34 protein-coding genes and 1 other RNA gene are annotated in these 43,384 nt (G+C 61.8%); 13 read left to right on the forward strand and 22 right to left on the reverse strand.

Annotated elements, in window-relative coordinates; translation table 11 throughout:
- Nucleotides 1-73: 73 nt before the first annotated feature.
- Nucleotides 74-1,915 carry a methyl-accepting chemotaxis protein gene (locus OBACDRAFT_RS30920; protein ID WP_052362327.1) on the reverse strand — a complete coding sequence of 614 codons (1,842 nt, stop codon included), beginning with the start codon at nucleotides 1,913-1,915 and terminating at the stop codon, nucleotides 74-76.
- A 166-nt stretch (nucleotides 1,916-2,081) separates the two neighbouring features.
- Here OBACDRAFT_RS30920 and OBACDRAFT_RS20770 point away from each other — a divergent pair, with 166 nt between their 5' ends.
- A complete protein-coding gene (locus OBACDRAFT_RS20770) occupies nucleotides 2,082-2,528 on the forward strand; it encodes a helix-turn-helix domain-containing protein (protein ID WP_043588849.1) in 447 nt (148 codons plus the stop codon).
- Between the two features lie 91 nt (nucleotides 2,529-2,619).
- On the opposite strand, the gene OBACDRAFT_RS25890 is transcribed toward OBACDRAFT_RS20770, so the two are convergent.
- Both OBACDRAFT_RS25890 and OBACDRAFT_RS20780 read right to left on the reverse strand, forming a co-directional pair.
- On the reverse strand, nucleotides 2,620-3,144 hold the full coding sequence (locus OBACDRAFT_RS25890; RefSeq protein ID WP_052362328.1) for an N-acetylmuramoyl-L-alanine amidase: 525 nt from the start codon (nucleotides 3,142-3,144) through the stop codon (nucleotides 2,620-2,622).
- A 32-nt stretch (nucleotides 3,145-3,176) separates the two neighbouring features.
- Nucleotides 3,177-3,557, reverse strand: a complete 381-nt coding sequence (locus tag OBACDRAFT_RS20780) for a hypothetical protein (protein ID WP_043588832.1) — start codon at nucleotides 3,555-3,557, stop codon at nucleotides 3,177-3,179.
- A gap of 383 nt (nucleotides 3,558-3,940) precedes the next feature.
- On the opposite strand from OBACDRAFT_RS20780, the gene OBACDRAFT_RS20785 reads away from it, so the two are divergent.
- From OBACDRAFT_RS20785 to OBACDRAFT_RS27045, 4 genes are all read left to right on the forward strand, one after another.
- On the forward strand, nucleotides 3,941-4,549 hold the full coding sequence (locus OBACDRAFT_RS20785; RefSeq protein ID WP_081722239.1) for a UvrB/UvrC motif-containing protein: 609 nt from the start codon (nucleotides 3,941-3,943) through the stop codon (nucleotides 4,547-4,549).
- A gap of 80 nt (nucleotides 4,550-4,629) precedes the next feature.
- On the forward strand, nucleotides 4,630-5,760 hold the full coding sequence (locus OBACDRAFT_RS20790; RefSeq protein ID WP_043588852.1) for a protein arginine kinase: 1,131 nt from the start codon (nucleotides 4,630-4,632) through the stop codon (nucleotides 5,758-5,760).
- 41 nt (nucleotides 5,761-5,801) lie between these two features.
- Nucleotides 5,802-8,357, forward strand: a complete 2,556-nt coding sequence (locus tag OBACDRAFT_RS20795) for an ATP-dependent Clp protease ATP-binding subunit (RefSeq protein ID WP_043588833.1) — start codon at nucleotides 5,802-5,804, stop codon at nucleotides 8,355-8,357.
- A gap of 79 nt (nucleotides 8,358-8,436) precedes the next feature.
- Nucleotides 8,437-9,525, forward strand: a complete 1,089-nt coding sequence (locus OBACDRAFT_RS27045; protein ID WP_081721820.1) for an IS4 family transposase — start codon at nucleotides 8,437-8,439, stop codon at nucleotides 9,523-9,525.
- A gap of 277 nt (nucleotides 9,526-9,802) precedes the next feature.
- On the opposite strand, the gene OBACDRAFT_RS20810 is transcribed toward OBACDRAFT_RS27045, so the two are convergent.
- The 3 genes from OBACDRAFT_RS20810 to OBACDRAFT_RS20820 form a co-directional block, all read right to left on the reverse strand.
- Entirely contained in the window at nucleotides 9,803-10,264 is a 462-nt protein-coding gene (locus OBACDRAFT_RS20810; RefSeq protein WP_043588834.1) for a universal stress protein, read from the reverse strand.
- 181 nt (nucleotides 10,265-10,445) lie between these two features.
- The gene (gene moeB, locus OBACDRAFT_RS20815; protein WP_081722240.1) at nucleotides 10,446-11,693 is read right to left on the reverse strand and encodes a HesA/MoeB/ThiF family protein; all 1,248 of its coding nucleotides are present in this window, start codon (nucleotides 11,691-11,693) and stop codon (nucleotides 10,446-10,448) included.
- A 30-nt stretch (nucleotides 11,694-11,723) separates the two neighbouring features.
- Nucleotides 11,724-12,140 carry a type II toxin-antitoxin system VapC family toxin gene (locus OBACDRAFT_RS20820; protein WP_043588835.1) on the reverse strand — a complete coding sequence of 139 codons (417 nt, stop codon included), beginning with the start codon at nucleotides 12,138-12,140 and terminating at the stop codon, nucleotides 11,724-11,726.
- A 339-nt stretch (nucleotides 12,141-12,479) separates the two neighbouring features.
- Here OBACDRAFT_RS20820 and OBACDRAFT_RS20825 point away from each other — a divergent pair, with 339 nt between their 5' ends.
- Nucleotides 12,480-13,829, forward strand: coding sequence for an MFS transporter (locus tag OBACDRAFT_RS20825; protein WP_043588836.1), 1,350 nt, complete (start codon nucleotides 12,480-12,482; stop codon nucleotides 13,827-13,829).
- A 47-nt stretch (nucleotides 13,830-13,876) separates the two neighbouring features.
- Here OBACDRAFT_RS20825 and OBACDRAFT_RS20830 read toward each other — a convergent pair whose 3' ends face one another.
- Together OBACDRAFT_RS20830 and OBACDRAFT_RS20835 are read right to left on the reverse strand one after the other, a co-directional pair.
- Nucleotides 13,877-14,734, reverse strand: coding sequence for a TrmH family RNA methyltransferase (locus OBACDRAFT_RS20830; RefSeq protein ID WP_232767490.1), 858 nt, complete (start codon nucleotides 14,732-14,734; stop codon nucleotides 13,877-13,879).
- Nucleotides 14,710-14,985, reverse strand: a complete 276-nt coding sequence (locus OBACDRAFT_RS20835) for a hypothetical protein (protein WP_043588855.1) — start codon at nucleotides 14,983-14,985, stop codon at nucleotides 14,710-14,712. Before OBACDRAFT_RS20835 ends, OBACDRAFT_RS20830 begins: the two co-directional genes overlap by 25 nt.
- A gap of 70 nt (nucleotides 14,986-15,055) precedes the next feature.
- On the opposite strand from OBACDRAFT_RS20835, the gene msrB reads away from it, so the two are divergent.
- Nucleotides 15,056-15,643 carry a peptide-methionine (R)-S-oxide reductase MsrB gene (msrB, locus tag OBACDRAFT_RS20840; protein ID WP_081722241.1) on the forward strand — a complete coding sequence of 196 codons (588 nt, stop codon included), beginning with the start codon at nucleotides 15,056-15,058 and terminating at the stop codon, nucleotides 15,641-15,643.
- Nucleotides 15,644-15,801: 158 nt separating this feature from the next.
- Here the strand turns inward: msrB and rny are convergent, their stop codons facing one another.
- Complete coding sequence (rny, locus tag OBACDRAFT_RS20845; RefSeq protein WP_081722242.1) at nucleotides 15,802-17,379, reverse strand: ribonuclease Y; 1,578 nt, start codon at nucleotides 17,377-17,379, stop codon at nucleotides 15,802-15,804.
- A 106-nt stretch (nucleotides 17,380-17,485) separates the two neighbouring features.
- Between rny and OBACDRAFT_RS20850 the strand changes: the two genes are divergently transcribed.
- Together OBACDRAFT_RS20850 and ffs are read left to right on the forward strand one after the other, a co-directional pair.
- Nucleotides 17,486-17,995 (forward strand): peptidylprolyl isomerase, encoded by a 510-nt coding sequence (locus OBACDRAFT_RS20850; protein ID WP_043588858.1) that lies wholly within the window; start codon nucleotides 17,486-17,488, stop codon nucleotides 17,993-17,995.
- 216 nt (nucleotides 17,996-18,211) lie between these two features.
- Nucleotides 18,212-18,310: signal recognition particle sRNA small type (gene ffs / locus OBACDRAFT_RS27050), an RNA gene on the forward strand.
- 7 nt (nucleotides 18,311-18,317) lie between these two features.
- Here the strand turns inward: ffs and OBACDRAFT_RS20855 are convergent.
- Entirely contained in the window at nucleotides 18,318-19,676 is a 1,359-nt protein-coding gene (locus tag OBACDRAFT_RS20855) for an MBL fold metallo-hydrolase (RefSeq protein WP_043588837.1), read from the reverse strand.
- Between the two features lie 124 nt (nucleotides 19,677-19,800).
- Between OBACDRAFT_RS20855 and OBACDRAFT_RS20860 the strand changes: the two genes are divergently transcribed.
- Nucleotides 19,801-22,452 carry a U32 family peptidase gene (locus OBACDRAFT_RS20860; protein WP_081722243.1) on the forward strand — a complete coding sequence of 884 codons (2,652 nt, stop codon included), beginning with the start codon at nucleotides 19,801-19,803 and terminating at the stop codon, nucleotides 22,450-22,452.
- Nucleotides 22,453-22,671: 219 nt separating this feature from the next.
- Here OBACDRAFT_RS20860 and OBACDRAFT_RS20865 read toward each other — a convergent pair whose 3' ends face one another.
- The 7 genes from OBACDRAFT_RS20865 to OBACDRAFT_RS20895 all read right to left on the reverse strand — a co-directional run bounded on the left by OBACDRAFT_RS20865 (nucleotide 22,672) and on the right by OBACDRAFT_RS20895 (nucleotide 31,569).
- Nucleotides 22,672-23,307: a GDSL-type esterase/lipase family protein gene (locus OBACDRAFT_RS20865; protein ID WP_157837231.1), complete on the reverse strand. Its 636-nt coding sequence runs from the start codon at nucleotides 23,305-23,307 to the stop codon at nucleotides 22,672-22,674.
- A 489-nt stretch (nucleotides 23,308-23,796) separates the two neighbouring features.
- Nucleotides 23,797-25,428: a chaperonin GroEL gene (gene groL / locus OBACDRAFT_RS20870; protein ID WP_043588838.1), complete on the reverse strand. Its 1,632-nt coding sequence runs from the start codon at nucleotides 25,426-25,428 to the stop codon at nucleotides 23,797-23,799.
- A gap of 79 nt (nucleotides 25,429-25,507) precedes the next feature.
- Entirely contained in the window at nucleotides 25,508-25,804 is a 297-nt protein-coding gene (gene groES, locus OBACDRAFT_RS20875) for a co-chaperone GroES (RefSeq protein ID WP_007359923.1), read from the reverse strand.
- A 122-nt stretch (nucleotides 25,805-25,926) separates the two neighbouring features.
- On the reverse strand, nucleotides 25,927-27,912 hold the full coding sequence (dnaK, locus tag OBACDRAFT_RS20880) for a molecular chaperone DnaK (RefSeq protein ID WP_043588839.1): 1,986 nt from the start codon (nucleotides 27,910-27,912) through the stop codon (nucleotides 25,927-25,929).
- A gap of 203 nt (nucleotides 27,913-28,115) precedes the next feature.
- On the reverse strand, nucleotides 28,116-28,916 hold the full coding sequence (locus OBACDRAFT_RS20885) for an alpha/beta hydrolase (RefSeq protein ID WP_043588840.1): 801 nt from the start codon (nucleotides 28,914-28,916) through the stop codon (nucleotides 28,116-28,118).
- 78 nt (nucleotides 28,917-28,994) lie between these two features.
- Nucleotides 28,995-29,858 (reverse strand): EamA family transporter, encoded by an 864-nt coding sequence (locus OBACDRAFT_RS20890; RefSeq protein WP_043588841.1) that lies wholly within the window; start codon nucleotides 29,856-29,858, stop codon nucleotides 28,995-28,997.
- A 16-nt stretch (nucleotides 29,859-29,874) separates the two neighbouring features.
- Nucleotides 29,875-31,569 (reverse strand): ABC transporter permease, encoded by a 1,695-nt coding sequence (locus OBACDRAFT_RS20895; RefSeq protein WP_198529962.1) that lies wholly within the window; start codon nucleotides 31,567-31,569, stop codon nucleotides 29,875-29,877.
- A gap of 310 nt (nucleotides 31,570-31,879) precedes the next feature.
- Between OBACDRAFT_RS20895 and OBACDRAFT_RS20900 the strand changes: the two genes are divergently transcribed.
- The 3 genes from OBACDRAFT_RS20900 to OBACDRAFT_RS20910 all read left to right on the forward strand — a co-directional run bounded on the left by OBACDRAFT_RS20900 (nucleotide 31,880) and on the right by OBACDRAFT_RS20910 (nucleotide 35,186).
- The gene (locus OBACDRAFT_RS20900) at nucleotides 31,880-32,536 is read left to right on the forward strand and encodes a ClpP family protease (RefSeq protein WP_043588842.1); all 657 of its coding nucleotides are present in this window, start codon (nucleotides 31,880-31,882) and stop codon (nucleotides 32,534-32,536) included.
- A gap of 99 nt (nucleotides 32,537-32,635) precedes the next feature.
- Complete coding sequence (locus tag OBACDRAFT_RS20905) at nucleotides 32,636-33,181, forward strand: GreA/GreB family elongation factor (RefSeq protein ID WP_232767496.1); 546 nt, start codon at nucleotides 32,636-32,638, stop codon at nucleotides 33,179-33,181.
- Between the two features lie 34 nt (nucleotides 33,182-33,215).
- A complete protein-coding gene (locus OBACDRAFT_RS20910) occupies nucleotides 33,216-35,186 on the forward strand; it encodes an LOG family protein (RefSeq protein WP_043588844.1) in 1,971 nt (656 codons plus the stop codon).
- 158 nt (nucleotides 35,187-35,344) lie between these two features.
- On the opposite strand, the gene OBACDRAFT_RS20915 is transcribed toward OBACDRAFT_RS20910, so the two are convergent.
- The 5 genes from OBACDRAFT_RS20915 to rho form a co-directional block, all read right to left on the reverse strand.
- A complete protein-coding gene (locus tag OBACDRAFT_RS20915; RefSeq protein ID WP_232767497.1) occupies nucleotides 35,345-36,610 on the reverse strand; it encodes a cysteine desulfurase family protein in 1,266 nt (421 codons plus the stop codon).
- Between the two features lie 122 nt (nucleotides 36,611-36,732).
- Nucleotides 36,733-38,433, reverse strand: a complete 1,701-nt coding sequence (gene gspE, locus OBACDRAFT_RS20920) for a type II secretion system ATPase GspE (RefSeq protein ID WP_043588845.1) — start codon at nucleotides 38,431-38,433, stop codon at nucleotides 36,733-36,735.
- Nucleotides 38,434-38,448: 15 nt separating this feature from the next.
- The gene (locus tag OBACDRAFT_RS20925; protein ID WP_043588846.1) at nucleotides 38,449-39,531 is read right to left on the reverse strand and encodes a type IV pilus twitching motility protein PilT; all 1,083 of its coding nucleotides are present in this window, start codon (nucleotides 39,529-39,531) and stop codon (nucleotides 38,449-38,451) included.
- A 92-nt stretch (nucleotides 39,532-39,623) separates the two neighbouring features.
- A complete protein-coding gene (locus tag OBACDRAFT_RS20930; protein ID WP_043588847.1) occupies nucleotides 39,624-41,348 on the reverse strand; it encodes a GspE/PulE family protein in 1,725 nt (574 codons plus the stop codon).
- Nucleotides 41,349-41,548: 200 nt separating this feature from the next.
- Nucleotides 41,549-43,384: transcription termination factor Rho (gene rho, locus OBACDRAFT_RS30925; protein WP_269799089.1), on the reverse strand; the 1,836-nt coding region annotated here is incomplete at its 5' end.

The raw sequence follows: 43,384 nt of genomic DNA on the forward strand, positions 1-43,384 counted from the left end.
GGGGGGGGGGGGGGCGGGGGCAGGGAGACGATGCGCGTTGCGCCTCGTCCGGCGGTTGGAAACCGCCGCTCCGTCATTTGATGGTGACGGTGGAGCCGTCAACGAGAGCGAGGAGGGATTGGGCGGCGTCTTTGAGGGAGACGGCCTGGGCGTTGAGTTCTTCCGCAGCGGAGGCGCTTTCTTCTGCGCCGGCGGCGTTGGACTGGGTGACTTTGTCCATCTGGCTGACGGCTGTATTGACTTGGTCGATACCTTGAGACTGTTCCTTGGAGGCGGTGGCGACTTCGGCGGCGAGTTGGTCAACTTGACGGAATTTTTGGAGGATTTCGTCGAGGCTGCGTGTGACTTTTTCTGTGAGTTGAACGCCTTGGGCGGTTTTGGTGACGGCGTTTTCGATGTTGGAGGCGGTTTCGCGTGCGGACTGGGCGCTGCGTTGGGCGAGGTTGCGGACTTCTTCGGCGACGACGGCAAAGCCGGCCCCGGCCTCGCCGGCGCGGGCGGCTTCGACGGCGGCGTTGAGGGCGAGGATGTTGGTTTGGAAGGCGATTTCGTCGATGGTCTTGATGATTTTGGCGACGTCGGAGCTGCTTTTTTGGATGTCTTGCATGGCGTGGGCCATGGCAGACATGTCGGAGGAACCGGTTTCAGCGGCGGCGCGGGCTTGTTGGGCGAGGGAGTTGACTTGTTGCGCGTTGTCGGTGTTGCGGCGGGTCATGCTGGAGAGTTCTTCGAGTGAGGAACTGGTTTCTTCGAGGGCGGCGGCTTGTTCGCTGGCACCTTGCGCGAGGGTCTGGCTGGCGGAGGAGACTTGGCCGGCGGCGGCGGCGGTCTGGCTGGCACCTTGGTTGAGGGTGTCGGCAATGGTTTTTATCGGACGCGTGATCGAGCGCGTCAGGCCGAAGGTGAGGGAGGCTCCGATGAGGAGGGCGATGCCGAGGCCGGCATAGGTCGTGAGGGTGGCGGTTTCGAGCTGTCCACTGGTCTGGCGGGAACTGGCAAGGACGTCGCGCATCCCTTGCTCGGTGAGGGTCTGGACTTCGGTGCTGATGGTCTCGGCGGTCTCAACGAGGCGGGTGACGAGTTGCGTGCGTGCGTCCCAGTCGGCGGCCATGGCGTGCATGCTTTGTTTGTAGTTGTCGGCGGCTTTTTGGATGGCGGCGATTTGCCTGGTTTCAACGGGGTCGCGGGTGAGGGAGCGCAGTTCGGTGAGCTTGCCGGTGATGGTGGTGAAGTGGGCGTCGGTATTGATGAGGGCGGTGGAGTTTTGCTCGGCTTTGGCACGCCAGAAGGCGAGGCGGAGGGCGGCGATGGCCTGGTCGATGTCCGTCATGGATTGCGCGCGACGGTAGTGGGTGGCGTCAGGGGGAGCGGTGCCGGTGGCCGGAGTGGCGGCGGATATAGATAGTGTGGCGTCGAAGGCGCGCTGGTGGGCGGCGCGCAGGGATTCGGACTCGGTGGTGAAGAGGGCGGCGAGGTTGCTGAGTTGTTGGAACTGGGCGTCGCTGTCGGCGTTTTTTTGGACGATCTGGCGGAGGGTGTCGTCGTAGCTGGCGACAAGCGGAGAGATGCGGTTGGCGAGGGTGAGGAGCTGGACGAGGCGGGGGTTGGCGGTGGCGAGTTGACGGGCGGCGGCGATTTGCTCGCGGATGGCGGTGAGGTGTTGGGTGCCGAGGGCGAGGTATTCGGGGGTGGTTTTCATGATGTAGCCCCGGAGTTCGTAGCGCATGAAGATGACGTGGCGTTCGATGAGGGAGGCGACGTTGATCGTGGGAACCACTTCGTCGGAGGTGTGTTGCGCGTCGCGCGCGTTGTGATGCATGTGCCACGCGGCGATACCTCCGAGGGCGAGCATGATGAGAAGGAGGCTGCCAAAGGCGAAAATGAGCCGGATGCTGAGTTTGCGGGTTTTCTTCATGGGAGAGAGGGGAGGATGGGTTAGGTGGGTGAGGGTTAATGAGCAGGGAGAAATGGACGGGCAGGGGATTTGTGGCGTCTTAATTCTGTGCCTATCGAAAATGGGGTGTGTCGTCTCCTTCGCTATGAATGGGCTGACTGTTCGAGAAGAGTTATTCCCCTATCTTATGAAAGCACTGACTATTCCTGATCGTGAGAACATCATCATGGCCTTGCAGGGCGAGATTCGCCGCAACGGGGCCGCCCGTTACGATCATCGGTTGCATGGAGTGTTGTTGGTGGCCCGGGGGATGACTTGCTCGCAGGTGGCGCAGTTGCTGGGAGATTCACCGCGCGCGGTGCTGAACTGGGTGCGGCGCTTCGAGAAGCGCGGGTTGGCGGGGTTGAAGGAGGATGAGCGTCCGGGACGGCCCGGGCGGATGGGAGCTGGCGAACTGGCTCGAATGCGGACCGCGTTGCAGCGCAAGCCGGTGGAGTTTGGCCTGCCCGCAGAGTGCTGGGATGGGCCGACGTTGTCGTTGTTCCTAAAGCGCGAACTGGGGGTGGAATTGAAGGTGCGGCAGTGTCAGCGATTATTCCGGCAACTGGGAGTTGACGGTGATGCCGGGGGGTGATCGTTGGTCGTTTAGTCGGCATTTATTTATGACGCTGTGTATGTGATCGGTCCGAATTTCAGTATCTTTAGCGTTCATTTGTTGCGCCCGTTTATTGTGTCGTCGTTGCGGGGGGGGAGGGGGGGGATTCGTATCCGAAACGCGCCCGGATGGCAGCGAGGAGGCGCATCCATTCGGCAGGGAAGAGGTCGTCCTTGCGGCCGGGTGCGATTTGCCGGTGATCGGTCATGACGGCGGGGGTCCAGCCTCGCGCGAACCAGCGCGGAGCAAGCCAGTCGAGTGCGCTGGCGATCTGGGCTTCGGTGAGCGGAGTCAGCCGGGTGTTGCCGGCGAAAGAAACGCCGAGGAGAAAATCGTTGCAACGTGTGCGCCCCAAAAAATTCGACGCGCCGGCGTGCCAGGCGATGTGTTCGTCGGCCACGAGGCGGGCACGCACGCCATCGGTCGCAATGAGCACGTGGTAGCTGACTTGCGACTCGGGCCGAAGCATGTGCGCGATGGTGTCGGCCCACGACATGCAGCTATGGTGAAAACACACGCCGAGTTGTTCGTGCGGCGGATGCGCGGGCGGCGCGGTGTAGTTGGGCGATGGATACGGCGTCTCGGAGAATTGCACGGCTGGCGGCGTTCGGATGCGGCGCGGTGTGCTCAGATGTTGCGCCAAGCCACGGTAATCAGAGACATGAGCATGCCGATGCGGACGGTGGCTTCGCCGGTCATGATGGGGAGCACCCATTTGCGCGCGCAGTTGCGGCGCAGCGAATAACCCACCATCGAGGCCAGCAGCATGGCAACCACCTGAATGCGTCCCATGTCGAAGAGCAGCGAAATAAGCATCCAGAGCCAGGTGAGGATGATCCCCACGCTCCAAGTGAACGCCGTGAATTCCGACATGGGCATCTCACGCGGATCGACTCCGCTTTCCACCTGCTGCGCTCCCAGGTAACGCTCAGCCACGACGAGTTGCACCGCTTCGAAAGCGATGAACAGCGGAGCCAGATAAATCGTAGGCGGGAATGAGGCATCCATGAAGGCGTGCGGGCAAACGTGACGGAAACTCGACCGCAGGCAAGCCGCGCGATGCCGGAACACAAGCGATGCCAAAGCATGGGGCAGGGCAGGGGGGGGGAGGGGGGAGGGGATGTGACAAAACGGCGCGTCTTCAGAACATCGCCTGTCTCATTTGCGGACGATTTGCCGTCCCGAACATGCCCCTAGCCGGGCGCGTGCGCTGGCATGGACCTTGCAGATTCACAGATTGCGCTCGCCGAAAGCGTTTTTCTCATTCGCATCATAAACAGACACGACAGCCGGACAACCGCAGACCCAATCTAACAATTTTCACAAATCGGTCGAAACCCTCTAAAAAACCGCTAGTTTTATTTTCAAAGTCAAAACTCTCAATCCAAACCATGGCCTCCAACATTCAGTGCGACCTCTGCGGCAAGCCCGCCACCGTGCATCTCACCCAGATTCTTAACAACAAGGTGCACAAGGTGGATCTTTGCGAGGCTTGCGCACAGGCCAAGGGCGTCACCGACCCCAGTGGCTTCTCCCTTTCCGATCTCCTCAGCAAAGCCGCCCTCCTGCCCGAAGTCGCCTCCGCCGCCGCCTCCTCTGCGCTCCGTTGCAAAGCCTGCGGTTTCTCCGAGGCCGATTTCAAAAAGCACGGACGCTTTGGCTGCCCGCAGTGCTACGCCACCTTCAAGGACATTGTCACCCCCATGCTGGACAACATGCACAAAGGCACCACCCACACGGGCAAGGTTCCTGTTCGCGCCCTCACGCGCAAATCGCTCTACGAACGCCTCACCGAACTCGAAACCAACCTCAGCGAAGCCGTGAAGACCGAGCGCTACGAAGACGCCGCCCGCTTCCGCGACGAAATCATCCAACTCAAATCCACGCAGCAGGCCGCCGCCGAGCCCGAACTCGCGCTCGACCTTACCGAATCCGGAACCAAATCCAGAAAAAGCGGCACCATCGGCAAGACCTCCCAATCCAACCCTCCTGCCTCCTGATTCCCCCCCCCCCCCCCCGCACCACTACACATCGCAACACACACAAGCCCACATCCACCGTGCCCGCCGCCTGCAACACCATGACCATCGACACCCTCCTCGCCACCCCCTCAGAACTGACCGATCCCGCCGGTACCGGTTCGAAGTGCGCTGTCGTGCTCATGACCCGCATCCGCCTCGCCCGCAACCTTGCCCGGCACTCCTTCCCCGGCTGGGCCCGCGAGACCGACCGGGCCGACGTCCTCGCCCGCTGCCGCGAAGCCGTTTCCTCCAGCGCCCCCATGAAACGCTCCATGCAGGCCGCCATCGGCGACCTCAGCGAACAGCAAAAACAAATGCTCGTTGAACGCCACCTCATCTCCCGCGAACTCAGCGGCACCAAAGGCCCCTCCGGCGTCGTCATCAACAAAGACCAGACCTTCTCCGTTATGATCAACGAAGAAGACCACCTGCGCATCCAAATCCTCCGCTCCGGCTTCCAACTCAAAAAAGCCTGGGCCGCCATCGACGCCCTCGACACCGAACTCGAAGGTAAACTCGACTACGCCTTTGACCCCGCCCTCGGCTACCTCACCGCCTGCCCCACCAACCTCGGCACCGGCATGAGAGCCTCCGCCATGATGCACCTGCCCGCGCTCGTCATTTCCGGCCAGATGGAAAAAGTAGTCCGCGCCGTCAACCAACTCGGCATGGTCGTTCGCGGCCTCTTTGGTGAAGGCTCCGACGCCTCCGGCAGCATCTTCCAAATCTCCAACCAGACCACCCTCGGCGAATCCGAAGACGCCATCATCAAACGCCTCAACACCGTCCTCCACTCCATCATCGAGCACGAGGAAAACGCCCGCGGCAAACTTCTGGAAAACGACGGCGCCAAGCTCTTCGACAAGATTGGCCGCGCCTACGGCATCCTGCAAAACTGCCACCTCCTCACCTCCAGCGAGGCCATGAACCTCCTCTCCCTCCAGCGCCTCGGCATCGACATTGGCATCTTCCCCGCCGAGACCCGCTCCGTGATCGACCGCCTCCTCATCGAGACCCAGCCCGGTCACATCCAAAACGCCGCGCCCACCGACCTCGACACCAACCACCGCGACATGCTCCGCGCCGACAAACTGCGCGCCGAGTTTGCGGCCTTCGCCAAGCCCACTTTCGTAAAACCGACCACACAACCGACAACAGAAACCGGCACCGAAGAAGATCCGGAAAGTTAAGCACCCCGCCCACGACACAACCATCAACACACACACACGCCATGGAACCGATGAACAATTTTACACCACGCGCCCAGCAGGTCCTCGCCCTCGCCCGCAAGGAAGCTGATCGCTTCCGCCACAACTACGTCGGCACCGAGCACATCCTCCTCGGCCTTATCAAACTCGGCCAAGGCGTTGCCGTCAGCGTCCTCCAGAAGATGGGCCTCGACCTCGAAACCGTTCGCGCCGCCGTCGAAAAACAAGTCGGCACCGGCCAGGAAACCAAAAGCCAGGGCAGCATCCCCTACACCCCCCGCGTCAAAAAAGTTCTCGCCCTCGCCGGCAAGGAAGCCAAGGCGCTCAACCACTCCTACGTCGGCACCGAACACATCCTTCTCGGCCTCCTCCGCGAAGGCGAAGGCGTCGCGGCCCGCGTCCTCAAAGCCCTCGAAGTGGACATCGAACGCGTTCGCCAGGAAATCCTCCGCGAACTCGATCCCCAGTTCTCCGGCGACGGCTCCGGCGAGGCAGGCGGCGCATCCAGCGAAGGCGAGCAGCCCGCCGCCGCAGGCTCCGGCCCCTCCGCCGACGGCAAAAAAGAAATCAAGACCCCCGCCCTCAAAGCCTTTGGCCGCGACCTCACCGAACTCGCCCGCAAAGGCGAACTCGACCCCGTCGTCGGGCGCAAAAACGAAATCCGCCGCGTCGTCCAGATCCTCTGCCGCCGCACCAAGAACAACCCCGTGCTCATCGGTGAAGCCGGCGTCGGCAAGACCGCCATCGTCGAAGGCCTCGCGCAGGAAATTGTCTCCGGTGCCGTGCCCGAAATCCTGATGGATAAAAAAGTCATCACTCTCGACCTTGCCCTCATGGTCGCCGGCACCAAGTACCGCGGCCAGTTCGAGGAACGCATCAAGGCCGTGATGGACGAAATCAGAAAGTCCAAGAACATCATCCTCTTCATCGACGAGATGCACACCATCGTCGGCGCCGGTGCTGCCGAAGGCGCGATGGATGCCTCCAATATCTTCAAGCCCGCCCTCTCGCGCGGCGAACTCCAGTGCCTCGGCGCCACCACCCTCAACGAATACCGCAAGTACATCGAAAAGGACAGCGCCCTCGACCGCCGCTTCCAGTCCGTAAAAGTCGAGCCGCCCTCCATTGAGGACACCATCACCATCCTCAAGGGCATCCGCGGCAAATACGAAGACCACCACAAGGCCGTCTTCACCGACAAGGCCATCGAAGCCGCCGCCAAACTTTCCGACCGCTACATCACCGGACGCTTCCTCCCCGACAAAGCCATTGACGTCATGGACGAAGCCGGTTCCCGCGCCCGCATAACGACCCTCAACCGCCCGCCGGAAATTGAGGAAATCGTCAAAGAAATCGAAGGCGTGTGCGCCAAGAAAGAAGCCGCCATCGCCGGCCAGCACTTCGAGGAAGCCGCCAAGTACCGCGACGCCGAAAAACAACTCCGCGCCAAGCAGGAGCAGGTGACCGAAGCCTGGAAGAAAAACCGCGATGAAAAGCGCATGACCATCGACGAAGACCTCATGTTGCAGGTCGTCGCCGACTGGACCGGCATTCCCCTCTCGCGCATGGAAAAGAAGGACAGCGAAAAACTCCTCGGTATCGAAGCCGAGATCCAGAAAGTCGTCATCGGCCAGGACGTCGCGTCCATTGCCATTGCCCGCGCCCTCCGCCGCTCGCGCGCCGATCTCAAGGACCCGCGCCGCCCCATTGGCTCCTTCCTCTTTGTCGGCCCCACCGGCGTCGGCAAAACCGAGACCGCCAAACAGCTCGCCGTGCAAATGTTCGGCAACCAGGAGTCGCTCATCCAAATCGACATGAGCGAATACATGGAAAAATTCGCCGTCTCGCGCCTCGTCGGCTCGCCTCCCGGCTACGTTGGCTACGAAGAAGGCGGCCAGTTGACCGAAGCCGTTCGCCGCCGTCCTTACTCCGTGATTCTCTTCGACGAAATCGAGAAAGCGCACCCCGACGTGCTGCAACTCCTCTTGCAAATCCTCGAAGACGGACGCCTCACCGATTCGCTCGGACGCACCGTGGATTTCCGCAACACCGTCATCATCATGACCTCGAATGTGGGCGCGCAACTCCTCCAGCGTCAGACCACGATGGGCTTCACTGCGGCGGCTGGCGGAGGCAGTTTCTCCGACCACGAACTGATGCGCGAGAAGGTCATGGAGGAGGCCAAGCGCGTGTTCCGCCCCGAATTTCTGAACCGCATTTCGGACATCATCTTCTTCCGTCCGCTTGCGAAGACCGACCTCATCAAGATCGTGGACATCGAAGTCGTGAAATTCGCCAAGCGCCTTAACGAGCGCAAAATCAGCATCGAGTTTACCGACGAGGCGAAGCTCCTGCTCATTGAGAAAGGCTACGACGAAAAGATGGGGGCGCGTCCCCTGCGTCGCGCCATCGAACACTACCTCGAAGACCCGCTGGCCGAGGCCCTGCTTCGTGGCGAGATCAAGGACGGCGCGCCCGTTCGCGTGATTCGCAAGGACAAGGACTCGCTCGGTTTCGAGCAGACGAAGTCCGCCGAGTCCTCCAGCGAAGCCGAAGCCGGCACGAGCGCGACACCGTAACAAGGAGGGCGGGTCGGGAGACCTATACGCGCTAACATGTTGTCTTTACATGGGAGGAGGAAACGGGTAGATAGGTGGGATGAAAAAGACATGGATGACGGAAGAGTGGGGGCTGGTGAAGGGGCTGCTGCCGGAAGGGTGGGAGGTGGCGGCCAGGGAGCAAGGAGCGTTCAAGCAGGCCAAGGGGATAAGAACGGCGGAGGAGTTGCTCAGGCTGATATTGATGCACGCTGGGAGCGGGCTGTCGTTGAGGCATGCGGTGGCGAGGGGGGCGGCGGCAGGGTTGCCGGAGGTCTCGGATGTGGCGTTGCTCAAGAGGCTGAGGAACGCGGAGGGTTGGCTGAGGTGGATGAGCGTAAGGTTGCTTGAGCAGCAGGCCGGACAGCCGAGGTGGTCGAGATTGCCGGAAGGGTGGACGGCGGTGGCGGTGGACAGCACGACCATAGAGGAATCCGGAGCAAGCGGAACGGACTGGAGACTGCATTATGCGATCGGACTGCCCAGCCTGTTTTGCGAACAGGCCGAACTGACCGACAACAAGGGGGGCGAAAGTCTGTGCCGTTACAAGGTGCGCAAGGGGGATTTGTTTTTGGGCGACCGGAATTTTTGCCGAGCCCCGCAGATCAGGCATGTGATGGATCATCAGGGGGCGGTCCTGTTACGCTGGCACAGCACCAGTCTGCCCTTGTTTGACCAGCAGGGGCATGCGCTGGACGTTCCCGCATGGCTGGCCCAGTTGCGTTCCCGTCAGTGCTCCGGACTGCCCGTCTTCCTCAAGGACGGCACCGCCTTGCGCCTGTGCGCCCTTCGCGTCAGCCCACAGGCCGCCCAACGCGAACGAGCCAAAATCAGGCTCAGCGCCAAAAAAAACGGCCGCAAACCCTCCTGCCAGTGCCTGTGCATGGCTGATTACATTGTCGTTGTCACTTCCCTGCCCTCCTCTTGCCTGGACTCCCGCGGCATCCTCCAACTCTACCGCCTGCGCTGGCAGATCGAACTGGCTTTCAAACGCCTCAAATCACTCCTGAACACTGGCCACGTCCCAAAAAAAGACCCCCTCAGCTCCCGCTCATGGCTCCAAGCCAAATTACTCACCTGCTTGCTCATCGAAAAATCCCTCCTCCAATCAGAGGTTTTTTCCCCCTGGGGATTCATCCTCCCTGACTAACTCCAGATGGACTGAGTTTGTCTTCGCTCGCGATTGTCTCCTCTCTTGTCTGGCCATCCCTCTCTCCCTAAGCCTCTTCCTTCTCTGCGGCCATCGCCTACGCGGTTCCCTCGGCTACCCTCCTCGCAAGCGCATCCCCCACCGTATCCTCATCAAATCTTAACATGTTAGCGCTTATAGGTCGGGAGACCCGCCGACGGCGCGAAGCGCCGCCCATCCGGAAGGCGCGGCTGCGCCGCGTCTGGCGGGTCGGGAGACCCGCCCTCCTTAGTTTGGCTTATTTCTTAGCCGTAGCCTTTGCTTTTGTCGCTGCTGGCGGCACCACGACCACCGGGCAGGTCGCCTTTTTCAAGACCGCCTGCGTCGTGCTGCCGATGATCAGATTATAGAGCGCCGTATGACCATGTGCGCCGAGGACGATCGCATCGACCTTGCGTTTGCGGGCCACCTCTATGATGGCCGGTGCCGCCGGTCCATTTTCCAAGATGCCTTGGGCCTTGAAACCACGAGCCTCAACCGTCTTGACCAGATGCATCAACTGTTGCTCGGCAGTCTTGCGGGCCAGGGCAATCGTCTCGTGTAACATCTCGACCCCCACGCCGTAATCCGTGGTGACGAGAGGGGGCGTTAGACTGTGCAGGAAGAAGACCTTGGCGCCCGGCGTGGCGAGTTTCTCAACGGTGGACAAAAGGGCGCGCGTGGCACCCGAGAAATCAACGGGGACAAGTAGGGTTTTCATAACACCGTCACATTGATTCTAATCACACCGGGGACAAGTCCCTAACGCCGAATAATCAGAAAAATTATTTCGGCCCAAAATGCAGGTCCGTTGCTCGTTTTGTTGAAGTGCGGCGATTCATCGCCGCCCTACAAAATCTGAGAGAGAGATCACCCAATGCGCCGGAGAGCTGATCCAAGCATCAGTTCTGTCCCCATGCCGTGATCCCGCCTTGCAGACTGAGGATGTTGGCAAAGCCATGATGCCCGCGCAGCGCCGGAAGGGCCTTCAGACTGCGGCGACCACGGGCGCAATAAACAATCGTTGGCTGCAAAGGGTCGAGCGCCGCCAGCGCGGCTTCCGCCGCCGGGGTTCCAAGCTGGTCGAGTGGCACATGCACGGACGGTTCGATGGCCGCCAGGGCGCGCTCCCAGTCTTCGCGCACATCGATAAGCTGGCGATGCACGCCACCGGCGCGAAGGGCGCGCAATTCATCAATTGTAATCTCGTCGGGACTGGCGGCATCGGTGCCATTGGCTGCGGTGATTTGAGTCATGGTCGCGCACGTTTGCCCGAAATCCTCTGCTGGCAACTCGCGGAGCCTCTGATTTTGCGGATCGGCGGTGATGGCCAGCGTGCGCATCTCCATCGTCAGCGCATCGACCAACAGCAACCGCCCCGCCAGCGGATGCCCGATGCCGGTGAGGATTTTTAACGTTTCCGTCGCCTGGAGCGTGCCGACGATTCCCGGCAGCACACCGAGCACGCCCGCCTCCGCGCACGATGGCGCGTCCCCCGGCGCGGGCGGTTCGGGAAAGAGGCAACGGTAGGTCGGCGACGTTGCTGGCGATGTTGACGAGGCAGGGGGGGGGGGGGGGGGGGGAGGAAAATTGAACACGCTGACCTGTCCGCCAAATCCCTGAATCGCCCCATACACGAACGGACGCCGCCCGATGACGCACGCATCATTGACGAGGTAGCGCGTGGCGAAGTTGTCGGAACCATCAATGACCACGTCGTGCGCGGCGACGAGGGCGAGGGCGTTGTCGCGCGTGAAGCGTTCGGTGTGCGGCTCAATGGTGACGAGAGGATTGAGCGCGCGCAGCCGTCGCGCCGCGACCTCCGCCTTGGGTTGGCCGGTGTCGTCTGTAGTGAAAATCACCTGACGCTGGAGGTTCGACGTATCGACGCGGTCCGGGTCAAGCAGCGTGATGTGCCCCACGCCTGCGGCGGTGAGGTAGAGAAGCGCCGGACAGCCAAGCCCGCCCGCGCCGATCACGAGAACACGTGCCCGCTTGAGCGCGAGTTGCGCGCCGGGACCAAACCCCGCGAGCGAAAGCTGCCGGGAGTAGCGGGCAAAGTCGGCGGTCGTAAGATTTACGGCGGAAGCGGCGGCGGTGACAAACGCGGCAGAGATGACAGGCGGTGAGGGGGCTGGGATGTCCGGCATGGCTGGATAAGCGAATTAATGATGGCTCATTCAGGGATGAATCACAGGCACGGACTCTCCCCGGTTGCGGCGATAAATCTGAAAATCCGTGATGTCGGTCGTGATGACCTTTGCCTGCGGAAACATTTCCGAAAGACGCAGCACACAGGCATCGGCCACATCCATTTTGTCCCCATACTTCCGGATTTTCCCCGCGAGATTCACGCCTTCATCCTCAATCAAAGGGAGAACATGGAGATCACCGCGTGACGGCATCTCAAGCACACGCGTCACCGTTTCCGGACTGGTGCGAACATGCCAGCAAACCTCCGCAAGCACAGCTTCGCATGTGATCGGAGCCTCGCCGAGAACGGCCAGCACCTGCATTGCCCACGCATGATGTTTGTCCCTGCGATTGAGAAAGGCGACCAGCGGCCCTGTATCGAGAATGTAGCGGGGAGATTTCATTTTCCCGCCAGTCCCTCCCGCGTGGACAGATCGGCGGCCCCATCCATCATGCCGGCGGCATCGGCGGCAAAACGAAAGACCGGACGCACCGCATTGCGTCCAGCCAGCCGCCTTCGGCTCCTATTCCCGGCTCCCTTGGCACCGGCAACAGAAGTTGGTGAAGATTTCGTTTTCCGAAGGAGCGCTGATTTCATGCCCGACAACTTACCCCCGGATATTCGCGCTGGAAGATTTTTCTTCCCCCCTCCCCCCCCCCCCCCCCCGTCCCTCGACACACTTCGCATCGCCTGACGCGCTCGCTTGCGCCGCGTGCAATCCTCGCTAACTGGTTTCGCCTCCGTGTCCACCAACGCCAACCTGTCACCACCTCGCCGCCTCTCGCTTGGAGTCATTTTTCTCACGCTCTACATCGACCTCATCGGGTTCTCGATCATCTTCCCCCTCGCGCCCGACTTGATGCGCCACTACCTCGCCACCGACGGCACGCAAGGAGTCCTCGGCTGGCTGCTCACCCACCTTGAGAGCGCCGCCACCGTGCTCGGCGGCAGTCTTGGCAGCAGTCAACAAAACCATCTGCCGGAGGTGTTGTTTGGCGGCGTGGTGAGTTCGCTGTTCTCGCTCCTGCAATTTGTTTTCGCCCCCTTCTGGGGCGGCCTCTCCGATCGGCGCGGACGGCGCGGTGTGCTCCTGTTCACCGTGACCGGCACCGCAGGCAGTTACCTGCTGTGGGCCTTGAGCGGCTCGTTCTGGGTGTTCCTTGTCGCGCGTCTGCTGGGGGGCGCATTTGGCGGCAATCTCTCCGTGGCCACCGCGGCCGTGGCCGACGTAACCACTCGCAAGGAACGCGCCAAGGCGATGGGCATCGTGGGCGCGGCGTTCGGGCTCGGCCTCGTCACCGGTCCGCTCGTCGGCGCAGGCGCGGCCCAATTCAATCTGCTCGCCCGCCATCCGTCGCTGGCGGAGTGGGGCGTCAACCCTTTCACCATGCCGGCGCTCATCGCGCTGGGACTCAGCGTGGTCAACCTGCTGTGGATCGGGGCGCGGTTTCACGAGACACTTACGCCCGACGCACGTGACCACTCCGTCGAGCCGCGCACGCGCAATCCCATCCGCGCAATCCTCGGCCTTGCCAATCCCGCCGTGCGTGGCGTCAACCTTGTGGCGTTCATCTACGCGCTGGCGTTTGTTGCAATGGAGACGTCGCTGGTGTTCCTCGGCTCCGAACGTTTCGGCTACACCGCGCGCCAGAACGGCATGGTCATGGGTTTTCTGGGCCTGTGCTCGATCGTCACTCAAGGCTACATTGTCCGCAAACTGCTCAACCGCGTGAGCGAGACGCGCATTCTCTCCGGCGGCCTTATTCTCACCACGCTGGGCCTGCTCTGCACTGGCTTCGCGCCGTATCCAGTTTTCCTCTACCTCGGGGCGGCCCTGCTTGCGACCGGCAGCGGCCTTGTCAACCCGTCCACCACCGGCCTCATCTCACTCTATTCCAGCGTGGACGAACAAGGCCGCGTGCTCGGCATCTATCGTGCGCTCGGCGCGCTCGCCCGCGCCATCACGCCGTTGTTCGCGGGCGTGATCTATTATGCCGTGCCCGGCCACAGCCACACGCTTTACGTTCTAGCCGCCGCGCTGGCCGCCATCGCCTGGGGACTCGGACGCCGCCTGCCGCAACCGGTGCGGTAGCGCAGCGGGCAGAAATTAGTAGTCAGACGCTGATCTCTGATTTCTGGCTACTGTTTACTGACTACTGGTTTCAGCAGTGCGAACATGAGAATCGCGGCGGCGGCGGAAACGTTGAGCGATTCGATTTTTCCGCTGCCGGGGATTGTAACAAGGCGCGTGCAAGCATCGGCGACCTCAGCAGCCAGGCCGTGCTCCTCGTTGCCAAGCACAAGCGCGCGCGGCCCTCCCCCCCCCCCCCCCCCCGTCAACGCGGGCAAAGTCAACGCTCCGCCGCGGGTGGCCGCTCCGACGACTTCGTAACCGGCCTCGCGCAACTCGGCGCAGAACCGGGCCAGCGTCGGCACACGCCAGAGCGTGAGGTGTTCGAGTCCGCCCTCGGCGATGCGATGCGCGGATTCGCCCGGCAACGCGGCAGACGCGTGAGCCGGGATGATGATGTGCGCGACACCGAAAAACGCCGCGGTGCGCGCGATGGCCCCGACGTTGTGCGCGTTGCCGATGCGATCGAGCAGCAGCAGCGGCGTGCCCGCCTTCGCCCACGCCCGCATCTCGCGCGGCAGCGGGGCGCGGAGCGCGGGCTCGTCCACCACGGCAACGACGCCGCCGTGGTGCAGGGTGCCGGCGATCTTGGCGAGTTCGGCGGGCTCAACGCAGCGATAGACTTTTTTGGCGAGGGCGAGGGCCTTGCAAATAATGCCGAGTTTGCGACCTGTTTCGTAGTCGAAGTATAGACGGCGGAAGCTGGCGGCGTCGCGTTGAAAACGCGCTTTTACCGCCGGGAGTCCGCAAAGTTTAAGTTCGGCGCTGGCCATGCGCGCAACGGGGCCGTGTTTGCGCCCCGCTGGCAAGCGCGCAGTGAAATCAAGCCGCTCCTTGGTGCCTACACCTTGGCGCTGTTGTCGCACTTGAAGTGGACGCGCGAACGACGCAGGGCGAGGGCGCGTTGGGAGACGTCGAGGGCGCTGTTGCGGCGCTCGATCTTGTGATGATGGGATGCCCCCGTCGCGCCGTTCCCGGCCTCGTCGAGCACGGCGGCGGTGGCGAAGCAGAGCAGGAGTTCGGCCCGCTCCGGCAGGCGCGCACCGGGAAACCCGGCATGGGACGCCAGCCATCGGACCATTGAAAAAGGAAGACTGCTTGTTGCTGATTCGCTCACGGTGGCGATGGTGCTAGTCGCACCGCACCGCAAGTCAACCGGGGCGTTGCAATCGCAAAGTCACCCGCCGATGAACGCCGCCTCCACCGCCCGCCGCCGCCTGAGTCCGGTCCTCGCCATTGCCCTTGTGGCGAGTCTGCCGGCGTGCGGTGGCGGTCGAGGTTCCGTGTGTTCGGTTCCGCCGCCTTCCCCACCCGCTCAACCCGCTTCTTCCAATCCGCCCATGATCGAAAAAATCCATAAAACCGACGCCGAATGGCGCGCTGCGCTCACTCCAATCCAGTATCATGTGCTCCGCGAAAAGGGTACCGAACGCCCCGGCACCGGTGAATATCTCAACAACAACGAAGCCGGCATCTATGTATGCGCGGCGTGCGGGCTGGAGCTGTTTTCGTCGGAAACGAAATTCGACTCGCATTGCGGCTGGCCGAGTTTTTACCGCCCCATTGCGGAGGGCAGCGTGCGCAATTCCCGCGACACAAGCCACGGGATGATCCGCACCGAGAACACCTGTCCGCGCTGCGGCAGTCATCTCGGACACGTTTTTCCAGATGGTCCGCCACCCACGGGCCTGCGGTATTGCATGAACTCGGCGGCGCTGAAATTCATCCCCGCCAAGGATGTGCCTGCCTACCGGTCCGCTGCGAAGATGCAGTAGCTAAATATTAAGGAGGGCGGGTCTCCTGACCCGCCGACGGTGCGAAGCACCACCATTCCGTTTTTTTTCGGATGGGCGCGGCTGCGCCGCGTCTGGCGGGTCGGGAGACCCGCCCTCCTAAGTAACGGGGGGATGCTGGTCTGGTAGTCGCCGCGTGGTTACGTCGCGGTTTCGTTGAAGCGGCTTTCGCGGATGACGGTAATTTTTATCGTGCTGGGGTATTGGAGTTCCTCTTCGACGCGGTGGCGGAGCTTTTTGGCGATGTCGCGTGCCTGGTCGTCGGTCACGTGTGATGGGTTTACCACTACACGGACTTCGCGGCCGGCCTGGATGGCGTAGGCTTGCTGCACGCCGTCGATCGACATGGCGAGTTTTTCGAGGCGTTCGAGGCGTTGCAGATAGCTGGCCATGGCCTCGGCGCGGGCACCGGGACGGGCGGCGGAAATGGTGTCGGCCAGGATGACAAGGCCGGCATAAACCGTCTCGGGACGCACTTCCTCGTGGTGGGCGGCCACGGCGTTGGTGACGATGGAGGTCTCGCCGTAGCGCTTCACAAAGTCGGCGCCGATGGTGGCGTGGCTGCCTTCGTAGTCGCCGTCAATGGCCTTGCCGATGTCATGCAGGAGGCCGGCGCGTTTGGCGACGTTGGGGTCGAGCCTGAGCTCGCTGGCGAGCATGGAACAGAGGAAGCCGACTTCGATGGAGTGCTCGAGGACGTTTTGGTTGTAGGAGAAACGGTATTTGAGTTTGCCGAGCAGGGTGATGATTTCGGGGCGCAGTCCGTTGACACCGAGGCGTTGCACGGCGTCCTCGCCGGCTTGCTGCACGTTGACGTCCACTTCCTCGCGGGCGCGTTGGTAAAATTCCTCGATGGTGGCGGGGTGGATGCGTCCGTCCTTGATGAGGTTTTCAAGGGTGAGGCGGGCGACTTCGCGGCGCACGGGATCGAAGGAGGAAATGAGCACCATCTGCGGGGTCTCGTCGATGAGGAGGGTGACGCCGGTGGTGGCTTCGAAGGATTTGATGTTGCGGCCTTCGCGTCCGATGATGCGGCCTTTCATGTCCTCGGAGGGGAGTTGGACAATGGTGGCGGTGAGGTCGGCGTTGGGGCGGGAGGAGAGCCGCTGCATGGCGGTGACAAGGATGCGGCGGGCTTCGTTTTCGAGGTCGCGTTCGGAGCGGTCCATGAACTCGCGGCGCATGGCGCGGAGTTCGTCCTGGCATTCGAGCATGACTTCGTCGCGGAGGGCTTGCTTGATTTCCTCGGCGTCCATCTGCGACATGCCTTCGAGGCGTTTGCGGATGGATTTGGAGAGGCTGCGGATGGAGTCGCGCGCCTGCTGGATGGCGGCGTTTTCGCGGGAGAGGCGTTCGGCGCGTTGTTCGAGTTGGTGGTCGAGGAGGGCGAGGGATTCTTCGTGGGAGCGGATTTCGCGGAGTTTGATGTCGGCTTCGATGTCGCGGCGGTCGAGCTCGCGGTTGAGTTCGGCGCGTTTGGCGGAGATTTCCTCCTCGGCTTTCTGGCGTAGTTCATTGGCCGCTACAGAGCCTTCGCGGCGGGCCACGTCGATGAGCTCCTGGGCCTGCTCCTCGGCCATGCGGCGCGTCTGGCGGAGAAAGGCCCAGACGACGATGAAGCCGGCGGCGGCGCCCAGCAGGAGCACGATCGCGAAAGACCCGTAGGGCGGCATGGCTTGGGCGAAAAAGTATGTGTATGCGAATGCGTGGCCGGGCATTGGGAGACGAGATTCTTGGGTTTGGCGCTGATTTCAACTTTCTTCGACAGGATGTGGGTTTGGCTTGCGGCGGAGGCGGGGGCGCGCCTCTTTGCTCGGTTTCACCATGAGCAATACCACCGAACAAGAGGTCGCCGTGATTTCCACTTCCTCCGGCGATATCACCATCGTTTTCTGGCCCGATGTGGCCCCGAAAACGGTCGAGAACTTCAAGAAACTGGCCCGCGAGGGTTTTTATGATGGCACGGCGTTTCACCGTATCATCAAGGGCTTCATGATCCAGGGCGGTTGTCCCAACACCAAGGCTGGCGCGCGTGGGATGCCCGGCACGGGGGACCCTGGCTACAAGATCAAGGCCGAGTTCAACACCAAGTCGCATGTGCGCGGCGTGATCTCGATGGCGCGCAGCCAGCATCCGGACTCGGCGGGAAGCCAGTTTTTCATCTGCCACGGCGATGCCAAGTTTCTGGACCGTCAGTACACGGCCTTTGGCGAATTGATCGCGGGCGACGATGTGCTGGAATCGATTGCCTCGGTGCCGACGAGCGGACCGGAGCGCAGCACTCCGACGGGCCGCGTCGAGATCAAGACGATCCGCATCGAAGCGAAGAAGTAATGTTTGGAGGGGAGGGCGGGTCTCCTGACCCGCCAGACGCGGCGCAGCCGCGCCTTCCGGATGGGCGAGGCTCGCTGACGCGAGCCTCGTCGGCACCCGCCCTCCGCCAATAGCACTGTCCCACTGTCCGCTGACGTCACTTTGAATTGTACCCGAAATGCGGCGGACACGAAAATTTAGGTTGATCAGGGATTGATGCCTCCCAGTGTCCGCGGTGGCCAGGTGCCATGCATGGGCAGACACGCGAATCCCGCCAGGACCGGAAGGTAGCAACGGTAGTGATGTTCTCCTAGTGCCGTGGATTGCCTGGCCACTTTTTTTTCTACACTTGGTATTCTTGGCCGGGGACGGGATCGAGAACCTTGGTTTTAGGCAGTTTCTCGGCGAGTTGTTGCTTGAACCATGCGCGGGCTTCCGGGTCTCCGTGGGTGAGCACGAGACTGCGGGCACTGGTTTGCACGGCGAACTGCAACAACTCATCACGGTCGGCGTGGCCGCTGAGCTCGAATCTTTCGATACGCGCCTTGATTTTGGCCTTCACGTGCGCGGTTTTGAAGAGGAATGAATCGCCGGGCGCGCTCTTGAGCAACTGGCCGCCGGGCGTGTCGGGGTCGCAAAATCCCACAAAAGCCACGGTGTTGCGCGCATGGCCGACCATGCCGGAGGCGAGCGTGTAGCTGGGGGTGTTCTCCACGAGCATGCCGGAGCCGAGCACGTAGATGGCCTTTTGCTGCGGGTCTTCGCCGGGCTTGAGGTTGCGGGGGGCGGGCTTGAGTTTGAGGTCCTTGAGGACGGAGCGGTTGAAGTTGAGCGCCTTGGTCTTGCGCGTGATCTGGTCGAAGTAGTCCGCAAGGTCCAGGCCGAGGCCGGAGGCGAAGATGGGGCACTCGACGAGGCGGCCGAACTTCCGTGCGTCGCACAGGATGGAGAGGATCTCCTGCATGCGTCCGAGCGCGAAGGCGGGAATGAGGAACGAGCCGCCGCGCTGGATCGTGTCGTTGATGCAATCCACGAGCCGGGCGACTTCGTGAACGCGCTCTTTGCCGGGGGCGCGCTCGGTGCTGCCGCGCGTGGTCTCCATGATGACAGTGTCGAAGTGGCCCGCCGGGAAGTGCGCGCCTTTGAGCGTGCGCTGGTCGTCAAAGAGCACGTCGCCCGTGATGAAGATGTGGCGGTGTTTGTGGCGGATTTCGATGCCGGCGGCCCCGGCGACGTGGCCGGCGTGGTGGAGGGTGATCTCAATCTCGTCCTTGTGCGGACGGAATTTTTTCGGATGTCCGAACGGGATGCCGGTGAAGCGCGGGGCGAGGCGGTCGATATCCTCGTGTGTGAAAAGTGGATACTCGGGGATGTTGTCCTCCTCTTTCTGGCGCTTCATCACGTTGGCCGAGTTGTGCAGCATGCGTTCGACGAGCATCTGGCTGGCGGTGCTCATCATGACGGGGGGGCGCGGGTGTTCGCGCATGAGCACGGGCAGGCTGCCGATGTGATCGAGGTGGCAGTGGGTGACGAGGATCAGGTCGATCTCAAGGTTGCGCAACTTCGCAAAGTCGGGCACGGCCTGGCGGCCGGCGATCTTGGGGTGCAGTCCACTGTCGATGACGAGATTGATGTCGCCGATTTGAAGCAGCGTGCAATTGGCACCAATGCCGCCCTGGCGATTAAGGTCTGTTAACTTCATGTAGTATAAAGGCGCGAGGGAGAGGGACGGGGCAGGGGAGCGCAAGCGTCATTTCAGGGACCTGTATTTCGGAGGTCGGAGGCTTGCGCCGTGCCGGGGGGCGCGCATGGTGGCGGCTTCACGCATGCCGCCTGCAACCATCGCAACGCCATCCGCCGCTGGCGAGCCCGCCGCCGAACCAACTGGTGAATCCGCCACCATCGCGGGAGGGCTTCGTCGTCCGGAATTGCTGGCGCCCGCCGGCGACTGGGAGTGCGCGCGCGCGGCGGTCGAGAACGGGGCGGACGCCATTTATTTCGGTCTTGAGCGATTTAATGCGCGAATGCGTGCAAAAAATTTCACGCAAGCCGACTTGCCCGCGTTGATGGAATTTCTGCACCGGCGCGGCGTGCGCGGATACGTGACGTTCAATACGTTGGTTTTTACGCACGAACTCGCCGATGCCGTCGATTACCTGCGCACCATCATTGCCGCCGGTGTCGATGCCGCCATCGTGCAGGACGTGGGTGCGTGCCGGCTCATCCGCCGGCTCTCGCCGGATTTTCCGATCCATGCCTCTACGCAAATGACCGTGACGAACGATGCAGGCGTGGAGTTTGTCCGCCGGCTCGGTGCGAGTCTCGTGGTGCTGGCGCGGGAAAATTCGCTCAAGGAGATCGAGCAGATTCAGGCCGCGCAGCGCGCGACGGAGGCGGCGGGGCAGGGGAGTCCGCTCCCGCTGGAGGTGTTCGTGCACGGCGCGTTGTGCGTGGCGTATTCAGGGCAGTGTCTCACGAGCGAATCGCTCGGCGGGCGTTCGGCCAACCGCGGGGAGTGCGCGCAGGCTTGTCGGTTGCCTTACGAGTTGTTTTCCGACGGTGAAAAGGTCGATCTCGGCGACCGTAAATACCTGCTCAGTCCGCAAGACCTCTCCGGTCTCGATGTGCTTCCCGAACTTGTGCGGGCCGGCGTTGCGTCGCTCAAGATCGAGGGTCGCCTCAAGAGTCCCGAATACGTGGCCAGCATCACCCGCGTGTACCGGCAGGCGCTGGACAAGGTGCTGGGCGAAGGCGCGCAACTGGCGGGCGCTGCTTCGCCAGCCATCGCGCATGAGGACCTCGACGAGATGCGAGCCCGTTACGAGTTGCAGATGGCGTTTTCCCGCGGGCTCTACACCGGTTGGTTTCGCGGTATCCATAATCAGGAACTGGCCCACGGTCGCTTCGGCACCAAGCGCGGTGTGTTTTTGGGCGAAGTCCAGCGCCTCGCCGCGCCGGATGGAGCACTGGTTAATCTGGCCGCCCCGCTCAAGCCGGGTGATGGCGTAGTGTTCGACGCGGGCACGCCCGAGGCAGGCGAGGAAGGCGGTCGTGTTTATCAAGTCGAACCACAACGCGCCGGCGGCGGCACGCTCCTGCGCTTTGGACGCGACGACATCGATTTTCGCCGCGTGAGGCCCGGACATCGCGTGTGGAAGACCAATGACCCCGCGCTCGACCGCGAACTTCGCACCACTTTCCAAGGAGACAAAATCCGTTTCCAACGGCCCATCTCGATGGAAGTGCATGGACGCGCCGGGCAGCCTCTCACATTGATCGTCAATGACGGCGAGGGCCACGTCGTGCAGATCGCCTCGCAAATCCCGCTCAACCCCGCCGACAAACAACCCTTCGACGCCGTCCGCCTCCGCGATCAACTCGGACGCCTCGGCGGCACGCCTTTCCGTCTCGACGCGCTCGACGTGCAACTCGAAGGAGCCGTCATCCTCCCTGTCAGCGAACTCAACCGCCTGCGCCGCGACGCCATCGCGCAACTCGACGCTCTCCGCGCCGCGCCCAAGCGCTGGACGCTGCTCGCGGACGCTTGCGACGGAATGGCGGTTTTTTCAACCGAATCGCCGCCAGCCGGGACGGCGGAAAAAGTCGCCGCTCCCGAGATCATTCCCGTCGTTCGAAGTATCGGACAACTGGATACCGTGCTCCGCTGTGAAGGCGTGCGTACCATCTATTGCGAGTTCGAGAATCCCAAATATTACCGCGACGCCGTCCAGCGAGTGCGGAGCGCGCAATCGGGAATCGAAATCTGGGTTGCGCCTCCCCGCATTCACAAACCCGGTGAGGAATGGATACTCAAACAAGTGCGCTCCAGCGAGGCCGACGGCTACCTCGTGCGCAATCATGAGCACCTGCGTTTTTTCGCCGCCGACCGCAAACGCGGCGATTTTTCGCTCAACGTCGCCAACCCGCTCACTGCCGAGTATCTGATTACCGACTACAACTTGGAGCGCGTCACCGCCAGTTACGATCTCAACGTCCAGCAACTCGAAGCCCTCCTCGCCGCCGCGCCTGGCGCCTGGTTTGACATCACGCTGCACCAGCACATGCCCATGTTTCACATGGAGCATTGCGTCTTTTGCGCCTTCCTCACCAGCGGGCGCGATTACCGCGACTGCGGGCGTCCCTGCGAAAAACACCGTGTCCACCTGCGCGACCGCGTGGGCGCCGAGTTCCCGCTGCGTGCCGACGCCGGATGTCGCAACACTGTTTACAACAACCGGGCCCAGACCGGGGCCGAGTTTGCCCGCCGCATGATGGACCTCGGCGCGCGTCATTTTCGTATCGAGTTCATGAACGAGTCCGCTGACGAAATCACGCGCACGCTCGCCCGTTACCGTCAGCTCTTGCGCGGTGAAATTACCGGTGACGAACTTTGGCGCGAATTGCGCCTCATCAACCAACTCGGTGTGACCCGCGGCCAACTTGATGCCGCCCCGCGCACGATCTTCAAAAAGAGTTGATATCGTTTTTTTCTTTCCTCCCCCCCCCCCCCGCCGCAGTGCGCAATCCTCATGTGAGAGGGACGAAAGAAGTGGTCTCAACCATTCGACTGCCGCCCCTCGCTTGGCGTTTGCTCTGTGCGCTATTTGAAAACGCGGCAGAACGACGGTGTGCTCTGGCAGCGATGCAACACAAGCAGGGGGGGGGAGGGGGGACGCGTGCGGGGCCTGATCTGAATTTTACTTTTTAGGAACGTGTTTTTCCAGATGAGCGCGGATAACTGATGCCCACAGCTGATAACCTTCACGACTGAGGTGGTTGAGGTCGGCCACAAAATACTTTTCCGGCGGGGGTGAGCTTTCCGCCACCATCGGAGTCCAAATGTCGATGAACTCCACATTCGGCGTTTCGGTGGCCCAAGCTTTGATCAGACGGTTGGCCTCTTGGTCGAGTTCGATCGTCTTCCATTTCTTGATGCTCGGCTTCATCGAAATATAAAAAATCTTCGTATTCGGAAGTTCACTACGAACGCGTTCCTGAAAGGTTTTGAGTTTATTCAAGACTTCTCCGGGACCGCCGTTTTTCCGATGGAGGTCGTGGCTTCCCGCATAGATCACGATGACGTCGGGGTGGTAAGGGGTGATGATGCGATCGAAAAAATAAAGGAGGTCGCTGAATTCCGAGCCGCCAAATCCTCGGTTGAGAACATTGTAGCCAGCAAAATCCTCCTCCAGCGTTTGCCAGAGTTTGATGGAGGAACTGCCAGTAAACAGGATGAGGTTTTTCGTGAGGGGTCGTGTTTTGTCCTGCCTTTCGAATTTTTTGATTGTCGATTCGAAGCGATTTTCGGCTGCGCGTGAGGGAGTCATGCTCATCAGCAGAATCGCGGCGAAAAGTAAGCAGAGGGTCGTTGTGCAAAAACCGATTATTTTCGTGTTTTTGTAATTTTTGGGAGCGGGTTTGTTAAAGGTTTGGGTCGGCATGGATTTATTTTCTCACATCCTGATACCAAAGAGACAAACGTTTTGGTGCTGCGACGTTTTCGGTGGATTGCTCCCCCCCCCCCCCCCTCCGGCCCGACTCAATCCCGATCTTTAAGACCAACCGCGAATGTCCGCTAATGGGCGCGAATGAATACGAAAAAAGCCGACGCTCTTTTGGGGAGCGTCGGCTTGGTCAAAAAATCTGTAGCTATTGCCTAACTGGTAGGGAGGTCTCTCCGAGACCTCCGCGGTGCGTGGCCTGAAGATGCGAAATTCATAGGTGATTGGAGCGTGGCTTCGGAGGCGGGAGGGCGGGAGGCGGAGGCCTCGGAGAGGCCTCCCTACCGTTAAGGTGTGAGCTACCGTTTTAGAGAAGGTGCTTTAGTAGTCCATGCCGCCGCCGGGAGCGGGGGCTGCGGGGGCCTTCTTGTCCTCCGGAGCATCGGTGATGATGGCTTCGGTGGTGAGGAGGAGACCTGCGATGGACGCGGCGTTCTGGAGGGCAATGCGGGTGACCTTGGTCGGGTCAACCACACCTGCCTTGACGAGGTCTTCGTACTGGCCGGTGGCAACGTTGTAACCGTTGGCGCCCTTGCTGGAGAGCACTTGCTGCACAACGACCGCGCCTTCGATGCCAGCGTTGGCAACGAGCTGCTTGAGGGGAGCCTCAACAGCGCGGCGGATGATGCTGGCGCCGAGTTTCTCGTCACCTTCGAGGGTGGCGATGGCGGCGTCGATGGCCTTGGCAGTGCGCAGGAGGGCGACACCACCGCCGGAGACGATGCCTTCCTCGACGGCCGCGCGGGTCGCGTGGAGGGCGTCTTCGACGCGCTGCTTCTTTTCCTTCATCTCGGACTCGGTGGCGGCACCGACGTTGATGACGGCCACGCCGCCAGCGAGCTTGGCAAGGCGCTCTTGGAGCTTCTCGCGGTCGTAGTCGCTGGTGGTTTCGTCGATCTGGCGGCGGATTTGCTTCACGCGGCCCTGAATGTCGGACGACTTGCCGGAGCCTTCAACAATGGTGGTGTTTTCCTTGTCGATGACGACGCGCTTGACCTTGCCGAGATCGGCAACAGTGACGTTCTCAAGCTTGATGCCGAGGTCTTCGGTGAGGAGTTTGCCACCGGTGAGGACGGCGATGTCTTCGAGCATGGCCTTGCGGCGGTCGCCAAAGCCGGGGGCCTTGACGGCGCACACGTTGAGGACGCCGCGGATCTTGTTCACCACGAGGGCGGCGAGGGCTTCACCTTCGACGTCTTCGGCGATGATGAGGAGGGGCTTGCCGGTCTTGGAAACGGCTTGGAGGAGGGGGAGCAGTTCGTTGAGCGAGCTGATCTTCTTCTCGTGGATGAGGACGTAGGCGTCTTCGAGGACGGCTTCGAGGCTCTCCTGGTTGGTGGCGAAGTAGGGCGAGAGATAGCCTTTGTCGAACTGCATGCCTTCGACGACGTCGAGGGTGGTTTCGATGGACTTGGCTTCTTCGACGGTGATGGTGCCGTCCTTGCCGACCTTGTCCATGGCGTCGGCGATGATTTCGCCGATGGTGGTGTCCCAGTTGGCGGAAACGGTGGCAACCTGACGGATTTCTTCGCGGTTGTTGACCTTCTTGGAGGCCTTGGCGAGGTCGGCGACGGCGGCCTCAACGGCCTTGTCGATGCCGCGCTTGAGATAGATCGGGTTGGCGCCGGCGGTGACGTGCTTGAGGCCTTCCTTGTAAACGGCTTCGGCCAGAACGGTGGCGGTGGTGGTACCGTCGCCGGCGGAGTCGTTGGTCTTGGAAGCGACTTCCTTCACGAGTTGGGCTCCGATGTTTTCGTAGGCATCGGGAAGTTCGACTTCCTTGGCGACGGTCACGCCGTCCTTGGTGACGGTCGGGGAGCCGAATTTCTTGTCGAGGACGACGTTGCGACCCTTGGGACCAAGGGTGACTTTAACGGCGCGGGCGAGGATTTCGACACCGCGGAGGATTTTCTGACGGGCGGCTTCTTCGAAGATGAGTTGTTTGGCGGCCATGTGATTGGAATTAGGATTTAGGAATTAAGAGTTATGAAACGTTGGTGTTTCGTTGGTAGTTGTTTTCCTGTTACGAACATCAGGCGATGACGCCGAGGATGTCGTCTTCGCGGACGATGGTGAATTTCTCGTTTTCGATCTTCACTTCGGTGCCGCCGTATTTGCTGATGAGAACTTTGTCGCCGACCTTCACTTCGAAGGCCACGGCTTTGCCGTTCTCGTCTTTCTTGCCGGTGCCGATGGCGATGACTTCGGCTTCCTGCGGTTTTTCCTTGGCGGAATCCGGGATGATAATGCCACCGCGGACTTGTTCTTTCTCTTCGATGTGCTTCACGAGGACGCGATCACCGATGGGCTTGATTTTGACTTTGGCCATGTTGGTTTTTGTTTTGGATTACTCTAACGGAGTTTGTGTGTTGGTGTATTCGTTTTTCAACGACACCAGCCACTCGACGGGATGTGACTCCAAGCGGGCGGCCGGCGAAAGGTTTTTGCAGCTTATTTTTTGCCGTCTTTTTTGTCGTCCACGACTTCGAAGTCGGCATCGACAACGTCGGCTTTTTTCTCGGTTTTGCCGGGGGGGGGGGGGGGGGCGTCGTTGCCGCTGGCGTTGCCGTCGGCTCCGGGGAATCCGCCCGGGAATCCGCCGGGCGCACCCGCACCACCGGCGGCTTGCGCGGCGGCGTTGGCTTGGGCGTAGAATTCGGCTCCGATCTTTTGGAGGTTTTCCAAAGCGCTCTTGATTTGCGCGTCGTCGTTCGACTCAAGGGCTTTCTTGGCGTCAGCGAGCCCGCCTTCGACTTTGGTCTTCACTTCGGCGGGGAGTTTGTCGCCGCCTTCCTTGACGGCTTTTTCAAGCGAGAAGACTGCGCCGTCGAGTTCGTTGCGGTTTTTGACGGTCTCGGCGCGAGCCTTGTCCTCGGCGGCGTGCGACTCGGCTTCCTTGGTCATGCGCTCGACTTCGTCCTTGGAGAGACCGGAGGAGCCTTGGATGGTGATTTTTTGTTCCTTGCCCGTGCCGGTGTCCTTGGCGGTGACGTGGAGGATGCCGTTGGCGTCGATGTCAAAGGTGACTTCGATCTGCGGAGTGCCGCGGGGGGCGGGCGGGATGCCGTCGAGTTTGAAGGTGCCGAGCACCTTGTTGTCGCGCGACATGGGGCGCTCGCCTTGGGTGATGACGATTTCAACGGAAGGTTGATTGTCGGCGGCGGTGGAAAAACGCTCGGTCTTTTTGTGCGGGATGGTGGTGTTGCGAGCGATCATGGGGGTGGCAACACCGCCCATGGTTTCGATGGCGAGGGTGAGGGGGGTGACGTCGAGGAGGAGGACGTCGCGCACGTCGCCTTTGAGGACGCCGCCTTGGACGGCTGCGCCGATGGCAACGACTTCGTCGGGGTTGACGCCTTGGTGGGGGGTCTTGCCGGCGAGTTGGCGGGCAATGTCAACGACTTTGGGCATGCGGGTCATGCCGCCAACGAGAACGAGTTCATCGATTTTGTCGGTGGAGAGGCCGGCGTCGCGGACGCAGTTTTTGAAGGGGGCGAAGCAGCGTTCGAAGAGGGAGTCGCAGATTTGCTCCATCTTGGCGCGGCTGAGGCTGATGTTGAGGTGCTTCGGGCCGGAGGCATCAGCGGTGATGAAGGGAAGGTTGATGTCGTAGCTCTGCGTGGAAGAGAGGGCGATTTTGGCTTTTTCGGCTTCTTCCTTGAGGCGCTGGAGCGCCATGGGGTCGTTGCGGAGGTTGATGCCGTTTTCTTTTTGGAAGGTTTCGACGAGCCAGTTGATGAGTTGTTCGTCCCAGTTGTCGCCGCCGAGCTGGGTGTCACCATTGGTGGCTTTGACTTCAAAAACGCCGTCGCCGATTTCGAGGACGGAGACGTCAAAGGTGCCGCCGCCGAGGTCGAAGACGGCGATTTTTTCGTCTTTCTTTTTGTCGAGTCCGTAGGCGAGGGAGGCCGCGGTGGGTTCGTTGATGATGCGTTTGACTTCGAGGCCGGCAATCTGGCCGGCGTCCTTGGTGGCCTGACGCTGGGCATCGTTGAAGTAGGCGGGGACGGTGATGACGGCTTGGGTGATTTTTTCGCCGAGGTAGGCTTCGGCGTCGGCCTTGAGTTTGCCGAGGACGAAGGCGGAGATTTGTTGCGGGGCGAATTGTTCTACTTTATCGCCGACTTTGGCTTCGATGTAGGCGTCACCGTTTTTGCCTTCGACGACTTTGAAGGGGAGGTTTTTGGCTTCTTTGGCGATTTCGGAGAATTTGCGTCCGATGAGGCGTTTGGCCGAGAAGATGGTGTTCTGCGGGTTGGTGACGGCTTGCCGTTTGGCGGCTTGGCCTACGAGGCGTTCGCCGGTTTTGGTGAAGGCAACGATGGAGGGCGTGGTGCGTGCGCCTTCCGCATTAGGGATGACGACGGGCTCGCCGCCTTCCATTACGGCCATGCAAGAGTTCGTTGTGCCAAGATCGATGCCGAGGATTTTGCTCATAAAAGTATGAGCAGGTAACTAGCAATACGCAGGCCAGCGGGTGTTCCAGTTTTATTAATCTATGTTGTAGAGCTGGTAATAATTTTTAGGCGCACTTGGACGGCAGGGCAGGGGAGGGGCGGGGATGGCGAATGTGGCACACTTTGGCACACTGTGTGACAGGCATGGGTGGGCGCGTGGCGCGGCGTGACGCCATCCGTGAATCAGATGAACTTCCGTCCGCGCAGCCAGTGTTCGAGAGCGACGGTCCAGGGTGGAGCTTCGGGTCTCATGCCGAGGCCGTGGGGGCCGTTTTCGAAAATGTGGAGTGAAAATGGCACTCCGGCGCGACGCAGGGCGCTGGCGAACATGATCGAGTTCTCCACGGGGACAACGGGGTCGTTGGCCGTATGCCAGAGGAAGGTTGGCGGGGTCTGCGGCGTGACTTGGACTTCGTTGGAAAGCGACCAGACGAGGTCGGCGGGGGGATTTTCGCCGAGGAGGTTTTTTATTGATCCGCTGTGCGCGGCGTAGGTGCCGAACGAGATGACGGGATAACATAGAATGCCAAGGTCGGGGCGGGAGCTTTCGCGTTCCACGGCATCGGCGTAGGCGGGCTGGCCGGCATCGAAGTGCGTGAGGAGCGTGGATGTGAGGTGTCCGCCGGCGGAGCAGCCGATGATGGCGATGCGCGATGGGTCGCGGCCTTCGGTGCGGGCGAGATGGCGCACCCAGCGCAGGGCGCGCGCGGCGTCGTTGAGCATGGCGGGGTGGCGATAGCCGTTGCTGCCGAGCCGGTAGGCGAGGACGTAGGCGGTGATGCCGCGTTCGTTGAACCAGCCTGCAAAACCTTCGCCTTCGTGCGCAGCGAGGTTGCCATAACCGCCGCCGGGCAGAATGAGGATGGTCGCGCCGTTGGGCTTGGCGGCGGGGTAACGCGTGAGCGTCGGAATATCGTGCGGCTTCGAGCCAAGCGCGCCGGGCGCGGTGTCGGTCCAGAGCGGGAAAGTTGCGGATGCGGTCATGGGAAAAGCTGAAAACTGAAACGCTGAACGCTGAAATTCAAACCTTCGCGCATTCAGCCGGTAGAAGTTTTTAGCCTTTCAGCGTTTCGGCCCTGTTCCGCCCCGCCACTCGGCAATGGCGACGCCAGCGGCGAGGAGCGCGAGGCTGGCGCCGAGCCGCCAGAGGCTGGCGTGTTCGCCGAAGAAGAGGAGCGAGCAAGCGATGCCGAGGGGGATTTTGGCGTTGTTAAACACGGCGAGGGTGCCGGTGTTGGCGCGCAACGCACCGAGGTTCCACCAAAAGAAACACACGCCCGAGGCCAGCGCGCCGAGGTAGGCGAGCACGCCCCATTGCCGGGGCGTGGGATGAAAGTGGCTCCAGTTTCCGAATACAAACGACGCCACCAGCGCGGCGGCAACCGCGCCGAGGTAGAGCCAGCCAAAGAGCGAGGCGTTGGACACATCCGCCGGGAGCGCGGGACGGGTGCGTTTGTAGGCGACCTGCCCGGCGGCGAAACAGAGGTTGGAGCCCTGCACGAGAGCAAACCCGATCATGAGGTTGGGACCGCCTTCGCGCGTCCACACCGCCACGCCTGCGCCCGCGACAGAGACGGCGGCGGCGAGCAGGTGGCGGGAGTGGAATTTGTCGTCGAGCGCGGCGTCGAGCAGCGTGACGAAGATGGGGGTGAGGATCGTAAAGAGCGCCACCTGGTAGGCGTCGATGTAAGCGAAGGCGCGCAGGTAGAGGACATACATCGCGCCAAATTCCACCGCGCCGATCACGGCCAGCCACGCGCCGGTGCTCCATGCAACCGCGCGCGGACGCCAGAAGGGGAGGAACACGAGCAACGCGAGTCCGAGTCGGGCAACGGACACGGCGTCGGGATCGAGTCCGGCGAGCTGGCCTTTTATCAGTCCGAAGGAAAACGCCCAAATGAGGGAAACGAGGAGCAGGTAGATCATCGAGAATGCAAGCGCGTCACACGCGGAAAATCGCCCCCAGTTTTTTGCCCAACAGCAGGCTCATGCCGACGATCACCGCGGCAAGAAACGCCATGGCCCACACGCCCAGCGCACTCGCAATGAACTGCCCGTCGCCGAGCAATTGGAACAATTCGAGGATGGATTTTGTTATCGGATAAAACGCCTGTTTTTGCGCCAGTATCAGCGAATCGGATACCTCCAGCATGGCGAACGCGAACGCCAGCAACCCGCCCGCGATCAGGTTGGCCATGATGAGCGGGAGCGTGACGCGCACCACCGACTTGAGCGGCGGGCAGCCGAGGTTTTGCGCCGCCTCCTCCAGTGTCTCGCTCGTCTGCTGGAAGCCCGCCACCGCCGATCTCACGACGTAGGGCAGACGGCGGACGGCGTAGGCAATGACGAGGAGCACGGTCGGGTTCTCCACCGGATTGAGAAACGCAAAAAAACGTCCCTCCTGGCTCATCGCCAGATAACCAAAGGCCAGCACCAGTCCCGGCACGGCGAGCGGAAGCATGGCGAGCAGGTCGAGCACCTGCCGGCCCGCAATGCGCGAGCGCACCACCACGCACGCGATTGTCACGCCCAGCACCAAATCCACCACGGTCGCCATGCTGGCGAATTTCAGGCTGTTGGCGATGGCCGGCACGGTCAGGTCGTGGCCGAGGGCGAGGCGAAAGTTATCCAGCGTGTAGTGCTCCGGCAGTACGGTGGCGAACCAATCCTGCGCGAACGCCACCAGCACCACACCCGCGTGCGGCAGCACGGCCAGCAGCGTCACCCCGCCAAACGCCACCGTGCACGCCAGCGCCCCCGCCACTGGCAGGCGACGCGCGCCGCCGCTGCTCGTGGCCTTGGCCATCATGGCGTGTCCGCTGCGTCCGAACACGCCCTTGCCCACCGCGTAGATTAGCGTGCTCGCCACCAGCAGCACGCTCACCAGCGCGTAGGGGAACGGGTTGCCTCCGATGTTTTTCAGACCGTCAAAAATCTGCACCGACGTCACCTGCGTGTAGTCAAAAATCAATGGCACACCCAGCTCCGTGAACGACCAGATGAACACAATCGTGCCGCCCGCAAACAGCCCCGGACGGATCAGCGGCAGCGTCACGCGCCGAAAGCGGCGCAGCCCCGTGCAGCCGAGATTTTCCGCCGCCTCTTCCATCGCCGGGTCCACGTTGGCGAGCGCCGCCGCCGCGTTGAGATAAACAATCGGGTAGAGCGACAGGGCGTTGACGGCCACGATGCCCCAAAACTGGTTGGCGGCGAACCAGTCGAACGTCCACCCCTCGGGCCGCAGGCCCAGTTGAATGAGCAGAGCGTTGAGCGCGCCGTATTGTCCAAAAATTTGCTTGATGCCGATGGCCCCGACGAAGGGTGGCAGGATCATCGGGATAAGCACCACGGCGCCGAGCAGTTTGCGACCCGGGAACACAAAGCGGTCGGACAAAAACGCCAGCGGCACACCGATCAAAAACGCCGCCACCGTTGTTGCGCACGCCAGCGAGAAGGCGTTGACGAACCCTTGCAAATACACCGGGTCGCGCAGCACCGCCGCGACGTAGGCGAGGGTGAATGCGCCATCGGCATTGATGAAGCCGCCTTTCAATATCTGGAAAATCGGCCAGACGAAAAACGCGGCGAAAAACGCCGCAGTAATCAGGAAAACAAAGCGTGCGAAGCCAGGCGACACGCCGCGCACTCTGCGCCACCCGCCGTCCCCTCTTCAAGCAGGAAGCAGTGGCGCGGGCGTCTCGCCCGCAACGTGCATCCCGTAGCGCAGGCGTCTCGCCTGCAATCCATAGGTTGCGCGAAGCGCGGTGCTCTCTTCTGCTTTTTGCTGATTCTGTTATTTGGGAAGGCGGCGCTTCGCGCAATAGACTGACTTGCAGGCAAGATGCCTGCGCTACGCTATGACACGGGCGGGACGCCCGCGCCACTTCATAGAGCATCCGCCCTCCATGACTTGCCAAAGCGCCGCGAGCCCGCCACGTTGCCCGCTTATGCATTTTGCCAACCTCCAGCCCGGACTCTCCGCACCGCTCCCCCGTCTCGACGATGACGATGATGACGACGACGAACAGTGCGACCATGCCGTCAAAAAGAACGCCACCCCCGTTGCCGCGCTCATCCAGAAAAAATTCCTGGAACAGCGCAAAATCTTCCTCTGGGGCGCCGTGACCGACGAGTCCGCCAAGGACATCACCGAACGCCTTCTCTATCTTGAGGCCATTGCCCCCGGCAAAGACATCACCTTTTACATCAACTCCCCCGGCGGCTCGATCACGGCGGGCATGGCGATCTACGACACCATGCAGCTCATCAGTTCGCCCATCACCGTCGTCGTCACCGGCATGGCCGCCTCCATGGGCTCCATTCTTCTCTCCGGCGCGCCCAAGGGACGCCGTTTCCTTTACCCGCATTCGCGCGTCCTCATCCATCAACCGCTCATCTCAGGCCGGTTCATCGGCCCCGCGACCGACATCAACATCCAGGCGCAGGAAATGGAAAAACTCCGCGCCGAACTTAACCAGATCCTTGCCAACGCCTCCGGCCAGCCCATCGAGCGCATTAACAAGGACACCGACCGCGATTTCTACCTCAACGCCCAAGAAGCCATCGCCTACGGTCTCGCCGACAAGATCATCGAAAAATTGTAATGAAAAATTAACCACAGAGACACAAAACACAGAGGCCAATCCAGAAACGGCTCCGAACTGGATATGCCCCTGGTTCTCCGGTTTGAACTCCGTGTCTCTGTGCCTCTATGGTTAATTTCCCCCTCCCCCCCCCCCCCCTCCCTCCGCATGGACAAAGAACACCTGCGCGCCGCCATCATTGCCGAGCTCGAAGCCGAACTCGCCACCCAGACTCGTGCCGCCCTCGACGCCCACGACGAGGCCACCAGCGAGGAGAGCAAACCCGAGAACAAATACGACATGCACTCGCAGGAAGCCGCCTACCTCGCCGAAGGACAGGCCCGCCTTGCCGGCGAGATTGCCCGCGCCATCGAAAGCTACCGCGCACTCTCCCTAGCCACCAGCGCCACGCATGTTGAAACCGGCTCTCTCGTCCGCCTCGAAGACACCGCCACCCGCCGCCCCATCCACTATTTCATCGGCCCGCAACGCGGCGGCCTCACCCTCACCGTTGCCGCCCGCGACGGTCGCAGCGTGGAAATAACCGTCCTCACGCCCGCCGCCCCGCTCGGACGCCAACTCCTCGGCCACACCCTCGGTGACGAAATCTCGCTCCCCGGCCGCCGCGGCAAAACCGCTCCCGCCCGCATCACGCAAATCTCATAATCCTCCCAAATCCTTCCCAAACCTCTCACCCTTCATGAAGCTCGAATACTTTTGGACCAGCAACGACGGTCAAATCCACACCCTCGCCCGCAATCCCAAGGACGACACCCGCGTCTCGCTTGTCTTGCGCTTCACTCCGCGCCACGCCACCGAGCGCGATTTCATGCGCGCCCAACTCGCCGACCTCCAGTTTACCGAGCGCAGCACCCTCGCCCGCATCGGCATCGAAATGATGTCGCGCGGCAAACCCCGCTTCGAAAACGACGCCGTGTTCCTCGACGCAGACGCCTTCCTCTTCGACGGCAGCTTTCCCAACGCCCCCTACTGGCGCGAACTCCTTCAACCCGGTGTCCCCGTGGGTCGCCTCTTCCGCGCCCCCCCCTCCGCCAAACTCACCGCCTCCGAAGTCTGGGAGGCAGTCCGCACCAACCGGCTCAAACTTCCCCAATCCATCAGCATCGACCGCAAGGGACGCGTTTTTCTCACCCCGCACGCCGTTCGCTACACGCTCAAACCCGATCTCCCGCGCGAGAGCTTTGCGCGCCTTGTATCCGGTCAGGCAGGACGCGCCTACCTCGACAAAGTCCAGATCCGCCACTCCGCCACCCCCATCGACATCGCCCCGCAGGCCGGACTGCTCACAAGCTGCTCCATGTATCTAAAAGAGCACTACGTCGTGCTGAATCAGGGCCAGGGCGACTTCGGCATCCATACCAGCGCCATTCTGCTCGACCCCATAAAAACCTTCGGCACCAACATCATGTTGGAAATCTACAACAACAGCGACCAACCCGTGGTAAATCCCGTCGTGTCCGTTGACATCTTTCGCGCCCCTCCCGTCGAAGCCGATCCCCGCTACGAGACGCGCGCCCGCCGCCGCACCCGGCTTATCAAAACCGCCAGCGCCCTCTACAAGTGCCTCGACCGACTTCCCGCCAAGTCTGACCCCATTGCGCCCCCGCAATTCAGAACGCAGATCACCGTCAACGGTCAGAATGCCGCAATGCCCAACTCCAGCCTCCTCATCAACGAGGCCGAATTCACGCAACTACGCTCCGGTCCCCCCCCCTCCCGCCTCTCCCGCGGCAACCGCTCTCCGCTGGCTGGCAGCATTGGCGGACGTTGCGGTTACCCGACCATCGTGCAGGCGCTCGACGCCGCGCCGCCTGACGCCGACACACTTGTCGTGGACTATTTCCCCAATTTTCCCGAGCACATCGAAATCCTCAGTCGCATCCACAAACTCAAGCTGCGCCGCATCATCTTTCGCCAGCCCTCGCGCACGCACGGATTTTTTATTTCCAGCAACGCGCACAGCCGCTTTGACGCGTGGCTCGTGCTTGGCCTGCAAGTTTACTGGTTCAACGAGAGCCTCGGCGACCTCTACCTGCTCACCGAGAAAAAAGGCCACATGTTCTTTATCCGCGAAGAACTCGTCCGTCGTTTTCAAGAGGCCACGATATTTGCCTTTTACGGCAGCAACAACGGACTCGACCAGCGCCAGACGCAGCGCATCTCGACCCTCTTCGACAAACTTTCGTCCTTCATTGGCACCAATGTGGGCGTGCTCACCGGGGGGGGGGGGGGAGTCATGCGCCTCGCCACTGAACAAGCCCGCGAACACGGCGCGCTGACTGGCGCGTGTTTTCTGGAACTCGAAGCGCAACCGCCCGAGATCGGTGTGGATTTTTTCAATACATTTCAGGAAACCTCCCGGCACTTCCGTCAAAAATGGTTCGAAGCTGCGGATTTTTGCATCTTCAACGTCGGCGGCGTCGGCACGCTGGAGGAAATCGGCATCGAGATGTGCAACCTCAAACTCGGCATCCGACCGCGCGTGCCGTATGTATTTTTCGATACACACTATTTCCGCGACCTGCGCCGGCAGCTCAAAACAATGATCGCCACCAAGCGCGCCCCGGAATGGATGGCCGACTACGCCATCTTCACCGACGATCCCGACGAAGTCGTGAAATTCTACCGCAAGACATTGCAGGTGCTGTAATCCGACGTATCCAAGTGGCAAGTGGCGCGGGCGTCCCGCCCGCACACATTGCCTCTCAGCATGCAGGGGCGTCGCTTGCGACGCCCGCGAATGGATAAGTGTGCTCCGTCCGGCAGACGCGGGCTTCGCAAGCGAAGCCCCTACGGGCACAAAGTTTTTCAGGCGCTATTCTTGATTTGCTTCATCGCGGCGACCAGCGCGCGCCAGTCGTCCTCGGTAGTGGACCAGCCACTACTGATGCGCAGCACGCGGCGGGCTTCGTCCGCGGAGAGGCCGAGGGCGGCGAGAACATGCGACCCCCCCCCCCCCCCCGCCGCAGTCTTGCCGGTGGCACAGGCGGAACCGGTGGAGACTTGCACATCGCGCTTGTCCAGGAGCGTCACCCAGCGCGTGTTGTCGGGCGCGGCGAGCGGATCGTCAGGAGGGCAGGGGAGCAGCAGCGAAATCGTGTTCCAGAGCCGGTCGGCCCCGGCTCCAATGATGCGTGCGCCGGGCAGCGCGGAGAGCAGGTCGCGTTCGGACTGCTCGCGGAGCCGGAGTCGGCTGGTTTCGAGAAACACGTGGTGCTGCTCGGCGTCGGCGAGCGCGGCGACCATTGCGGCGATGGCGGGCAGGTTTTCGGTGCCGCCTCGATGATTGTTCTCCTGCGCCCCGCCCGGCAGCGCATGAAAACCGGACGCGCCACTTTCGCCCGGGAGTTTTATGAAACCGACGCCTTTGGGTCCGCCGAATTTGTGTGCGGAGGCGATAAGCGTGAGGCCGGGCGAATCGGCGTCATGCGTCTCGCCCAGGCCGCCGCCGGGGAGTTTGCCGAGCCATTGCGTCACGTCGCACAGGCAGGGCACGCCGGCCCCGCCGTTCGCATGTCTGGCGGTGGAGCATACGCGGGCGATTTCCCGCCAGGGCTGGATGACACCGGTTTCGTTGTTGGCGGCCATGACGACGACCGCGCCAACTTCTTCAGATGCGGGCGAGACGCCCGCGCCACCAAGGGCGGCGGCAACCGCTTCGGGACGGACCACGCCATCGGGCGTGACGGGCAGCCAATGGATGCGGCCATCAAAAAATTTGCGGGCGGACTCAATGACGCAGGGGTGTTCGGTGGGGTTGACGGCGATGCGGGTATCCGTCGGCAGGATACTGGCCCAGTAAGCCAGGACGGCATGTGCGCCCTCTGTTGCGCCGGAGGTGAAAACGTAATGAGCCGGTTCGCCGCCAAGGAGCGTGGCGAGTGATTCCCGTGCGGAGTCGAGCCGGATGCGGGCACGCGCGGCGGCACGATAGGGGCTGGAGGGGTTGTGCCAGTGCTCATCGCTCATGCGCAACCAGGCGTCACGGGCGGCGGGCGAGAGCGGCGTGGTGGCGTTGTGGTCAAAATAAGGCACGCCGTGAACATCCAACATCGAGTCTCCGACGTCCAACATCGAATGAGTCGTCCCCCCATAAGGAGGGCGGGTCTCCTGACCCGCCGACGGCGTGAAACGCCGCAATTCCGGAAGGCGCGGCTATGCCGCGTCTGGCGGGTCGGGAGACCCGCCCTCCAAGGTCAGGTGTATTTGACGACTTCTTCGATGGAGGTGGCACCGTCGAAGATGGCGCGGAGGCCGTCGTCGCGCAGGGTGCGCATGCCTTGTTCGAGCGCCTTCTGCTTGATGACGAGCGTGGGGGCGCGTTGCACGACGAGGTCTCGGATGGCTTCGCTCATGCGCAGCCATTCGTAAATGCCCATTCGCCCGCGGTAGCCGGTGTCGTTGCAGTGTTCGCAGCCCCGTCCGTAAAAAAATTCGCGGTCGCCGATGTCGATGGGGTCGATGCCGAGTTGTTGCAGGAGCGCCGCCGGGGGTTCGTAGGCGGTGCGGCATTTGGTGCAGATGCGGCGCACGAGGCGTTGCGCAAGGACGGCTTCGAGCGAGGACGAAATGAGGAAGGGTTCGACGCCCATGTCCACAAGGCGGGTGACGGCGCCGGCAGCGTCGTTGGTGTGGAGGGTCGAGAGCACCAAGTGACCAGTGAGCGAGGCCTGGATGGAAATTTGGGCGGTCTCAAGGTCGCGGATTTCACCGACCATGATGACGTCTGGGTCTTGACGAAGGAAGGAGCGGAGGGCGGCGGCAAAGGTGAGGCCGACGGCGTGGTTCACCGGCACCTGCATGATGCCTTCAATCTCGTATTCGACGGGGTCTTCGGCGGTGAGGAGTTTGAGGTCAACGGTGTTGATGATGCGCAGGGCGGAGTAGAGGGTGGTCGTTTTGCCGGAGCCGGTGGGGCCGGTGACGATAAAGATGCCGTTGGGGCGGCGGACGATTTCCTGAATGCCTTCGAAAACGTCCTCGGGCATTCCGAGCTGGCCGATTTCGAGTTGCACGGCGCTTTGGTCGAGCACGCGAAGCACGACGGATTCGCCAAATTGTGTGGGCAGGGTGGATACACGAAGGTCAACGGGTTTGCCGGTGATCGTGAGTTTGATGCGTCCGTCCTGCGGGATGCGGCGTTCGGCGATGTTGAGGTTGGAGAGCACTTTGATGCGCGAGGTGATCGCGGTCGCAAGGTGCTTGGGGGGGGGGGACATTTCGTAGAGCGCGCCGTCAATGCGGTAACGGATTTTGAATTCGTGCTCGAAGGGTTCGAAATGGATGTCGGAGGCTTTGTCCTTGATGGCCTGGCCGAGGACAAGGTTGACGAAGCGGATGATGGGGGTGGCGTTGGCCTGGGCTTCGAGGTCGCCTTCGCTGAGAGCCTCCTCGGTTTTTTCGGTGGCGAGGCCGGTGTCGCCGCTGAGTTCGCGGAGGAGGTCGTCGAGGCCGGTGCCGTCGTCGCCGTAGTGGAGGCGGAGGAGTTCCTCGACTTTTTCCGGGTCGGTGACGACGAGGCGCACGTCTTTGCCGAGGGCAAAGGTGAGGTCGTCGATGATCTGGTTGTTGAAGGGGTCGGTGCAGAGGAGATCGACGGAGAGGTTGTCCGCGCGAACGGGAACGACGCCATACATGCGGGCGAGGCTGCCTTGGATGGCGTCAACGAGTTCCTGGGTGAGGGCGCCGGGGGGCTCGGGCATGTATTCGTAGCCGAGGCTTTCGGCGATCTTGGAGAGGAGGGTGTCTTTTTCGACGAGGTTAAGCTCGATGATGAGCGCGGCGAGGGGTTTGCCGGTGGCTTTGTGCTCTTCGTTGAGATCGTGCAGCGCGGGGCCTTCGATGAGGTGCTGGTCGCGGCAGAGTTCCAATATGGCCTGGCTGTGAGCGTCGAACATGGGGGGGGGGGGGGGTCAGATCGATTTGAGAGTTTCGCCCATGGCGAGGAGTTTTTCGCGCATGACGATGGGTTCCATCGCTTTTTCCATGGCTTCGTCGGCGGTGATGAGCTTGCGGTTGACGAGGCTGAGGAGATGGGTGTCGAGAGTAATCATGCCGAGGCTCGATCCGGTCTGGATGTCGGAGTTGATGCCGAAGGTTTTGTTGTCGCGGATCTTGGCCGCGATGGAGGTCGTCATGACCATGATTTCGTAGGCAGCAATGCGGCCTCCGCCGATTTTTTTGCAGAGGGCTTGGGAAATGACGGCCACGATGGAGGCGGCGAGCTGGGTGCGGATCATGTCCTTCGTGTTGGAAGGGAAGACGTCCACGATGCGGTCCACGGTTCGGGCGGCGGAGTTGGTGTGCAGGGTGCCAAAGACCAAGTGGCCCGTCTCGGCGGCGGAGATGGCGGCTTCGATGGTCTCAAGGTCGCGCATTTCACCAACGAGGATGACGTCGGGGTCCTGACGGAGGGCGCGCTTGATGGCTTCGGCAAAGGTGGGCACGTCCTGTCCTATCTCACGCTGGGTGACGATGCAGTTTTTGTGCGGGTGGTAATACTCGATGGGGTCCTCAACGGTGATGATGTGGCCTTCGCGGTTTTCGTTGATGTAGTTAATCATCGAGGCGAGGGTCGTGGTCTTGCCGGAACCGGTGGGGCCGGTGACGAGGACGAGGCCGCGGGGTCGATAAAGGATTTCGCGGACTTTGTCGGGGAGGCCGATTTCGCGCAGACCGAACATTTTGTAGGGGATCTGACGGAGAACGAGGCCGTAGTTGCCTTTGGCTTTGAGGACGGAGACGCGGAAGCGGGCACGGTCGAGGTAGGCAAAACCGAAGTCGGAGCCGCCATTCATTTTGAGGGCTTGCTGGTGGTGCTCGGGGGTGATGGCGAGGATGAGGTGTTCGGTGTCGGCGGGCGTGAGCGGGGGGCCGTCGATGGGCATCATGTTGCCACTGAGTCGAAGGGTCGGGGGCTGGCCTACCTGACAGTGAAGATCGGAGGCGTTCTGCGCAACGACCAGTTCAAGGAGATCGTTCATTTCGTAGCTCATGAGAAATAAAGGCTGAAATTTTAAATGTAGTGATGAGTCGGATACGCGTTGAAGGCTTTCCCCAGCCTTCAGGCTTTTGTTTTTCCAGGTTTTTAGCTGCTGTCACCGACGGTGATGGAGACGACTTCCTCGATGGTGGTGATGCCGGCGAGGACTTTGCGGATGCCGTCTTCGCGCATGGTTCTCATGCCGAGGGAGCGGGCTTTTTCGCGGAGGCGCGAGGAGCCGCTATTGTCGTAAATCATGCGCTGGAGTTCGTCGTTCACGATGAAGATTTCGAAGATGCCTTTGCGTCCGCGGCAGCCGGTGTTGTGACACTCGGTGCAGCCGGTGCCTTTCATGAAGGTGGCGCCGGCGGCTTGCTGGGGGGTGATGTTGAGGGAGCGGAGTTCGCGGGCGTCAGGGGTGTAGGGCTTGATGCACTTTTTGCAGATGCTGCGGACGAGGCGCTGGGCCATGACGGCGCGCAGGGAGGTCGATACCAGGAAGGGTTTGACGCCGATGTCGATGAGACGGGTGACGGCGCCGGGGGCGTCGTTGGTGTGCAGGGTCGAGAAGACCATGTGACCGGTGAGGGAGGCGTTGATGGCGATTTCGGCGGTTTCCAAGTCACGAATTTCACCGACCATCACGATGTTGGGCGCCTGGCGGAGCATGGCGCGCAGGGCGGAGGCAAAGGTCATGCCGACTTCGTGGCGGACAGGGACTTGGTTGATGCCGGAGAGTTGGTATTCGACGGGGTCTTCGACCGTGATGAGTTTGCGGTCGGGTTTGTTGATGAAGTGGAGGCAGGAGTAGAGGGTGGTGGTCTTGCCGGAGCCGGTGGGGCCGGTGACGAGGAAGATGCCGTCGGGCATGGAGATGATTTTCTCCATGGTGGCCTGGTCGTCGCTCATGAAGCCGAGTTGGGGGAGGCCGAGTTGGAGGCCTTCCTTGTCAAGGATACGCATGACGATGGATTCGCCGTGCGCGGTGGGGAGAGAGGAGACACGAAGGTCGATCTGTTTGCCGGAAAAATTGATCTGGATGCGGCCGTCCTGCGGGATGCGTTTCTCGGCGATAGAGATGTTCGCCATGATCTTCACGCGGGAGATGACGGCGAGTTGCAGGCGCTTGGGAGGGCCGTCCACTTCGATGAGCACGCCGTCGATGCGGTAGCGGACGCGGAAGCGCTTTTCCATCGGTTCGAGGTGGATGTCGGACGCGCGGCGCTGGATGGCTTCGAGGATGGTCTGGTAAACGAGTTTGATGATCGGCGCGTCCACGTCTTCGCCAGCGGCGGTGCCGGCTGCGGGGGTGGTGAGCGAGATTTGCGACTCGTCGGTGGCGGAAAAGTCTTGGAGGAGGGCGTCGAGCGACTCGGCTTCCTTGCCGTAGTAGCGTTCGATGCATTGCTCGATGTCGGCGAGGGGGGCGACGGCGGGGTCAACGGTGAGTTGGAGGAGGTGGGTGAGGTTGTCGATGGTATCGACGTCGAGGGGGTCGCTGATGGCGACCTTGAGGGTCTGGCCTTGCTGCTCGATGGGGAAAACTTTGAAGCGGTTGGCGAGGGTGCGGTTGAGGGTTTTGAGGAGTTCGGGCGCGGGCCGCACGGTGTGGAGGTCCACGGTGGGCATGCCGAACTCGTCGGCGAGCATCTTGGAGATGATCTGGGGGGTGATTTGGTGCTCGCGGATGAGGACTTCGAGGGGCTTGGGCGGGGCTTGGGTGAGGTCGGTGTGCTCGGCGACGATGGCGCGGGCAGTGTCGATTTGCTCTTGGGTCAGCAGGCCTTTTTCAAGGGCGAGCTGGAGGACGAAATCATCGGCGTTGGTCACGGGGAGTTTTTGGCTACTTTTGGTTCAAAGGTGTTAACCACAGAGACACGAAGACACCGAGGCAAACCCACGAGGTTCCATCACGTGAAGGGGTAGTCTGTTTTTCTTCGGGTCGATTTTTTGGGCCTCTGTGTCTTTGTGGTTCACTTTGATGATTGGTAGGGTCTGGAGAAGGGCGTGAAGAGAGGGAGGGCAGGCTCCTATCGGCTCAGGTTCAACAAAAATTCAGCGTTAGTGCGGGTTTTCTTCAGGCGCTGGATGAACATTTCCATGGCTTCGACGGGGGGGATGCCCTGCATGGCGCGGCGGAGGCCGTAAACGCGGACCATCTCGTCGGGGTGGTAAATGAGCTCTTCCTTGCGGGTGCCGGAGCGGTCGATGTTGATGGCGGGGAAGATGCGTTTGTCGGAGAGGCCGCGGTCGAGGTGGAGCTCCATGTTGCCGGTGCCCTTGAATTCTTCGAAAATGACTTCGTCCATGCGCGAGTTGGTGTCGATGAGGGCGGTGCCGAGGATGGTGAGCGAGCCGCCGCCTTCGATGTTGCGGGCGGAGCCGAAGAAGCGCTTGGGCTTTTGCAACGCGGTGGCTTCGACGCCGCCGGACATGATTTTGCCGGAGTTGCTGGCAAGGGCGTTGTAGGCGCGGGCGAGGCGGGTGATGGAGTCGAGGAGGATGACGACGTGGCCGCCTTTTTCGACGAGGCGGCGGGCTTTTTCGATGACCATCTCGGCGGCGTGGACGTGGCTTTCGGGGCCTTCGTCAAAGGTCGAGGAGACGACTTCGCCTTTGCAGTGGCGTTTGAAGTCGGTGACTTCTTCGGGGCGTTCGTCCACGAGGAGGATGATGAGCTTGGCCTCGGGGTAGTTGTTGGAGACGGAGTTGGCGATGTTGTGGAGGAGGACGGTCTTGCCGGTGCGGGGGGGGGCGACGATGAGGCCGCGCTGGCCGAAACCGATGGGCGTCAGCAGGTCCACGGCGCGCATGGAGATGTCTTTGTGGATTTCGGTGGCTTCCACGAGGATGCGCTTGAGCGGGTAATAGGGGATGAGTTCTTCGAAGGCGACGACCTTGGCGGCGTCCTCGGGGGGCGCGCCCATGACGGAGCGGATGCCGGTGACGGCAGCGCAGCGTTCGTTGGCTTGCGGCGCGGTGACCCAGGTGTCGATGAGGTGGCCGCGCTTGAGTCCGTAGCGGTGAATGAGGGACTCAGGAACGTAGGTGTTTTCCGGATACAGGCGGTAGTTGACGTGCTCGTGAACGATGAAGCCGTGGCCTTTGTCGGTGAGGTCGAGCCAGCCGCGGTCGGTGATGGGGAGTTTTTGTTCGAAGGCGGTCTTGAAGATGGCTTCGAGGGCTTGTTTGCGGTTGGGCGGGGCGTCGAAGGTGGCTCCGAGGGCGCGGGCGCGGGCGGTGAGTTCGCCGAGGTTGAGGGCAAAGAGTTGGTCGAGTTTCACCGGGGTGGCGCCGGGTGCGGCGGCCGCGGCGGCAATCTCGGCGGCGGTGGCATCGAGGGCGGCCAGATCGGCGAACTGGCTGGCTGCGGGCAGGTCGCCGTAAACGGGTTGGAGCTTGGGGGGCGGGGGTTGCGCGGGGGCTTTGCCGGGGCGATCGCCGCGGTCGGGACGGTCTCCACGGTCGCCGCCTCCATTGCCTCCTCCATTACCGCCGCCGCCGTTGGCGCGAGCGGCCTGTTTTTCGAGCCACTTTTGTTTTTTCTTTTCTTTCTTACGTTCCCACCAGGGCTTGCGTTCCTCTTTTTCTCTTCGTTCGGCTTCGCTGATGTTGGCGTTGTCGCTGGTATTGGAGTCGGTGCTGGTGGTGTCTGCGTCGGTCGCAGGGGGGGGGGGGGAGGAGGGCGATTCGGAGGCGTCGGCGTCGTGCGGGGTTTGGGCGGAAGTGTCAGCGGATGAGGCTTCGGTAGCCGGTGACGCGGGAGCAGAGGCGGAGGGGGGGGGGGGGGGGGGCTGGTCTTCGCTGGCGGTGGGCGTGTGGGTTGGGGCCGGGAACGTTGGGGATTCCGGCTGCGGTTCAGGTTG

Source organism: Geminisphaera colitermitum TAV2, assembly GCF_000171235.2.
GTDB classification, from domain to species: Bacteria; Verrucomicrobiota; Verrucomicrobiia; order Opitutales; family Opitutaceae; genus Geminisphaera; species Geminisphaera colitermitum.

Bases quoted from the DNA above. Each gene is read 5' to 3' on its own strand.
- OBACDRAFT_RS30920 (WP_052362327.1), bottom strand. From the start codon at position 1,915: ATGAAGAAAACCCGCAAACTCAGCATCCGGCTCATTTTCGCCTTTGGC.
- OBACDRAFT_RS20770 (WP_043588849.1), top strand. From the start codon at position 2,082: ATGAAAGCACTGACTATTCCTGATCGTGAGAACATCATCATGGCCTTG.
- OBACDRAFT_RS20780 (WP_043588832.1), bottom strand. From the start codon at position 3,557: ATGGATGCCTCATTCCCGCCTACGATTTATCTGGCTCCGCTGTTCATC.
- OBACDRAFT_RS20785 (WP_081722239.1), top strand. From the start codon at position 3,941: ATGGCCTCCAACATTCAGTGCGACCTCTGCGGCAAGCCCGCCACCGTG.
- OBACDRAFT_RS20790 (WP_043588852.1), top strand. From the start codon at position 4,630: ATGACCATCGACACCCTCCTCGCCACCCCCTCAGAACTGACCGATCCC.
- OBACDRAFT_RS20795 (WP_043588833.1), top strand. From the start codon at position 5,802: ATGGAACCGATGAACAATTTTACACCACGCGCCCAGCAGGTCCTCGCC.
- OBACDRAFT_RS27045 (WP_081721820.1), top strand. From the start codon at position 8,437: ATGAAAAAGACATGGATGACGGAAGAGTGGGGGCTGGTGAAGGGGCTG.
- OBACDRAFT_RS20810 (WP_043588834.1), bottom strand. From the start codon at position 10,264: ATGAAAACCCTACTTGTCCCCGTTGATTTCTCGGGTGCCACGCGCGCC.
- moeB (WP_081722240.1), bottom strand. From the start codon at position 11,693: ATGCCGGACATCCCAGCCCCCTCACCGCCTGTCATCTCTGCCGCGTTT.
- OBACDRAFT_RS20820 (WP_043588835.1), bottom strand. From the start codon at position 12,140: ATGAAATCTCCCCGCTACATTCTCGATACAGGGCCGCTGGTCGCCTTT.
- msrB (WP_081722241.1), top strand. From the start codon at position 15,056: ATGAACGCCGCCTCCACCGCCCGCCGCCGCCTGAGTCCGGTCCTCGCC.
- rny (WP_081722242.1), bottom strand. From the start codon at position 17,379: ATGCCCGGCCACGCATTCGCATACACATACTTTTTCGCCCAAGCCATG.
- OBACDRAFT_RS20850 (WP_043588858.1), top strand. From the start codon at position 17,486: ATGAGCAATACCACCGAACAAGAGGTCGCCGTGATTTCCACTTCCTCC.
- OBACDRAFT_RS20855 (WP_043588837.1), bottom strand. From the start codon at position 19,676: ATGAAGTTAACAGACCTTAATCGCCAGGGCGGCATTGGTGCCAATTGC.
- OBACDRAFT_RS20860 (WP_081722243.1), top strand. From the start codon at position 19,801: ATGCCGCCTGCAACCATCGCAACGCCATCCGCCGCTGGCGAGCCCGCC.
- OBACDRAFT_RS20865 (WP_157837231.1), bottom strand. From the start codon at position 23,307: ATGAGCATGACTCCCTCACGCGCAGCCGAAAATCGCTTCGAATCGACA.
- groL (WP_043588838.1), bottom strand. From the start codon at position 25,428: ATGGCCGCCAAACAACTCATCTTCGAAGAAGCCGCCCGTCAGAAAATC.
- groES (WP_007359923.1), bottom strand. From the start codon at position 25,804: ATGGCCAAAGTCAAAATCAAGCCCATCGGTGATCGCGTCCTCGTGAAG.
- dnaK (WP_043588839.1), bottom strand. From the start codon at position 27,912: ATGAGCAAAATCCTCGGCATCGATCTTGGCACAACGAACTCTTGCATG.
- OBACDRAFT_RS20885 (WP_043588840.1), bottom strand. From the start codon at position 28,916: ATGACCGCATCCGCAACTTTCCCGCTCTGGACCGACACCGCGCCCGGC.
- OBACDRAFT_RS20890 (WP_043588841.1), bottom strand. From the start codon at position 29,858: ATGATCTACCTGCTCCTCGTTTCCCTCATTTGGGCGTTTTCCTTCGGA.
- OBACDRAFT_RS20900 (WP_043588842.1), top strand. From the start codon at position 31,880: ATGCATTTTGCCAACCTCCAGCCCGGACTCTCCGCACCGCTCCCCCGT.
- OBACDRAFT_RS20910 (WP_043588844.1), top strand. From the start codon at position 33,216: ATGAAGCTCGAATACTTTTGGACCAGCAACGACGGTCAAATCCACACC.
- OBACDRAFT_RS20915 (WP_232767497.1), bottom strand. From the start codon at position 36,610: ATGTTGGACGTCGGAGACTCGATGTTGGATGTTCACGGCGTGCCTTAT.
- gspE (WP_043588845.1), bottom strand. From the start codon at position 38,433: ATGTTCGACGCTCACAGCCAGGCCATATTGGAACTCTGCCGCGACCAG.
- OBACDRAFT_RS20925 (WP_043588846.1), bottom strand. From the start codon at position 39,531: ATGAGCTACGAAATGAACGATCTCCTTGAACTGGTCGTTGCGCAGAAC.